This window comes from Streptomyces sp. CA-278952, from assembly GCF_028747205.1.
Lineage (GTDB): Bacteria > Actinomycetota > Actinomycetes > Streptomycetales > Streptomycetaceae > Streptomyces.
In genome coordinates this window covers 1,255,589-1,311,945 of sequence record NZ_CP112880.1, presented here as the reverse complement: position 1 = coordinate 1,311,945, position 56,357 = coordinate 1,255,589, and the positions used below count along the sequence as shown (strand labels likewise).

The 56,357-nt window shown below is 71.5% G+C and carries 53 protein-coding genes and 1 pseudogene (2 of these 54 running past the window's edge); 30 read left to right on the top strand and 24 right to left on the bottom strand.

The annotated features are described in order from the left end of the window. The 3 genes from N7925_RS05770 to N7925_RS05760 form a co-directional block, all read left to right on the top strand. Positions 1 to 417: the 3' portion of a S8 family serine peptidase gene (locus tag N7925_RS05770; RefSeq protein ID WP_274346400.1), read on the top strand. 3,243 nt of this gene lie to the left of the window's left edge; only the last 417 of its 3,660 coding nucleotides appear in the window; its start codon lies off the left edge, out of view; its stop codon occupies positions 415 to 417. A 171-nt stretch (positions 418 to 588) separates the two neighbouring features. Beyond that, positions 589 to 1,287, top strand: coding sequence for a DUF1326 domain-containing protein (locus N7925_RS05765; RefSeq protein WP_274343242.1), 699 nt, complete (start codon positions 589 to 591; stop codon positions 1,285 to 1,287). Between the two features lie 85 nt (positions 1,288 to 1,372). Further along, complete coding sequence (locus N7925_RS05760) at positions 1,373 to 2,044, top strand: hypothetical protein (protein ID WP_265598420.1); 672 nt, start codon at positions 1,373 to 1,375, stop codon at positions 2,042 to 2,044. Between the two features lie 123 nt (positions 2,045 to 2,167). On the opposite strand, the gene N7925_RS05755 is transcribed toward N7925_RS05760, so the two are convergent. Together N7925_RS05755 and N7925_RS05750 are read right to left on the bottom strand one after the other, a co-directional pair. Next, positions 2,168 to 3,721 (bottom strand): peptidoglycan-binding protein, encoded by a 1,554-nt coding sequence (locus N7925_RS05755; protein WP_265598419.1) that lies wholly within the window; start codon positions 3,719 to 3,721, stop codon positions 2,168 to 2,170. A gap of 245 nt (positions 3,722 to 3,966) precedes the next feature. Next, the gene (locus tag N7925_RS05750; protein ID WP_265598418.1) at positions 3,967 to 4,698 is read right to left on the bottom strand and encodes a nitroreductase family protein; all 732 of its coding nucleotides are present in this window, start codon (positions 4,696 to 4,698) and stop codon (positions 3,967 to 3,969) included. A gap of 155 nt (positions 4,699 to 4,853) precedes the next feature. Between N7925_RS05750 and N7925_RS05745 the strand changes: the two genes are divergently transcribed. Both N7925_RS05745 and N7925_RS05740 read left to right on the top strand, forming a co-directional pair. Next, positions 4,854 to 5,456, top strand: coding sequence for a TetR/AcrR family transcriptional regulator (locus N7925_RS05745; protein ID WP_265598417.1), 603 nt, complete (start codon positions 4,854 to 4,856; stop codon positions 5,454 to 5,456). Beyond that, positions 5,453 to 6,001 (top strand): hypothetical protein, encoded by a 549-nt coding sequence (locus N7925_RS05740; protein WP_265598416.1) that lies wholly within the window; start codon positions 5,453 to 5,455, stop codon positions 5,999 to 6,001. The genes N7925_RS05745 and N7925_RS05740 overlap by 4 nt, the downstream gene beginning before the upstream one ends. Before the next feature lie 96 nt (positions 6,002 to 6,097). On the opposite strand, the gene N7925_RS05735 is transcribed toward N7925_RS05740, so the two are convergent. Further along, positions 6,098 to 6,544 carry a nitroreductase family deazaflavin-dependent oxidoreductase gene (locus tag N7925_RS05735; RefSeq protein WP_265598415.1) on the bottom strand — a complete coding sequence of 149 codons (447 nt, stop codon included), beginning with the start codon at positions 6,542 to 6,544 and terminating at the stop codon, positions 6,098 to 6,100. 242 nt (positions 6,545 to 6,786) lie between these two features. Between N7925_RS05735 and N7925_RS05730 the strand changes: the two genes are divergently transcribed. From N7925_RS05730 to N7925_RS05720, 3 genes are read left to right on the top strand one after another with little or no spacing between them, the layout of a single operon-like run. Continuing rightward, a complete protein-coding gene (locus tag N7925_RS05730; protein WP_265598414.1) occupies positions 6,787 to 7,020 on the top strand; it encodes an acyl carrier protein in 234 nt (77 codons plus the stop codon). Next, positions 7,017 to 8,282: a beta-ketoacyl-[acyl-carrier-protein] synthase family protein gene (locus N7925_RS05725; RefSeq protein WP_274343241.1), complete on the top strand. Its 1,266-nt coding sequence runs from the start codon at positions 7,017 to 7,019 to the stop codon at positions 8,280 to 8,282. Before N7925_RS05730 ends, N7925_RS05725 begins: the two co-directional genes overlap by 4 nt. A gap of 22 nt (positions 8,283 to 8,304) precedes the next feature. Continuing rightward, positions 8,305 to 9,213: an alpha/beta fold hydrolase gene (locus N7925_RS05720; RefSeq protein ID WP_274343240.1), complete on the top strand. Its 909-nt coding sequence runs from the start codon at positions 8,305 to 8,307 to the stop codon at positions 9,211 to 9,213. A gap of 85 nt (positions 9,214 to 9,298) precedes the next feature. On the opposite strand, the gene N7925_RS05715 is transcribed toward N7925_RS05720, so the two are convergent. The 3 genes from N7925_RS05715 to N7925_RS05705 all read right to left on the bottom strand — a co-directional run bounded on the left by N7925_RS05715 (position 9,299) and on the right by N7925_RS05705 (position 13,575). Next, positions 9,299 to 11,707, bottom strand: coding sequence for an endonuclease/exonuclease/phosphatase family protein (locus N7925_RS05715; protein WP_274343239.1), 2,409 nt, complete (start codon positions 11,705 to 11,707; stop codon positions 9,299 to 9,301). A gap of 190 nt (positions 11,708 to 11,897) precedes the next feature. Beyond that, positions 11,898 to 12,977 carry a glycoside hydrolase family 5 protein gene (locus tag N7925_RS05710; protein ID WP_265598411.1) on the bottom strand — a complete coding sequence of 360 codons (1,080 nt, stop codon included), beginning with the start codon at positions 12,975 to 12,977 and terminating at the stop codon, positions 11,898 to 11,900. 202 nt (positions 12,978 to 13,179) lie between these two features. Then, positions 13,180 to 13,575, bottom strand: coding sequence for a VOC family protein (locus N7925_RS05705; RefSeq protein ID WP_265598410.1), 396 nt, complete (start codon positions 13,573 to 13,575; stop codon positions 13,180 to 13,182). A gap of 128 nt (positions 13,576 to 13,703) precedes the next feature. On the opposite strand from N7925_RS05705, the gene N7925_RS05700 reads away from it, so the two are divergent. The 3 genes from N7925_RS05700 (at position 13,704) to N7925_RS05690 (ending at position 17,499) form a co-directional block, all read left to right on the top strand. Further along, entirely contained in the window at positions 13,704 to 15,203 is a 1,500-nt protein-coding gene (locus N7925_RS05700) for an MFS transporter (RefSeq protein ID WP_274343238.1), read from the top strand. Next, a complete protein-coding gene (locus N7925_RS05695; RefSeq protein WP_265598408.1) occupies positions 15,200 to 16,237 on the top strand; it encodes a glutathione S-transferase family protein in 1,038 nt (345 codons plus the stop codon). Before N7925_RS05700 ends, N7925_RS05695 begins: the two co-directional genes overlap by 4 nt. 125 nt (positions 16,238 to 16,362) lie before the next feature. Further along, entirely contained in the window at positions 16,363 to 17,499 is a 1,137-nt protein-coding gene (locus N7925_RS05690) for a winged helix DNA-binding domain-containing protein (RefSeq protein WP_265598407.1), read from the top strand. Positions 17,500 to 17,541: 42 nt separating this feature from the next. Here N7925_RS05690 and N7925_RS05685 read toward each other — a convergent pair whose 3' ends face one another. Next, the gene (locus N7925_RS05685) at positions 17,542 to 18,384 is read right to left on the bottom strand and encodes a response regulator transcription factor (RefSeq protein WP_274343237.1); all 843 of its coding nucleotides are present in this window, start codon (positions 18,382 to 18,384) and stop codon (positions 17,542 to 17,544) included. 132 nt (positions 18,385 to 18,516) lie between these two features. On the opposite strand from N7925_RS05685, the gene N7925_RS05680 reads away from it, so the two are divergent. Next, the gene (locus N7925_RS05680) at positions 18,517 to 20,193 is read left to right on the top strand and encodes an AMP-binding protein (RefSeq protein ID WP_265598405.1); all 1,677 of its coding nucleotides are present in this window, start codon (positions 18,517 to 18,519) and stop codon (positions 20,191 to 20,193) included. Then, positions 20,190 to 21,830, top strand: coding sequence for an AMP-binding protein (locus tag N7925_RS05675; RefSeq protein ID WP_274343236.1), 1,641 nt, complete (start codon positions 20,190 to 20,192; stop codon positions 21,828 to 21,830). Before N7925_RS05680 ends, N7925_RS05675 begins: the two co-directional genes overlap by 4 nt. On the opposite strand, the gene N7925_RS05670 is transcribed toward N7925_RS05675, so the two are convergent. The 4 genes from N7925_RS05670 to N7925_RS05655 form a co-directional block, all read right to left on the bottom strand. Further along, positions 21,825 to 23,630 (bottom strand): ATP-binding SpoIIE family protein phosphatase, encoded by a 1,806-nt coding sequence (locus N7925_RS05670; RefSeq protein WP_265598403.1) that lies wholly within the window; start codon positions 23,628 to 23,630, stop codon positions 21,825 to 21,827. The two genes, N7925_RS05675 and N7925_RS05670, sit on opposite strands and share 6 nt — an antisense overlap. Positions 23,631 to 23,979: 349 nt before the next feature. Further along, positions 23,980 to 24,177, bottom strand: a complete 198-nt coding sequence (locus tag N7925_RS05665) for a hypothetical protein (RefSeq protein WP_265598402.1) — start codon at positions 24,175 to 24,177, stop codon at positions 23,980 to 23,982. A 9-nt stretch (positions 24,178 to 24,186) separates the two neighbouring features. Then, entirely contained in the window at positions 24,187 to 24,816 is a 630-nt protein-coding gene (locus tag N7925_RS05660; protein WP_265598401.1) for a GNAT family N-acetyltransferase, read from the bottom strand. Positions 24,817 to 24,951: 135 nt separating this feature from the next. Then, positions 24,952 to 25,662: a hypothetical protein gene (locus N7925_RS05655; RefSeq protein ID WP_274343235.1), complete on the bottom strand. Its 711-nt coding sequence runs from the start codon at positions 25,660 to 25,662 to the stop codon at positions 24,952 to 24,954. 261 nt (positions 25,663 to 25,923) lie between these two features. Here N7925_RS05655 and gcl point away from each other — a divergent pair, with 261 nt between their 5' ends. Further along, complete coding sequence (gene gcl, locus N7925_RS05650; RefSeq protein ID WP_274343234.1) at positions 25,924 to 27,708, top strand: glyoxylate carboligase; 1,785 nt, start codon at positions 25,924 to 25,926, stop codon at positions 27,706 to 27,708. A 556-nt stretch (positions 27,709 to 28,264) separates the two neighbouring features. Next, on the top strand, positions 28,265 to 29,122 hold the full coding sequence (locus N7925_RS05645) for a lamin tail domain-containing protein (protein WP_265598398.1): 858 nt from the start codon (positions 28,265 to 28,267) through the stop codon (positions 29,120 to 29,122). Positions 29,123 to 29,401: 279 nt separating this feature from the next. Here N7925_RS05645 and N7925_RS05640 read toward each other — a convergent pair whose 3' ends face one another. The 7 genes from N7925_RS05640 to N7925_RS05610 form a co-directional block, all read right to left on the bottom strand. Continuing rightward, positions 29,402 to 30,859 carry a catalase gene (locus N7925_RS05640; protein ID WP_274343233.1) on the bottom strand — a complete coding sequence of 486 codons (1,458 nt, stop codon included), beginning with the start codon at positions 30,857 to 30,859 and terminating at the stop codon, positions 29,402 to 29,404. 227 nt (positions 30,860 to 31,086) lie between these two features. Next, entirely contained in the window at positions 31,087 to 31,980 is an 894-nt protein-coding gene (locus tag N7925_RS05635) for a 2-hydroxy-3-oxopropionate reductase (RefSeq protein ID WP_274343232.1), read from the bottom strand. Between the two features lie 79 nt (positions 31,981 to 32,059). Then, complete coding sequence (locus N7925_RS05630; RefSeq protein WP_274343231.1) at positions 32,060 to 32,899, bottom strand: TIM barrel protein; 840 nt, start codon at positions 32,897 to 32,899, stop codon at positions 32,060 to 32,062. A gap of 215 nt (positions 32,900 to 33,114) precedes the next feature. After that, positions 33,115 to 34,563: a cellulose binding domain-containing protein gene (locus N7925_RS05625; protein WP_274346399.1), complete on the bottom strand. Its 1,449-nt coding sequence runs from the start codon at positions 34,561 to 34,563 to the stop codon at positions 33,115 to 33,117. A gap of 57 nt (positions 34,564 to 34,620) precedes the next feature. Further along, positions 34,621 to 36,249, bottom strand: coding sequence for a beta-N-acetylhexosaminidase (locus N7925_RS05620; protein ID WP_274343230.1), 1,629 nt, complete (start codon positions 36,247 to 36,249; stop codon positions 34,621 to 34,623). An 84-nt stretch (positions 36,250 to 36,333) separates the two neighbouring features. Further along, positions 36,334 to 37,179, bottom strand: a complete 846-nt coding sequence (locus N7925_RS05615; protein WP_274343229.1) for a carbohydrate ABC transporter permease — start codon at positions 37,177 to 37,179, stop codon at positions 36,334 to 36,336. Next, positions 37,176 to 38,159 (bottom strand): carbohydrate ABC transporter permease, encoded by a 984-nt coding sequence (locus N7925_RS05610; RefSeq protein ID WP_274343228.1) that lies wholly within the window; start codon positions 38,157 to 38,159, stop codon positions 37,176 to 37,178. Before N7925_RS05610 ends, N7925_RS05615 begins: the two co-directional genes overlap by 4 nt. A 15-nt stretch (positions 38,160 to 38,174) precedes the next feature. Here N7925_RS05610 and N7925_RS05605 point away from each other — a divergent pair, with 15 nt between their 5' ends. Beyond that, on the top strand, positions 38,175 to 38,300 hold the full coding sequence (locus tag N7925_RS05605; RefSeq protein ID WP_265598391.1) for a hypothetical protein: 126 nt from the start codon (positions 38,175 to 38,177) through the stop codon (positions 38,298 to 38,300). On the opposite strand, the gene N7925_RS05600 is transcribed toward N7925_RS05605, so the two are convergent. Then, positions 38,272 to 39,540, bottom strand: coding sequence for an extracellular solute-binding protein (locus tag N7925_RS05600; protein WP_274343227.1), 1,269 nt, complete (start codon positions 39,538 to 39,540; stop codon positions 38,272 to 38,274). The two genes, N7925_RS05605 and N7925_RS05600, sit on opposite strands and share 29 nt — an antisense overlap. A gap of 305 nt (positions 39,541 to 39,845) precedes the next feature. On the opposite strand from N7925_RS05600, the gene N7925_RS05595 reads away from it, so the two are divergent. From N7925_RS05595 to N7925_RS05550, 10 genes are all read left to right on the top strand, one after another. After that, a complete protein-coding gene (locus N7925_RS05595) occupies positions 39,846 to 40,685 on the top strand; it encodes a GntR family transcriptional regulator (RefSeq protein WP_274343226.1) in 840 nt (279 codons plus the stop codon). Positions 40,686 to 40,919: 234 nt separating this feature from the next. After that, positions 40,920 to 41,171: a hypothetical protein gene (locus N7925_RS05590; RefSeq protein ID WP_265598389.1), complete on the top strand. Its 252-nt coding sequence runs from the start codon at positions 40,920 to 40,922 to the stop codon at positions 41,169 to 41,171. Further along, a complete protein-coding gene (locus tag N7925_RS05585) occupies positions 41,168 to 41,605 on the top strand; it encodes a helix-turn-helix domain-containing protein (protein WP_416222872.1) in 438 nt (145 codons plus the stop codon). The genes N7925_RS05590 and N7925_RS05585 overlap by 4 nt, the downstream gene beginning before the upstream one ends. Before the next feature lie 165 nt (positions 41,606 to 41,770). Further along, on the top strand, positions 41,771 to 42,307 hold the full coding sequence (gene uraD / locus N7925_RS05580; protein ID WP_265598388.1) for a 2-oxo-4-hydroxy-4-carboxy-5-ureidoimidazoline decarboxylase: 537 nt from the start codon (positions 41,771 to 41,773) through the stop codon (positions 42,305 to 42,307). Between the two features lie 20 nt (positions 42,308 to 42,327). Beyond that, a complete protein-coding gene (gene uraH / locus N7925_RS05575; RefSeq protein WP_257138021.1) occupies positions 42,328 to 42,717 on the top strand; it encodes a hydroxyisourate hydrolase in 390 nt (129 codons plus the stop codon). Between the two features lie 7 nt (positions 42,718 to 42,724). Beyond that, positions 42,725 to 43,648 carry a factor-independent urate hydroxylase gene (pucL, locus tag N7925_RS05570; RefSeq protein ID WP_265598387.1) on the top strand — a complete coding sequence of 308 codons (924 nt, stop codon included), beginning with the start codon at positions 42,725 to 42,727 and terminating at the stop codon, positions 43,646 to 43,648. A gap of 68 nt (positions 43,649 to 43,716) precedes the next feature. Beyond that, a complete protein-coding gene (locus N7925_RS05565) occupies positions 43,717 to 45,120 on the top strand; it encodes a nucleobase:cation symporter-2 family protein (RefSeq protein ID WP_274343225.1) in 1,404 nt (467 codons plus the stop codon). Between the two features lie 45 nt (positions 45,121 to 45,165). Continuing rightward, positions 45,166 to 46,554: an 8-oxoguanine deaminase gene (locus N7925_RS05560; protein WP_274343224.1), complete on the top strand. Its 1,389-nt coding sequence runs from the start codon at positions 45,166 to 45,168 to the stop codon at positions 46,552 to 46,554. Between the two features lie 338 nt (positions 46,555 to 46,892). After that, positions 46,893 to 48,350, top strand: coding sequence for a nucleobase:cation symporter-2 family protein (locus N7925_RS05555; RefSeq protein ID WP_265598384.1), 1,458 nt, complete (start codon positions 46,893 to 46,895; stop codon positions 48,348 to 48,350). A 92-nt stretch (positions 48,351 to 48,442) separates the two neighbouring features. Continuing rightward, on the top strand, positions 48,443 to 49,126 hold the full coding sequence (locus tag N7925_RS05550) for an alpha/beta fold hydrolase (protein WP_274343223.1): 684 nt from the start codon (positions 48,443 to 48,445) through the stop codon (positions 49,124 to 49,126). 101 nt (positions 49,127 to 49,227) lie between these two features. Here the strand turns inward: N7925_RS05550 and N7925_RS05545 are convergent. Then, a pseudogene (locus N7925_RS05545) lies at positions 49,228 to 49,320 on the bottom strand (TIGR03086 family metal-binding protein); the annotation flags it as partial. 131 nt (positions 49,321 to 49,451) lie between these two features. Between N7925_RS05545 and N7925_RS05540 the strand changes: the two are divergent. The 3 genes from N7925_RS05540 to N7925_RS05530 all read left to right on the top strand — a co-directional run bounded on the left by N7925_RS05540 (position 49,452) and on the right by N7925_RS05530 (position 52,286). After that, entirely contained in the window at positions 49,452 to 50,444 is a 993-nt protein-coding gene (locus tag N7925_RS05540) for a fibronectin type III domain-containing protein (RefSeq protein WP_274343222.1), read from the top strand. Positions 50,445 to 50,541: 97 nt separating this feature from the next. Further along, the gene (locus N7925_RS05535; RefSeq protein WP_331615848.1) at positions 50,542 to 50,757 is read left to right on the top strand and encodes a hypothetical protein; all 216 of its coding nucleotides are present in this window, start codon (positions 50,542 to 50,544) and stop codon (positions 50,755 to 50,757) included. Then, complete coding sequence (locus tag N7925_RS05530) at positions 50,754 to 52,286, top strand: YfcC family protein (RefSeq protein WP_265598381.1); 1,533 nt, start codon at positions 50,754 to 50,756, stop codon at positions 52,284 to 52,286. Before N7925_RS05535 ends, N7925_RS05530 begins: the two co-directional genes overlap by 4 nt. A 103-nt stretch (positions 52,287 to 52,389) precedes the next feature. On the opposite strand, the gene aceB is transcribed toward N7925_RS05530, so the two are convergent. Both aceB and N7925_RS05520 read right to left on the bottom strand, forming a co-directional pair. Beyond that, positions 52,390 to 54,009 (bottom strand): malate synthase A, encoded by a 1,620-nt coding sequence (aceB, locus tag N7925_RS05525; RefSeq protein WP_265598380.1) that lies wholly within the window; start codon positions 54,007 to 54,009, stop codon positions 52,390 to 52,392. Positions 54,010 to 54,270: 261 nt separating this feature from the next. Then, positions 54,271 to 54,876, bottom strand: a complete 606-nt coding sequence (locus N7925_RS05520; protein ID WP_265598379.1) for a nucleotidyltransferase family protein — start codon at positions 54,874 to 54,876, stop codon at positions 54,271 to 54,273. Positions 54,877 to 55,125: 249 nt separating this feature from the next. On the opposite strand from N7925_RS05520, the gene N7925_RS05515 reads away from it, so the two are divergent. Beyond that, positions 55,126 to 55,428 carry a DUF5955 family protein gene (locus N7925_RS05515; RefSeq protein WP_265598378.1) on the top strand — a complete coding sequence of 101 codons (303 nt, stop codon included), beginning with the start codon at positions 55,126 to 55,128 and terminating at the stop codon, positions 55,426 to 55,428. Positions 55,429 to 55,480: 52 nt separating this feature from the next. On the opposite strand, the gene N7925_RS05510 is transcribed toward N7925_RS05515, so the two are convergent. Together N7925_RS05510 and N7925_RS05505 are read right to left on the bottom strand one after the other, a co-directional pair. Further along, complete coding sequence (locus tag N7925_RS05510; RefSeq protein ID WP_265598377.1) at positions 55,481 to 56,125, bottom strand: response regulator; 645 nt, start codon at positions 56,123 to 56,125, stop codon at positions 55,481 to 55,483. Then, positions 56,122 to 56,357, bottom strand: partial view of a sensor histidine kinase gene (locus N7925_RS05505; protein ID WP_274343221.1) — the end only. Its footprint extends 964 nt past the window's final position; 236 of the gene's 1,200 nt are visible here — the last part of the coding sequence; its start codon lies off the right edge, out of view; it ends in the stop codon at positions 56,122 to 56,124. The genes N7925_RS05510 and N7925_RS05505 overlap by 4 nt, the downstream gene beginning before the upstream one ends.

Genomic DNA, 56,357 nt, shown 5'->3' with positions numbered 1-56,357 from the left:
GAGACCTGGAAGACGTCGACCCGCACCCGCTCCGAGTGGGGCTTCGTCTCCGGCGCGCTGGACGAGGGCGGCCCGTCCCAGGCCGACATCCCGATGCTCCAGCTGGACTACGCCGTCGACACCGACCTGGCGGGCGACGTCCGGGCCGGCCGTACCACGGAGGTCGGCCTCTCCTCCACCACCCAGGAGTGGCTGCCGGGCGCGGTGAAGGCGGACAAGGCGTCGCTGTCGGTCAGTTACGACGACGGAAAGCACTGGTCGAAGGTGGACCTCCGCAAGAAGAAGACCGGCGAGTGGGCCGCCACGTTCCGCACCCCGTCGAAGGGCGCGACGTCGGTCTCGCTCAAGGCGCACGCGGAGGGCCCCGGCGGGCTCGTCGTCGACCAGGAGATCATCCGGGCCTTCGGCCTGAAGTGACCTGACGCAGTGGTCCCGCACTCCCACGGGGGGTGCGGGACCCTGTGCGTCGGGAGTCGATCCGTATACCCCCTAGGGGTAGTTGACCGGGAGGCGGGCCGGGCCCTAGTCTCTTCCTTGTCGGGCAAATACCCCCCTGGGGTATACGTGATCTGAATCTGGAGGTCCCCCATGTGCACCACTTCCGCCGCATCGCAGAGCGCCCCCGCCGTCGTCCGGGCGGGCACGAACGACGGCACGCTGCCCGACTGGCACCTGCGGGGTGAGTGGTTCGACGTGTGCAGCTGCGCGCTGCCCTGCCCCTGCACGTTCGCCCAGACGCCGACCCATGGGGACTGCCTCTTCACGCTCGTCTGGCAGGTCCACGAGGGGCACTTCGGGGACGTCTCCCTGGACGGCCTGGGCGTGGTGGCGCTGGGCGAGTTCGCCGGGAACATGTGGGTGGGCGACCCGGAGGCCACGATGAAGGTGATGCTCTACATCGACGCCAAGGGCGACCAGGCCCAGCGTGGAGCGCTGGAGCAGATCTTCGCCGGTCATGTCGGCGGCTGGCCGGGCCGGTTCGGTTCGCTCATCAGCGAACTGCGCGAGGTGCGGCACGCGCCGGTCCACTTCGACGCCGCCGAGGATCTCTCGTACTGGCGGGCCCGGGTCGGCGACCAGGTCTCCGTCGGCGCGACCGCCCTCACCGGGCCCACGGCCGACCCCTCCCGTCGCGTTCAGCTGGTCAATGCTCCGGGCTCCGAGGTCGGCCCCGGACAGATCGCCACGTGGGGCGTCGTCGAGAGCGATCGCGCGGAAGGGTTCGACTTCTCGCACGAGTACCGCGGTGGATCCAGCAAGCACTTCCCCTTCGACTGGCGCCCCTGACCGCGGGGCGGGGCACCGTCCGCCCGGCGGGTGTTCGGGGGAGCGCGCGAACAGCCCCGCCGGGCCGGTGGGGTTGGATATGACCATGAGCGTTCACGACGTGGCCCGCAGGCTGCCGGGCATATCCGCCCTCACCGATCTCTGCCGTTCCCTGGCGATGCTCGACGCGATCCTGTGTGCCGAGTGGGACCACCGCTGGCACAGCTTCGACGCGCAGTGGTCGCCGACGGAGGCGATGGCCTCGATGCGGGACGGATCGGGCGGGGAGTACTCCGTGGTCTTCTCCGCCGACGGGGCGTACGCGCGCGGCTTCGACCACGAGTCGCCGATGAGCCCGTACGTGGACGACGGCCCCTGGCCCGGGGTGCTCGACGAGGTGCCCGCCGTGTTCCGCCGTTACGTCGACGAGCCCCTGTTCACCGACGAGTCCGGCATGCCCGTCGTCACCGCCTGCCTCTGGCGCGCGAGCGACGACGACCGCTGGCGGGCGGGCGCCGTCGAGTTCCCGGAGGACGGTGAGGACTCCGACGGGGCCGACTGGCTCTTCCAGCTCCTCGTCACGGGCACCCCCGAGTCCTACCAGGAGTGGGCCGAGGACCATTTCGAGGTCTCCGTCGACCTCGAAGCCGTACGCCACGTCTACGCGCTGCGACCGCTGACCGACGAGGTGATCGCCGCCCTCGCCCCCGAGCGGATCCCCGCCGAACTGGCCGAGGACGTCAAGGAGATCGGGTACCCCGTCGGCACGGGGGCGTAGGCCGCGCCCCGGACGCCGTGCGCCCCGTGCCCGCCGCGGTCGCTCCGCCTCCGGGGTCGCCGGGTCGCGGCGGGCCGGCGCCTCGGCCACGGGCAGGCCGGGAGGGCCCGCCCGGGCCGCGGCTCACCTCCCGCTCTGCAACGCCTCCCACGTGGCCGGGCCCACCTTGCCGTCGACCGAGAGCTTCCGGCTGGTCTGGTAGCCGCGTACCGCCGTCTCCGTGGCGGGGCCGAAACTGCCGTCCACGCCGACGGTGGTCCCGAGCGCCGCCGTCAGGGACCGCTGGAGCCGCTTCACCGCGTCGCCCGAACCGCCCCGTGACAGCGCCGGGGTCGTGCCGGCCGACAGCAGGGCCGTCCAGCTCTTCGGGCCGACCACCCCGTCGGCCTCCAGTGTGCGGGCCCGCTGGAACGCCTGCACGGCGCTCCTGGTGGTGGGCCCGAAGCTGCCGTCCGCCGCGCCCGCCTCGTAACCCTGGGCGTTGAGCAGCGTCTGCACGGCCTTGACCTGCGGGCCGGTGGAGCCGGACTGCTGGGTCGTGTACGTGGGGAAGGTCAGGCCGTCGCCGCCGCTGCCCGGGTCGCCGTCGATCAGTTCCATGTAGTGGTTCCAGTCCCAGTTGGGGCCGGGGTCCGTGTGGTCGGCGCCGGGCGCCTCGCTGTGGCCGATGATGTGCGACCGGTTCTTCGGGATGCCGTACCGCGCCGCGAGGTGCTTGGTCAGGGCGGCGGAGGACCGGTACATCGCCTCCGTGTACCAGGCCGGGTTGTCGACATAGCCCTCGTGCTCGATCCCGACGGACGAGGAGTTGGTGCCGCCGGCGTGCCAGGCGGTGTCCTTCTCCAGCACCGACTGGGTGACCTCACCGTCCGAGGAGCGGATCGTGTAGTGCGCGCTGACCTCCGAGGCCGGGTTCTGGTACCAGCTGATGGAACCGGCGTACGACCCCTGGGTGGTGTGGATGACCACCTTGTCGATGGCGGCCCTGCGGCCGACGACGAAGTTCCCGGAGTACGCGGGCACCCAGCGCGCCGAGGGATAGTCCGGGCTCGCGGCGTAGACGTCGGACGCCGACAGCGCGGCCCTGTCCGGAGCGACCGGCCGGGAGGGCACGAGGACCTCCTCGCCGCCGGGCGCCGTGGCGGACACGCCCTCGGCGAGGGACGTGAAGACCGCGTCCGCGTAGAGCACGGCGGCCGGACCCTCGGCGGCGCTGTAGCGGGCCACCGCCGGATACCAGGAGTTCACGTCCCGGCGCTCGGCGGCGTCCAGGCCCAGCGCGTCGGCGTGGTCGCGCAGGACGGCCGCCCCGCCGAGGATGTTGGCCGTCGTGTCCCTGCGCAGCCGGGCCGCGCTCTCGCCGGTCAGCTCGGAGGCCTTCTCCAGGGAGCGGTTGGCCGGGTTGCTCGCCAGATGCATCACGCCGTAGCCGTTCGCCTGACTCGGCGCGCCCGCGTGGCCGTCGAGACGGCTCTCGCCGTAGCCGACGGCGGCCAGCAGATCGCGCGGTACGCCGTACGCGTCCGCCGCTTCGGCGAACGCGCGGTTCATGGGGTCGGGCGTGTCCGCTCGCGGGGCGGCGGTCGCCGGGTGCCCGGTCGCGAGGAGGGCCGCGGCCGTGAGGGCCGCCACGGCACAGGCACGGGCCCGGGTTCGGGCGGCGGTGCGGAGGGGCATGAGGGCTCCTGCTCTGTGGGGTGGGCGTGGGGGGAAGAGAGAAACCCTCGGACCCGGGGTGGGTCAGAGGGATGCCGAGCACGGCCAGGCTAGCGAGATGGGGTGGGCATGACAAAGAGTAGAAGAGGTGATTCTGTTGGCAACATCCTGCAAAAGCACGGGAGTTGACGCTGCGCTACCCCTGTCGGGTGACGTCGAGCGTCACCCGACAGGAGTGCCGGCGAGGGTTGACGCGGGGCCGGACGCTACCAGCGGTCGCGGTGGATGACGTCGGCCACCGGCCGTCGCCGGACCGGCCCGAAGTTGCCCGCGGGCCACCCCACGGGCACGGCGGCGAACGTCGCCATGTCCTCCGGGATGCCCAGCTCCCGCTTCCACTCCTGCTCCAGCATCAGGTGCCAGATGGTGATGTTCGCCGCGAGCCCCAGCCCCCGGGCCGCGAGCAGCAGGTTCTGTACTCCCGGATAGACGCAGGAACCCTCGGCCAGCGCCTGGAAACGCGTCTGCGTGTTCATCATGTGCTCCGTGCCCGCCGGGCCGAGCGCCCGCGCCGACGCGGCCAGGCCCTCCTTGTCCAGGCGCGGCTCCGGGAACCGGTAGCACGGCACGATCAGCACCGGGGTGTCGGCGAAATGGTCGCGCTGATGCTCGATCGCCGCGACCATCCGGCCGTACGCCGCCTCGTCCATGCCCGCGGGGGCGTACTTCCCGGTCGTCGCCAGATACGCGTCGACGCACCGCTTCCACAGCGGGGCGAGCCGCGCCATCACCTGGCGGTCGGTCACCACCACGTACTCGTAACACTGCATGTTGCCGCCGCTGGGACCCCAGACGGCGGCCTGTACCAGCTGCTCGACCGTCTCGTCCGGTACGGCGTCCGGCTTGAGGCGACGCATGGCGCGCATGGTGGACATGGTGGCGAAGAGAGCGGGGCCGCCGAGGGCGGACGGGTCGGCCTGAACCGTTTCCATGGTCATGATCGCGGAGTTTAGGCAGCTCCCTCCGCCGGTGTCTCCCCACCCCGCGTGCGAAGGTGCGGCCCGCCCCGATTTCCGCCACTGTGGCGGCAGTTGGCGTCGGGCGGTGCCCTACAATGACTGACCAGTCAGTCATTCGACGGGGGGTCCATGACATGGCCAGAAGAGTTGACCCGGCGGCGCGCCGGGATCTGATCCTGAAGGCCGCGGTGCGGGTGTTCGCCCGGCAGGGGTTCGCCGCGACCCGGGTGGACGACGTCGCCGCAGAAGCGGGCGTCGCCAAGGGCAGCGTCTATCTCCACTTCGACAGCCGGGACGCCTTGCTCACGGCCGCCTTCGAGGAGTACAGAGCCCACGCGCGGGCGGTGACCCGGCAGGCCCGCACCGGCCCGGGAGACGGCCTGGAGCGGCTCTCCCGGCTGGTGCGGTCGGTGCTGGACATGGTCGTGGCCGAGCCCGAACTCGCCCGGATCCTCGTCGACCTGTGGGCCGCCGGACGGCAGGGAGGCCCCTTGGGCTTGGACATCTCGGCCGTGTACCGGGAGTACCGCGCGGTGATCGCCGAGCTGCTCGCCGAGGCCGAGGCCGAGGGGGCCTGCCGCGCCGGGGTGGGCGCGGGGCACGCGGTGGTCGTCGTCGGGGCGATCGAGGGCTGTCTGGTGCAGTGGATCGTCGACCCCACGCTGCCGGTCGCGGAGCTGACGGCGCCTCTCCTCGACGTGTGCGTCGAAGGGCTGCGGCGCGGGGGAGCGGAGTGAGGGCCGCGGGGGTCGCGGCGGCCCGCCGCCTCGACGCGCTGCTGGTGGCCCCGGACGCCGAGCGGGGCGAGCGGATCGTCTGTTACGCGGGGGCGCTCGCCGGCACCGTGTTCGCGACAGCCCTCGCCCTGCGCGCCCCGTACGCGTGGCCGGCGCTGACCGTGATCGCCGTGGTGGCCTTCGACCTGTTCGGCGGCACGGTCGTCAACGCCACCCGGTCCGCCAAGCGCCGGTTCCACCGGCCGGGGCGCTCCCGGCTCCACCACTTCGCGTTCGTGGCCGCCCATGTCCAGCCGTTCGCCCTGGCCCTGCTCGTCCCCGGGTTCGGCTGGATCTCCGCCGGCGCCCTCTACGCCCTCACGCTCACCGGGGCGGCATGCGTCCTGGTCGCCCCCGCGGATCTCCGGCAACCGGTCGCCTTCGCCGTCTCCGCCCTGGCGATCACCGTCGCGACGACCTCGGTGGCCGTCCCCGGCGAGCTGGCCTGGTTCGCCCCCGTCCTGGTGATCAAGCTGCTGCTGGCCCACCTGCTCCCGGAGCGGTGAACCCGGCGCTCGGCCCGGACCGGCGCCGAGTCGGCCGCGGACTCGGCGCCGCGTCAGCCGGAGGACCGGTCAGCGCCGCGTCAGCCGGACGACCGGTCAGCGCCGCGTCAGCCGGACGACCGGGATGTCCCGCTCGGTGCCCGCCTGGTACTCCCCGTAGCGCGGGAACAGCTCCACCAGCCCCGGCCAGACCCGCGCCTTCTCCTCGGCGGGGAGCGTCGTCGCGACGGCCCCGAACCGCTCGGTGTTCACGCGGAGTTCGACCTCCGGGGTGGACTGGAGGTTCAGGTACCACAGCGGCGGGCGGTCCGAGCCGCCGTTGGACGCCACGATCAGATAGTCCTCGCCGTCCCGCCCGTACATCAGCACCGTGCGCCGCACCGTGCCGCTGCGCCGGCCGACGTAGTCCATGAGCAGGCAGGGCACACCCAACTGAGTGGTGCCCTCCGTACCGCCGGAGGACTCGTACAGCTCGGCCTGCCGGGCGACCCAGTCGGCGGGGCTCAGCGCGACCTCCGCGTTGGCTTCCTGCTCGGCCGTCATGGTTTCTCCTTCTCTCGTGCCGTCCCGTACGGGCTGCGCCCCCATCCTGGCATCCACCCGAACCGCACCGCGGATTCGTACACCTGGACAGCCCTCCCACCGCACGGGGGAACGCGGACCGGGAACCCGCCCGGGAAGGCGTATAAAGGGTCCTTCCGGAGCAGCCGGCGTCCCCCGATGGCCCCTCCCCTCACCTCCCTCACGCGGCCGGCGTCACCGCGTCACCGATCCCAGGAGCGCCAATGAGCACTTCGGAAGAGATCAGCGCCCTGCTGGTAGCGAAGTTCGGAACCGACCCCGGGGCCATCCGCCCCGATGTTCCGCTGCACCGGCTGCGGCTGGACTCCCTCGCGCTGGAGGAGCTGCGGCTGCACATCGAGGACCGGCTCGACGTGGACCTGGAGGACGTCACGCTCACCTCGCGCGACACCTTCGACCGCCTCGTCGAGGCCGTGGACGGGAAGGTCTCCGCATGAGCGCGGACACCGGCCGGCCCTACCGCCGGGCGCCGCTCGCCCCGTTCGCCGCCGCCGTCACCGGCGTCGGCCTGGTCACCGCCGCCGGTACGGGAGCGGACGCCGCCTGGCACGGCGTCACCGAGGGACTCGCGCCCTCCGTCGGCCCGCGGCCCGAACTGGACGGGCTGCCCTGCGACTTCTTCTACTCCGTCACCGACTGCGACCCGGGAGCCGTCCTCGGGGTGGCCGCCCAGCGGCTGATGGACCGTTTCGCCCAGCTCGCCGTCATCGCCGCCCGAGAGGCCGTCGCCGACGCCGGACTCGACCCGTCCATCTGGGACAGCGGCCGCGTCGGCGTCGTCATCGGATCCGCCCACGGCGGGCTGCCCTTCTACGACGAGCAGCACGCCGCGCTCGCCGGGCGCGGACCACGCCGGGTCTCCCCGAAGCTCGCCCCACTCAGCGTCGTCAACGGCGCGGCCAGCAGCGTCAGCCTGGACCTCGGCGTCCACGGGCCCAGCCAGGCCGTCTCCACCGCCTGCTCCTCCGGCACCGTCGCCATCGGCACCGCCCACCAGATGCTCCGCTCCGGGGCCTGCGACATCGTCATCGCGGGGGGCGCGGAATCCACCTGCACCCGCCTGCTGATCGCCAGCGCGTGCAGCCTCAAGGCCGCCTCCACCCGCCGCGAGGACCCCACGGCCGCCTGCCGCCCTTTCGACATCCACCGCGACGGCTTCGTCGTCGGCGAGGGTGCCGGGCTGATCGTCATGGAGCACCCGGACCACGCCCGCGCCCGGGGCGCCGAGGTCCGCGCCCACGTGAGCGGATACGGGGCGTCCAGCGACGCCCACTCCCCGGTCGCCCCCGACCCCGAGGGCCTCGGCATCGAACGCGCCCTGCGCACCGCGCTCGCCGACGCGGGCCTCTCCCCGGCCGACGTCGGGCACGTCAACGCCCACGGCACCTCGACGCTCTCCAACGACCTGATCGAGGCGACGATGCTCCGCCGGGTCCTCGGCGAGAGCCCCCTGGTGACCTCCACCAAGGCGATGACCGGCCACACCCTCGGCGCGGCGGGCGGCATCGAGACCGCGCTCACCGTGCTCGCCCTCCAGCACCAACTGGTGCCGCCCACCGTCAATCTGGACGCACCCGACCCGAGCATCCCGATCGACGTGGTGGCCAAGGAAGCCCGCGGCGCCTCCTTCGACTGCGCCGTCAAGACCTCGCTCGGCTTCGGCGGCCACAACGCGGCACTCGTCCTGACCAGGACCTGAACGGAAGGGAACGCAGGAGCACATGCCCGAGGAGATCATCCGGACCCTGGCGGTCGACGGAGTGCGCTACAGCTACCGCGTCCTGCCGCGCGCCCACCCCGGCGAGCCCCCGGCCACCGAACCGACGCTCATTCTCGGCGGCGCGCTCCAGGGCATGTACGGCTGGCCCCAGATGGACGACCACCTGGGCCCGGCGACCGACGTGGTCACCGCCGACCTGCCCGGCATGGGCAGCGCCGACCCGCTCCCGCCCGGCCCCAGCGCCGACCTGCTGCGCCGGGCCGTGCTCGGCATCGCCGACGACATCGGCGCCCCCCGGCTCAACATCTTCGGCTTCTCCTACGGCACCGCCATCGCCTTCGGCTTCGCCCGCCGCCATCGGGAGCGGGTGGCACGCCTCGCCCTCGGCGGCGTCCCGGTCCACATCGACGCGGTCCAGGTCGCCGGCTGGGAGCGCGCCAGGCAGCTGCTGGCCTCAGGGGACCGCGAGGGGTTTGCCGCGACGGCTGCCGACGCCCTGATGTGCCTGGACCCGGAACGCGCCGTACACCGCCGGGAGCTGGCCCGCCGCTATGTGCGGCGCTCCTTCCTGCACGTGGCCACCCACTCGCCGCACGTGACGGACTCGCTGTACCGGGCGCTGGCCGACCGGCCCGATTTCTCCGGCGGCCTCACCGGCGTACCGGCGCTGGTCTTCGCGGGCGAGCACGACACGGTGACGCCGCCCGCGCGGCAGCGGGAGTTCGCCGCGACGATCGAGGGCAGCCGGTTCCTGACGGTCGGGGAGTCCGACCACTGGGTGATCCTGGAGCGGGCCGACGAAGTAGCCGCACTGGTCTCCCGGTTCTTCACCGGGCGGGAGCCGGTGGCCGACGAGACCGCGGCCGTCACCCTGCCACGCCAGGCGGGCGCCCCGGCCGGGCGGACCTGAGCGGGGCCGGGGCGGACCGGAGCGGACCCCGGCGGGGCGGACCGGAGACGCCCGGTCCGCCCCGCCGGTTCAGTGCCTCGGCACCTCAGTGCCAGAAGCCGCCGACCTTGATCCGCACCACCTGCGGGTCGTGGTCGCTCGCCTGGTCGGCGAACTCGGCGTTGATGTGCACCACGTCGTAGTCGGGGTTCCGGATGCCGGGGCTCGTCAGGATGTGGTCCAGTGTCTGCGAGTTGCCGTCGAAGACATAGCTGTACCGATCCGACGAGGGGAGCGTCGTGATCAACGGCTTGAGCGCCCCGTTCCTGGTCAGCGTCTTCATCGTCGGGGAGAACTCGAAGTCGTTGATGTCCCCGAGCGTGATGACCCGCGCGGACCTGTCCGCCTTCAGCAGGGAGGCGACGAAGGTGTTGACCTCGGCGGCCTGCTGGATCCGCTGGGCCTCCGAGGAACGCGTCGGCTCCTGGTGGCGGCCGTGCAGCGGCTGGTCGCCGCCCTTCGACGCGAAGTGGTTGCCGATGACGAAGACCGGCCTGCCCCGGAAGGTGAACTCGCCCACCAGCGGCTTGCGGCTGTTGTCCCACGCCGGGCTCGCCGGATTGATCCGGCCCGGGGAGGCGGAGAGCTGGACGCCCTTCCAGGTGTCGACGGCGCGCACCGGCGTGGTGGCGTCGCCGCCCGCTCGGCCGGTGAAGGACACCCGGTCGGGGTTGTAGAGGAAGACGTTGCGGATGTTGCCGCCGGGCTGGCCGCCGTCCTTGTTGTTCTCGGGGGCGATGTAGCGCCAGACGTAGCGCGGCCCGCCCTTCGCGACGATCGCGTCGGCGAACCGCTCCAGCGTCGCCTCGGAACCCACCGTGCCGTCGTTCACCGCCCCGTTGTCGTCCTGGATCTCCTCCAGCGAGATGATGTCGGGGGAGGCCAGGTTCACCGCGACGCCCTCGGCCAGGGTGTCGAACTTCGCCTGGTCGTCGCGCGCGTCGAGGTTCTCCACGTTGTACGTGGCGACCGCCAGCTCGTTCTTCTTCTGCTTGCGGGTCACCTCGCGCCGCAGCTTCTTGTCGACGACCGTGCCCAGTTCGGTGGCCTGCACGTTGTAGCCGCCGTAGCTCGCGTAGTCCAGCACACCGGTGGTGCGGCCCTTCAGCACGTCCCCGACGTTCGCCGTAGGCACCGGCCGCGCCGGGTCCAGCGACATCACCTTGAGACGGCCCGTGTTCTGGTCCTCGTACGAGGCGTAGAGCGTGCCGCCGCGCCGGGTCGGGTTCTCCCGCGGCTTCACGGTCACCCAGATCTCGTCGTACGCGGTCGTCGCCCCGGTCACCCGGGTGTCGGCGAACTCCACCCGGGAGCCCTCCAGCGCCTCGTACAGGTCCAGGGCGTACCGGGACGGGTCCAGAGGCAGCGCGTCGATCGCCCCGCCGCCCGCCGAGGGCACGTAACGGCCGGGCACCGAACGGGCGTCGAGGACGGCCGGGGCGGGCAGCGCGTTGCCGGAGGACAGGACGGTGGTGCGGGGCGCGGTGATCTGGGTGAGGGACTGGGTGCCGGTGCCCGGGTAGTACTCGGCCACCTCTCCGCTGACCAGGACCGCGTCGCCGGCCTTCACGGCCGGCGCGGTGGAGCCGGTGTAGACGAACAGGCCCTCGCCGGTGCGCGGGTCGCCGTCGGGGGCGGTGTCCTGGATCCAGAAGCCCCGCGAGCCACTGGCCCGCACTCCGGTGACGACACCCGGGACGCCGGTCACCGCCTGGCCGTCGAGCGGGGAGACCCGGGTGGTGCCCTGGATGTCGTGGATCCGTACGTCGCCGGGCTCGGTGGGGCCGGGCTCCTCCGGCTCCTGCCCGCCGCCGGACGTCTCGCCCTTGGCGTTGACCGGCGTCGGGGCGCCGGCGGAGAGGTCGGCGGCGTTGTCGTCCGTGTCGGCGAGCGAGGCGGCCCGCGCGACGGACGCGGTGGCCGACGCGCCGGGGACCGGGCCGCCGCCCTCCCGGACGACCGCGGAACCGTAACCGACCAGGTCGACGATCCGGGTGTCCGCCGCACAGTCCGCCGCCGACTTGCAGGTGAGCGGGGCCGTCCCGGAGACCAGGGCGACGGTGCCGCTCCCCGCCGCCATGGCGATCGTGCCGGTGGCGTCGGCGGTGGGCAGCGCGACGGTTCCGCCGGTGCCCGCGGCCTGGGCGACCAGGTAGCGGCCGCGGGGCGCGATCGACCCGGACAGCTCGGAGACCTGCCACCGCGAACCGGCCGACGGGCTGCCCGGCAGGTACTGGACGCTGAGGCCGCCGACCTCGAAGGGCGCGGAGCCGGCGTTGGCCAGCTCGACGAAGTCCCGGGTCAGCGTCGCGCCGGAGTTGCCCCCGCCGCCGTACACCTCGGAGATGACGGCGGTGGCCGACGGGACCGCCTGGGCGGCGGGCAGGGCGGTCACCGCGAGAGCGGCGGCGACGGCGCCGGTCAGCAGAACGGAACCGGATCTGTGTATCTGCACGGGAGGTGCCCCCAACTGAACTGAGTAGGAGGGGCAAAAGCTATGCGCGTAGAACAGGCATGACAAGGCGTTGGAGGTTAATTCCGGGCGTATCCCGGGTGAGCACCACGGACAGGCGCCCGGTGCGGTCCGGGGGGAGGACCGCACCGGGCGGGTCATGCGGGTGTGCGTCCCGTCCGGACGGCCGGGGTCACTGGCGGATGCGGTCGCGGATCCAGACCCCGGCCTCCTTCAGGACCCCTGTTCCCGTCCAGTTGGTCCCGTCGCAGGTGCCGGTCTTGAAGACGGCCCCGGAACGGTGGTCGTCGGAGTAGTTCCAGTTGGTCCACGAGATCTTCTTGCGCTTCATCAGGTCGAGGTAGCGCTGCGACATGGTGAAGTCGTTGGCGCCCTCGCCCGCGTAGTTCTGCGTGCCGAACTCGGTGACGAACACGGGCAGTTTGTCCGAGGCCCGGTCGAGCGCGCTCAGATACTCCTCGCGGTGCGAGGCCGCGTAGAAGTGGAAGGTGTACATGATGTTCGAGGCGCGGACGGGGTTGTTCACGACCTCCGACTCGCTGGAGCCCTCGGAAACGCCGAAGGACGACCAGGCGCGCGTTCCGACCAGGACCACCGCGTCGGGGTCCTGGGCCCGGATCACCGGAATGATCTGCTCCGCGTACGACTTGATGCGCGACCAGCTCACGCCCGAGGGCTCGTTGGCGATCTCGTAGAGCACACCCGGGTGGTTCTTGTACTTCTTCGCCATCGCCGTGAAGAAGGTCTTCGCCCGCGCCAGGTTGGCGTTCGGGTCGCCCGGGGAGAGCATGTGCCAGTCGATGACCGCGTACATGCCGCGGGCGTGCGCCGCGTCGACGAACTTCTGCGCCCGGGCGGTGAATCCGGCCGGGTCGGTCTCGTACCCGCCCTCCTGCACGTAGGTGGAGACGCGCAGCACGTCGGCGCGCCAGTCCTGGGCCAGGGCGTTGAGCGATCCGTCCGTGACGCACTGGGCGTACCACTGGGTGCCGTGCGTGCTCATCCCGTTGAGCGCGACCGCCTGGCCGGAGTCGTTGCAGAGCTGACGGCCGCAGACGGAGAGCTGTCCGTTGGCGGCGAGCGGGGTGGCGGCGGCGGGGGAGGCGGGGGCCGGGGCGGCTCCCGCCCGGACGGGGGCCATCAGTGCGGTGACGACACCGAGCGCGGACGCGGCGAGCAGGGCCTTGCGGGCCATTGTGCGGCGAGGGGTCGTGACGGCGGTGCCGGTGGGGGGAGTGGTGCGCTGGTGCATGGTGGTGCTCCCTTCGGAGGGGGTGGGAGGCGCCATGTCGGCAGGACTGAAAGTAAAGCTTCCTTTCAATTGCCGTCAACCGTGTTGGGAAACTTTCCTGTCTATTAACGCGCTGGGCGGCAGGGCCTGTTGGGGCCCTGCCGCCCAGCGCCCGTCCTTGTGCGCCGGTGTGCCGGTCTCCCGCCCGGCCCTCCCTGGTCGCTCAGCCCTGGGGCAGCGGGTAGACCGCCAACGAGAACGAGTGGCCCGCCGGGTCCCCGTACACCCTCACGTCCCGGGGGCCGCTGTTGCTGTCGCCGGTGTCGACGGGCCGGGCCCCCAGCCCGATCGCCTCCCGCTCGGCCTCGTCGATGTTCTCTGCGCCGACCAGGATCCGCAGGTGCGCCTGCTGCGAGTCCTCCGGGCGCGGCCAGCTCGGCGGGGCGTAGCCGTGGTCGCGGCGGATCGCCAGCCGGACGCCGTCGTTGCCGACGATCTCGACGAAGTCGGGGTCGGAGCCGATCCGTATCTCCGCGTCGAGCAGAGCCGCGTAGAACTCGGCCAGTTCGACGGGTTCGGCGCAGTCAAGGACGAGGACGCTCGTTTTCTCCACAGTCATGCGGGAACCAGTACCCCCACCGGGCGCTGCCACGCCGCCACGGGCCCGTCCGGAAATCCGGAATCCGGGCCACCGGCGCGGACGCGTCCTGGGTGAGGAAACACTCCACGCGACCTAAGGTGCGAACCATGGCACGGAGCGCGGCGCATCCCGGGCCGGCCGGGGACGAGACCGCCCCGGACGGACCCGACCCCCGGCGTTGGCGGGCCCTGGCCGTCTGCCTGGTGGCGGGCTTCATGACCCTGCTGGACGTCTCCATCGTCAACGTGGCCCTCCCCTCGATCCGCGAGGGCCTGAACACCCCCGAGTCCGACCTCCAATGGGTGCTCTCCGGCTACGCACTCGCCTTTGGGCTCTTCCTCATCCCCGCCGGACGCCTGGGCGACGCGCGGGGCCGCCGGGCGGTCTTCATGGCGGGGCTCGCCCTCTTCACCCTGGCCTCCGCAGCCTGCGGGGCCGCCCAGTCCAGCCTGTGGCTGGTCGTCGCCCGCCTGGTGCAGGGCATCGCGGGCGGGCTGATCTCCCCGCAGATCTCCGCCCTGATCCAGCAGATGTTCTCCGGGCGCGAGCGCGGCCGGGCCTTCGGCATGTTCGGCACCGTCGTCGGCATCTCCACGGCCGTGGGTCCGCTGCTCGGCGGCCTGCTCATCCAGGCCGCCGGACCGGACCACGGCTGGCGCTGGGTCTTCTACGTCAACCTCCCGCTCGGCGCCGTCTGCCTGCTGCTCGCCCACCGGCTGCTCCCGGACACCCCCTCGGCCGGCCGGGTGAGGCCGCGCGACCTGGACCCGGTGGGCGTCGCCCTGCTCGGGGCCGGGGTGCTGGCGCTGCTGCTGCCGTTCGTCCAGGCCCACCAGTGGCCCGGAAACGGAAAGTGGCTGCTCCTCGTCCTGGCCGGGGCCCTGCTCGCCGCGTTCGTGGCCTGGGAGTCGCGATGCGCGGGCGGACCCACCCACCCGGTCCTGGACCTGTCGTTGTTCCGGCTGCGCTCGTTCTGGCTGGGCTGCCTGCTGATCCTGCTCTACTTCGCCGGGTTCACCTCGATCTTCTTCGTCACGACGCTCTATCTCCAGTCCGGTCTGGGCTACTCCGCCCTCCTGGCCGGGCTCGCCATCACCCCCTTCGCCCTCGGCTCCGGCGTCGCCGCGTCCATCGGAGGCCGGCTCGTCGGGCGCTTCGGCCGCCCCCTCGTGGTGGCGGGCCTGGCCATGGTCGCCGTGGGCCTCGCCGGCACCGCCCTCGCCGTCCACCTGGTCCCCGGCACCGGCGCGGGCTGGGCGATGGCCGCCCCGTTGCTCCTCGCCGGTCTCGGCAGCGGCCTGGTCATCGCCCCGAACCAGACGCTGACCCTCGCGGAGGTGCCGGTGAACCGGGCCGGCAGCGCCGGGGGGACCCTGCAGACCGGCCAGCGGGTCGGCTCCGCGATCGGGATCGCCGCCGTCGGCGCGGTGTTCTTCGCCCAGGTCGGCCCGGACGGCTGGGCCGACGCCTACGACCACGGGCTCGTCGTCTCCGTCGCCTTCGTCCTGGCCGCCCTGATCGTGGCGCTGGCGGAGGTCGGAGCCGACCGACGGGGCAGACGACGCACAGCACACGAACCGAACGAAGCATCGAGGAGCGCGGCATGAGCGACACGACAGCGGACAGCGCCGGGAGCGACGGCAACACCTCCTACGGCCACAAGCCGTTCAAGCGGTCCCGGAGCCACTTCGCCGACCGCATCACCGCCGACGGGCGCGACGGATGGCCCGTGGAGCCGGGCCGCTACCGGCTCGTCGTCAGCCGTGCCTGCCCCTGGGCGAGCCGCGCCCTGGTCTCCCGGCGCCTCCTCGGCCTGGAGGACGCCCTCCCCCTCGCCGTCGCCGACCCGATCCAGGACGACCGCAGCTGGCGCTTCACCCTCGACCCGGGCGGCACGGACCCGGTCCTCGGCATCCGCCACCTGAGCGAGGCCTACGACGCCCGGGAGCGCGGCTATCCCGGCGGTGTCAGCGTGCCCGCGATCGTGGACGTACCGAGCGGGAAACTGGTCACCAACGACTACCAGCGGATCACCCTCGACCTCGCCACCGAATGGACCGCGCTGCACCGGCCCGGCGCCCCCGACCTCTACCCGGAACCGTTGCGCGACGAGATCGACGAGGTCATGGAGGGCATCTACCGGGACGTCAACAACGGCGTGTACCGCGCGGGGTTCGCCAGCTCCCAGGAGGAGTACGAGGAGGCGTACGCCGCCCTGTTCCGCCGCCTCGACCTGGTCTCCGCCCGCCTCGCGGACCGCCGCTACCTGGTCGGCGACACCATCACCGAGGCCGACATCCGGCTCTTCACCACCCTGGTCCGCTTCGACGCCGTCTACCACGGCCACTTCAAGTGCAACCGGAACAAGCTGACCGAGGACCCCGTCCTGTGGGGCTACGTCCGCGACCTCTACCAGACGCCCGGATTCGGCGACACGGTCGACTTCGACCACATCAAGCGGCACTACTACCAGGTGCACACCGGCATCAACCCCACCGGCATCGTCCCCGCCGGCCCCGACCTCTCCGGCTGGACCGCTCCGCACCACCGCGACCAGCTCGGCGGTCGCCCGTTCGGCGACGGCACACCCCCGGGCCCGGTGCCCCCGGGCGAGCGGGTCACCCCGGCGACCGCCGCCTGACCGGGGCGCCCGGGGCACGGGCCCGGCGGACGTGACGCGCGCCCGCCACCCCGGGCGTGTCCGGCGGATCAGGACCGCGTCCTAGCGGACCGCAGCTGTCCGCAAGCCCCCGTACCGTGCGGACCATGGCAGCGAAGACGCACCGCACCGCCGCACAGCCCACCGTCCTCTGCGCGCGGGCGCTCAACCGGGCGACCCTGGAGCGACAGCTCCTGCTGCGCCGGTCGGCGATGTCCGCGAAGGACGCGGTCGCGCACCTCCTCGGGCTCCAGGCCCAGAACACCAAGCCCCCCTACTTCCAGCTGTACGCCCGCCTCGCGGACTTCGACCCCGAAGAGCTGTCCGCCCTGATGGAGTCCCGCGAGGTGGTCCGGATCGTCACCCTCCGCTCCACCCTCCACACCCATACGGCGGACGACGCGCTCACCCTGCGCCCCCTGGTGCAGGCGGCGCGCGAGCGAGAGCTGAAGACCTTCCGGCACGGGCTGGAAGGAGTGGACCTGGACCGGCTCGCCGCGGTGGCCGAGGAGCTGGTCGTGGAGCGCCCGCGTCCGGTGAAGGAGCTGCGGGAGGAGCTCCTCGCCCGCTGGCCGGACGCCGACCCCCTCGCGCTCACCGTCGCCGCCCGCTGTCTGCTGCCCCTGGTCCAGGTCACCCCGCGCGGACTGTGGGGACGCGGTGGACAGGTCGCCCTGACCACCGCGGAGCACTGGCTGGGCCGGCCCGCCGAACCGGTGGCCGCGCCCGACGCCACCGTGCTGCGCTACCTGGGCGCGTTCGGCCCCGCCTCGGTGATGGACTTCCAGGCATGGGCGGGACTCACCCGCACGAAGGAGGTCTTCGAACGGCTCAGGCCCCGGCTGCTCACCTTCCGGGACGAGAGGGGCGTCGAGCTCTTCGACCTCCCGGACGCCCCGCGCCCCGACCCGGGCACCCCGGCCCCGCCGCGCTTCCTGCCCGAGTTCGACAACCTCCTCCTCGGCCACGCCGACCGCACCCGTGTGATCGCCCCGGTGAACAAGGGGCGCAACGGGGTGGGCAACCAGGCGTACGGGTCCGTGCTGATCGACGGGTTCTTCGACGCGGTCTGGCGCGTCGAACGCGAGGGCGGCACCGCGATCCTGACCGTCCAGCCGCTGCGGAGCCTGGTCCGCGCCGAGCGCGCGGAGATCACCGAGGAGGCGGCGCGAATGCTGACCGTGATGACGGACGCGACGGACCACGACGTCCGGTTCGGCACGTTCCTGGACTACGGCGACTGAGACCCTCTGCGGCCCCGCGGCCCGCAGATCAGGGGTGGGGGGTCAGGGCAGCAGCCCCGCCCGGCGGGCCGCCACCACGGCCTCCAGCCGCGTGTGCGCCCCCAACTTCCGCATCGCGGACCGCAGATACCCCTTCACCGTCTCCGGCCGCAACCCCAGCCGCTCGGCGGCCGCCGCGTTCGTCGCGCCCGCCGCCACACACGCCACCACGTCCACCTCGCGCGGCGCGAGGCGGACCTCCCGGGCCGCGGGCACCCTGGCCCCCGCCGCCGAGGCCAGCCGCCCGCAGACGTCCAGCAACTCGTCGCGCAGGGCCGGGTCCAGAACCCTCGGGACCAGGGCGCGCAGTTCGCGGTGGGCCTCGCGCACGTCCTCCCAGGCGCCGGGCACCGTGTCCGGATCGGTCACCTGCTCCCGGCCCGCCGCCAGCAACCGCCGCACCTCGTCCCGCACCGCGAGCGACTGCTCCACGTCACGGGCCGCCGCCACCATCGCGTCGAACGTCCGGTCGCCCAGCGTGACCGGCGTACGCAGCGCCCCGTACAGCACGCCCCGCACCGCACGCCGTACGACGACCGGGACCACGACGACCGAGCGCAGCCCCTCCGCCGCCACCGCCGCGTCGTACTCGTGGCTGATGTGGCGCGACGAGGCGTAGTCCGTCACCGCACAGGGCCGGGACAGCGCGATGGCCTTGCCGCCCAGGCCGCTCCCGGCGGAGATGACCAGCCCCCGCAGCGCACTGGTCTGCGCTCCGTTCAGCTCGGCGATCCGCGCATGGCGCGCGTCGGACAGCAGGCCGCCGAAGACCACCGGGAGCCCGCTCGTGCGGCGCAGCCTCAACAGCGCGGCCTGCATCTCGACCGTGTCGACCGGTTCCGGCACTCCGACGTCCTCCCGCCCGGCCCCTGCCGCTCTCCCCCGCACGGGGGAGCGGACCACCCCCGTCCGGGGGTGGTGAGACCTGGGTCACTGTTTACATGATGTTAGGCGACCGGTCCGTAATGAGGAGGGCACATGTCGGCAACCAGCGCTACCGAGACGTTCCGGGCCGCCCGGGACTTCCTGCTGGAGCACCGCGAGGACTACGAGCGGGCCTACGCGGGCTTCCGCTGGCCCCGGGCGGACCACTTCAACTGGGCCCTGGACTGGTTCGACGTCATCGCCGAGAACAACGACCGCACCGCCCTGCACATCGTGGAGGAGGACGGCCGGCGCACCGAGGTGTCCTTCGCCGCGATGTCGGAGCGCTCCGACCGGGCCGCCAACTGGCTGAAGGGACAGGGCGTACGGGCGGGCGACCGCGTCCTCGTGATGCTCGGCAACCAGGTCGAGCTGTGGGAGACCGCCCTCGCCGCGATGAAGCTGCGCGCCGTCGTCATCCCCGCCACCCCGCTCCTCGGCCCCGCCGACCTGCGCGACCGGGTGGAGCGCGGCCGGGTGCGCCATGTGCTCGTGCGGGACGCGGACACCGCGAAGTTCGACGAGGTTCCCGGGGACTACACCCGCATCGCGGTGGGCGAGGAGGTGGCGGGCTGGCTCCCGTACGCGGGAGCGGCCGAGGCGTCCGCCGCGTTCACCCCGGGCCGGGAGACGGACGCGGACGAGCCGCTGATGCTCTACTTCACCTCCGGCACCACCGCCAGCCCCAAGCTGGTCGAGCACACCCATGTGTCCTACCCCGTGGGCCACCTGTCGACGATGTACTGGATCGGGCTCAGGCCGGGCGACGTCCATCTGAACATCTCCTCGCCCGGCTGGGCCAAGCACGCCTGGTCCAACCTCTTCGCCCCGTGGACCGCCGAGGCCACCGTCTTCATCTTCAACTACACCCGCTTCGACCCGGGCCGCCTGATGGCCGAGATGGACCGCTCGCGCATCACGAGCTTCTGCGCCCCGCCGACCGTCTGGCGCATGCTCATCCAGGCCGACCTCAGCCAGTTGAAGGTCCCGCCGCGCGAGGTCGTCGCGGCCGGTGAGCCGCTGAACCCGGAGGTCATCGAGACGGTCCGGCGGGAGTGGGGCGTCACCATCCGCGACGGGTTCGGCCAGACGGAGACCGCCGTCCAGGTCGCCAACACCCCCGGCCAGCTCCTCAAGACCGGCTCCATGGGCCGGCCGAGCCCCGGCTTCACCGTCGAACTGCTCGACCCGGTCACCGGCCGGCCCGGGGCGGCCGAGGGCGAGATCTCCCTCGACCTGGCCGACCACCCCGTCGGCCTCATGACCGGCTACCACGGCGACCCGGACCGCACCGCCGAGGCCATGGCGGGCGGCTACTACCGCACCGGGGACATCGGCGCACGGGACGAGGACGGCTACATCACCTATGTGGGCCGCGCCGACGACGTGTTCAAGGCCTCCGACTACAAGATCTCGCCGTTCGAGCTGGAGAGCGCCCTGCTGGAGCACGAGGCGGTCGCCGAGGCCGCCGTCGTGCCCGCCCCCGACCCGCTCCGCCTCGCCGTCCCGAAGGCGTACGTGGTGCTCGCGGAGGGCTGGGAGCCGGGACCGGACACCGCGAAGGTCCTCTTCGAGCACTCCCGCGCGGTCCTCGCCCCGTACAAACGCATCCGCAGGCTGGAGTTCGCGGAGCTGCCCAAGACCGTGTCCGGCAAGATCCGCCGCATCGAACTGCGTGAACGCACCGCCTTGGGCTCCGGCGCCGAGTTCGACGAGGGGGACCTCACGTGAACACCCGGTCCTACGCGCACGGCATCGGCTCCACCCCGCTGCTCGGCGACACCATCGGCCGCAACCTCGACCGGACCGCCGCGGCACACGGCGACCGCGAGGCGCTGGTCGACATGGCCTCGGGCCGGCGCTGGACGTACACCGCATTCGTCGCGGACGTCGACGCGTTGGCCCGCGCCCTGATGGCGTCGGGGGTGGCGAGGGGCGACCGGGTCGGCATCTGGGCGGTCAACTGCCCGGAGTGGGTGCTCGTCCAGTACGCCACGGCCCGGATCGGGGCCGTCATGGTCACGATCAACCCCGCCTACCGCGCGCACGAGGTGGGGTTCGTCCTCCAACAGGCCGGCGTCTCCCTGCTGGTCGCCTCCCTCTCCCACCGCACCAGCGACTACCGGGCCCTCGTCGAACAGGTCCGCTCCGCCTGCCCCGACCTGCGCGCCGTCCACTACATCGGCGACCCGTCCTGGGACGAGCTGACCGCGGCCGCGCCCGCCGTCACAGGGAAGCAACTGGCCGCCCGCGAGGCGGAGCTGTCCTGCGACGACCCGATCAACATCCAGTACACCTCGGGCACCACGGGGTTCCCCAAGGGGGCGACGCTCTCCCACCACAACATCCTCAACAACGGGTATTTCGTCGGGGAGACGATCGCGTACACGGAGGCCGACCGGGTCTGCCTCCCGGTCCCCTTCTACCACTGCTTCGGCATGGTGATGGGCAACCTCGCCAGCACCTCGCACGGCGCCTGCATCGTGATCCCGGGTCCGTCCTTCGAGCCGGCAGCCGTGCTGACCGCCGTCCAGGAGGAGCGCTGCACCTCGCTGTACGGCGTGCCCACCATGTTCATCGCCGAGCTGAACCTGCCGGACTTCGCCGGGTACGACCTCTCCTCGCTGCGCACCGGCATCATGGCCGGTTCGCCCTGCCCGGCCGAGGTGATGAAGCGGGTCGTCGCCGAGATGCACATGGCCGAGGTGTCCATCTGCTACGGGATGACGGAGACGTCTCCGGTCTCCACCCAGACCCGCCGCGACGACGACCTGGACCGCCGCACCGGCACGGTGGGCCGCGCGCTGCCGCACATCGAGGTCAAGGTCGTGGACCCCGTCACCGGCGTCACGCTGCCGCGCGGCACCGCCGGCGAGCTGCGGACCCGCGGCTACAGCGTGATGCTCGGCTACTGGGACCAGCCCGACCGTACCGCCGAGGTCGTCGACGCCGGTCGGTGGATGCACACGGGGGACCTGGCGGTGATGCGCGAGGACGGATACGTCCAGGTCGTCGGCCGGATCAAGGACATGATCATCCGGGGCGGCGAGAACGTGTACCCACGGGAGATCGAGGAGTTCCTGTACGGCCACCCGAAGGTCGCCGACGTCCAGGTGGTCGGGGTGCCGGACGAGCGCTACGGCGAGGAGATCCTGGCCTGCGTCATCCCCCGGGACCCCGCCGACCCGCCCACCCTGGAGGAGATCTCCGCCTACTGCCGGGAGCGGCTCGCGCACTACAAGATCCCGCGCAGGCTGCGGATCCTGGAGACCTTCCCGATGACGGTGAGCGGGAAGGTCCGCAAGATCGAACTGCGCGCGGCGTACGCGGACGGAAAACCCGGCGCGAGACCAGGCCCACCGCTATGAGCTGCGGTCCGAGACCGAGGACGGCATGTTCTGTTCCGCCCAGACCACCTTGCCGGTGACCGTGCGGGACGAACCCCAGCGGCGGCACAGCATGTTGATGAGCTGAAGGCCCCGTCCGCCCTCGTCGCTGAGGCCCGCGTGCTGGATCTGGGGCAGGTCGGGGCCGGTGTCCGACACCTCCACGACGAAGCGTTCCCCGCGCAGCAGCCGCAGCTCGCCGGGGCCGTTCCCGTAGCGCAGTGCGTTGCCGACCAGTTCGGAGACGACGAGCTCGGAGACGTCGGCGAGTTCGTCGAGCCCCCAGGCGGCGAGCTGGCCCGTGACGAGACCACGGGCGACCGAGGCGGCCCGGCCGTCCTGCGGCAGCTCCCACACCCGCAGGTCCCCAGCCGGGAGTGCGGCGCTCGTGGTGACGAGGAGCACCGCCTCGTCGAACCGGGCGGCGGCGGCCGGGGCGCGCTCCACTAGACCGCCCTTCTCCAGCGTCCCGGGCGGCAGGCTCAGCGCCGCCGCACGCAGCCGGTCCAACTGGGCGTCCACGTCCTCGTCACGGGACTTGATCAGGCCGTCCGTGTACATGACCAGGTGGGCGCCGTCCGGGACGCGCAGCCGCAAGGGGTCGTACGGGATCACGCCCGCCCCCAGCGGCGCGCCGGTCGGCACCGGGACGAGGTCGGCGGCGCCCTGCCCGTCGAGGAGCAGCGGCGGCAGGTGCCCGGCGCTCGCCAGCGTGTAGGAGGAGTCGGCGGGGTCGTAGACCGCGCACAGGCAGGTGGAGACCTGCTCGTCCTCCAGGTCGCGGGTGGCCAGGTCGAGCCGCGCGAGGATCCGCTCGGGGGCCATGTCCAGGGTCATCAGCGTGCGGGCCACCGTCCGCAGGCGCCCCATGGTGGCGGCGGCGGGCAGCCCGTGCCCCATCACGTCGCCCACCATCAGGGCCGTCCGTCCGCCGGGCAGGGCCATCACGTCGTACCAGTCCCCGCCCACGCCGTGATGCGCCGCCGCGGGCGCGTACTCGGAGTGCACCCGTAGGCCCGGCGTCGCCGGGGTGACGCGCGGCAGCAGGGAGCGCTGCAACGAGATGACGTGCTCGCGCTCCCGCCCGTACAGACGTGCGTTGTCGATGAAGATCGCCGCCTTGGAGGCGAGCTGCTCCGCCAGCGCCAGGTCGGTGGTGGAGAACGGCGGGGTTCCGCGGCCGCGGACGAAGTCGGCGCTGCCGAGCAGCAGCCCACGGGCGATCAGGGGCACGGCCAGGTAGCTGTGCACGCCGGCGGCGCGCAACTGTGCGGCGGCGCTCGCGGTGGGTGCGACGTGGAGGAAGTCGTCGTCGCGTATTTTGCTCAGCAGCACCGGCTTGCCCTGCCGGAGGACGTACCGGTGGAGCAGCGTCTCGTGCGGCTCCTTGGCGTGCACGAAGATCTCGCCCACCGGGGTCGGCTCCAGGTTGGAGAGCTCCTCGATGGCGCACAGCGCCGTGGCCCGCATCTGCGGGATTCCGCGTTCGGTCCTCCGGGAGCCCTCGTCGCCCCGCAGGACGCTCTCGAGGATGTCCACGGCCGCCCCGTCGGCGAAACGGGGCACGGTGAACTCGGCGAGTTCCTGTGCGGTGCGTTCCAGGTCCAGGGTCGTGCCGATGCGGGAGCTGGCGGAATTCAGCCAGGCGAGACGGCTGCGCGTGGTGAGCCAGTCCGGCGGCAGGACGCCTCTGCTCCGGCGGAACCGCACGTTCGCGCCGGCCGAGCGTTGCCCGGCGGAGCCCCGGCCGGGCAGGCGCCGTCTACCACTGCCGGCGTTCACCCTTCCGCCTCCCAACAGGACTCGACGCCTCTTGGTGCCCAGTGTGCACCGGAAACCGCCGCGGCACCTCCGGATACCCCTGATGGGGATCGCCTGTTCAGGAACTGTGCCCCGGCGTCCGTTCCGCGCCCTGCTGTACGGCTCCCCGGCTCGACTTCCACGACGGGGTGATGAGCGTTGGCGACCGACCGCAACGGTCACGACCTGTACAACGGCACATCAGGGGCGGCCTCGCAGCTGGACCGTGCCGTGGAGGACTTGCCCCTCCTCCGCCCTGCGGAGGCCGGGGCGGTCGACGACCTCCCGGGTCAGGCACGCGTAGAGGTCTGCGGAGCGGGGCGGGGGCGGGTCAGGCGGCTTCGATGATGTCGGGGCCGCCCCGGGTCGCCGCCGCCCACTCGATGAGCAGCACTTCGTATGTCGCCGCCTCCACCTCGGACCAGCCCTCTCCGGAGGCGTCGACGAGGGCGCGGATGGCCTCGTTGGCGTGCTCGGCGGCGGGCGCGGGGCGGTTGGCGGGGAGGGAGCTGTCCGGGAGTAAAGCCATGCGCACAGCTTACGTGCCGCCACTGACAGCCACGGCTTCCGAAGTGTCCGGGGCCCCCGGGGCGTTCGGCACACGCGGGATCCTCGTGCTCTCCGCGGCACCCGACGGCCGGGCAGCAAAGGTCAGTTCGCGCCGCATGCAGACCCGGGGCCAGCGGTCCAGGCCGTGCTGGGCCTCCTCGGCGCGGATCGTGCGCAGTCCGTCGGTGAGTTCGCGTTCGGCCAGCACGCGGAAGCCGATACGGGCGTAGTACGGCGCGTTCCACGGCACATCGGTGAAGGTGGTCAGGGTGAGGGCCGCCATGCCCCGGGCCGCGGCCAGGGCGGCGAGGTGGGCGATCAGCTCCCGGCCGATGCCCCGGCGGGCGGCGACGGGGTCGACCGAGACCTGCTCGATGTGCAGGGCGTCGTCGACAGGGTCGGCGAGTACATAGCCGAGCGGCCGGTCGCCGGTGGCGGAGAGGGGGTCGGAGGCCACCCAGCAGCGGCCTGCCAGCCGGTAGCTCTCCAGCAGTTCGAGCGGGGGCGGATCGTCGTCGGCCACGAAGGCCATACCCAGGTCCCGGAACGGTTCCCCTGCGGCGCGCTCGATGTCCTGGAGCAGCGGGAGATCCGAGCGTCTGGCGGAGCGGATACGCATGTACTCAGTGTGCCGCGCCGGACGGCGGACCGGTACGCGGTGGCCGGATATGGATGTCCGGCCGACAGCATCCGGGCACGAGCGTGCTCCCGGAGTCCCTGGAGTCGCACCCCGGGCCCTCGCGTTCGGCACCGCTCAGGCGCCCGTGCTCACCAGTTCGTCCGCGGGGCTGTTCACCGGCTGCGGGGTGCCGGTGAGGTCTATGACGAAGAGCGCGAGGCCGATGCCGTCCGCGCGGGCCCGGGCGTCGGCCGCGTATCCCGCGAGGGAGAAGAACACGCCGGTCACCGACGCGCCCAGCGCGTTGAGCCAGAGGGTCTCGACCGCGCGCAGCGTCGTCGCCCGGGTGCTGGAGTCGACCCGCGCGATCAGCCCGTCGGCCCGCAGGTCGATGCCGGAGGCGGGGCCCGCCCCGGGCCGGCCGACATCGCGGTAGCCCAGCCAGGCCAGATAGAGACCGGCCGTGCTCACCGCGTCGTGGCCCGTGCGGATCGTTACCGGCCGGAAGGCCGGGCGCGGGTGCGCGGCGGTGCGCGGGAGGGGGATGTGGGCGGGGGAGACCGGCGGGGCCGGGGCCGGCGCGGCGGCCACCGGGCGCACCGGAATCCGCAGGACGGTCCCGCACGGACAGCACAGCTCGGGCTGGGGCCACTGGTTCTCCCGGGCGCAGGACGCACAACGGACGGTGACCCACGCGTCGTTCCAGCTGCGGTGGGTGACCAGGACCGCCGGGGCGTCCCGCAGCAGCGGCGGTGCGGTGGGCGTCCCGCACGGGCAGGGGTAGGCCGGTGTTCTGTAGGCGTGGTCCCGACTGCAGACAGGGCACCGTACCGGCACGGACTCCACGATCGTCTCCCTCCGGCACGGACGGCGCGGCCGACTGCGCTCCGTGCCTCCCTCGTCACGCCATCGTCCACCAGGAGCGAGGCTCTGGGGAGGGGATTGGCGGACTTCGTGGGGGCGGTCGGCCGCCCGCGCCCTTGACGAGGGTCGCCCCACGTTTTAGATTGCTTCCGTATAGCAGAACTGAATTTCCGTAATGCGGAATTGGTGCTCTCAGGTGGCGCGACAGAGCCCGACTCCACCAATCCCGAGCAGGAGCACTCAATGCCTCGTATGACCGCTGCCCGAGCGGCAGTTGAGATCCTCAAGCGCGAAGGCGTCAGCAACGCGTTCGGTGTGCCGGGTGCGGCGATCAACCCCTTCTACGCGGCCCTCAAGGCCTCCGGCGGGGTGCAGCACACACTGGCCCGGCACGTCGAGGGCGCCTCCCACATGGCCGAGGGCTACACGCGGGCCAAGGCCGGCAACATCGGCGTCTGCATCGGCACGTCGGGCCCGGCGGGCACCGACATGATCACCGGTCTGTACTCCGCCATCGCCGACTCCATCCCGATCCTGTGCATCACCGGCCAGGCCCCGACCGCCGTGCTGCACAAGGAGGACTTCCAGGCCGTCGACATCGCGTCGATCGCCAAGCCGGTCACCAAGGCGGCGACGACCGTCCTGGAGGCCGCGCAGGTCCCCGGCGTCTTCCAGCAGGCCTTCCACCTGATGCGCACCGGTCGGCCCGGTCCGGTCCTCATCGACCTGCCGATCGACGTCCAGCTCACCGAGATCGAGTTCGACCCCGAGCTGTACGAACCCCTCCCGGTGCACAAGCCCGCGGCCTCCCGCAAGCAGATCGAGCGGGCGATCCAGATGCTGAACGCCTCGGAGCGCCCGGTGCTCGTCGCGGGCGGCGGCATCATCAACGCCGACGCCTGCGAACTCCTGGTGGAGTTCGCCGAGCTGACCGGCGTCCCGGTCGTCCCGACCCTGATGGGCTGGGGCATCCTCCCCGACGACCACGAGCTGAACGCCGGCATGGTGGGCCTCCAGACCTCGCACCGCTACGGCAACGCGAACTTCCTGGAGTCCGACTTCGTCCTCGGCATCGGCAACCGCTGGGCCAACCGCCACACCGGCAAGCTGGACGTCTACACCCAGGGCCGCACCTTCGTCCACGTCGACATCGAGCCCACCCAGCTCGGCAAGATCTTCGCCCCGGACCTCGGCATCGCCTCCGACGCCAAGGCCGCGCTGACGCTCTTCGTCGAGGTGGCGCGCGAGCTGAAGGCCGCGGGCGAGCTGAAGGACCGCTCGGCGTGGGCCGCGTCCACACAGGAGCGCAAGGCGACCCTCCAGCGCCGGACCCACTTCGACAACGTGCCGCTCAAGCCGCAGCGCGTGTACGAGGAGATGAACCGGGCGTTCGGCCCCGAGACCCGTTACGTCACCACGATCGGGCTCTCCCAGATCGCCGGCGCGCAGATGCTGCACGTCTACAAGCCGCGCCACTGGATCAACTGCGGCCAGGCGGGCCCCCTCGGCTGGACGATCCCGGCCGCTCTGGGTGTGGCCACCGCGGACCCGGAGGGCACGGTCGTCGCGCTCTCCGGCGACTACGACTTCCAGTTCATGCTGGAGGAGCTGGCCGTCGGCGCGCAGCACCGCATCCCGTACGTCCACGTCCTGGTGAACAACTCCTACCTGGGGCTCATCCGCCAGGCGCAGCGCAACTTCGACATCGACTTCCAGGTCAACCTGGAGTTCGAGAACATCAACTCCCCGGAGCTGGGCGTCTACGGCGTGGACCACGTCAAGGTCGTCGAGGGACTCGGCTGCAAGGCGATCCGGGTCACCGAGCCGGACCAGCTGCTGCCGGCCTTCGAGGAGGCGAAGAAGCTCGCCGCGGAGTTCCGGGTGCCGGTGGTCGTGGAGGCGATCCTGGAGCGGGTCACGAACATCGCGATGAGCGGCAGTGACATCGCGTCGGTCAACGAGTTCGAGGACATCGCGACGGACGCGTCCCACGCGCCCACCGCGATCCGCCCCCTGACGGCGTCCTGACCGCGTCCTGACGGGCCCGTCCCCCCGACGAAGGGCCCCTGCCCCGGAGCGAACCTCCGGGGCAGGGGCCCTCGCCGTGCCCGGGCCTTCCGACGGCCCACCCGGCGGCATGAGCAGGGCCAGGACTCCCGCCCTGCTCATCCCTCCCTCCGTCGCAGAGCGCCCTATCACTCGAACGAGGGACGCAACATCGGGCCATGCTCGCGCGGTATGAGAGGTGGCCTACGAGCCACCCTCCGTGCAGGCACTCCGCGGCTCCGGACCAACGGCATCGGTCACCTGCCGGGGGGATCCGCCGGCGCCGGGCCGAGGACCGCGCGATTCAGGCCTGCTGAGGCGTCCTCGCACGTGACCGGATTACGGCGCCCGTGCGGCGGGACGGGGTGTGCTGCTCAAGAACGCGGATTCTCCGCGGGAACCGCTGGGGAGGGTGTCGGACGCGGTCGGGCAGACGCAGCTCCCGCAGTCGGCCCGACGCCACCCGTCGACCCCCGACGAGTCCCAGGCGCCTGTCCGACGGGCGGCGACGCACAACCGAAGAAGGAGATGTCCAAGCATGTCCACAGTCACGACGTCCGGAATCTGGACCGCTGTCAGCCCTGCCCCGCCCAACCTCTCGGGTCTCAGCAGCGACCATGTCCAGTGGGGTGTTCCTGTCGGCGGGGGCAAGAGCGGTTACGTGTTCGCCGGCGGGACGATCGAGGTGAAGGCCGACGGCTCCGAGTTCACGCTGGGTACCTTCACCCACCAGAACTTCCCCATCCAGGGCGGGGCGAACAACCAGTTCGACGTCGATCTCGCGGTGCGCGTCCGGTTCGAGGAGGACGACACCGACCGCGACTTCAGCTTCCGTTTCCACCACTTCGAGACGCCCAACGACGGCCCCACCCCCGACGACGAGGTCGACCTGCCCACCAGGGTCTCCCCGGAGAGCGTGACCATCGACGGCGAGGAGTACGCCGTCGTGATCACGGGCTTCAAGCAGAACGGCCAGATCGTCAACAAGTTCATCAGCCCGGAGAACGGCGCCAACAGCGCCCACATCGTCGCCGCGCTCTCCCGGGTCGGTGCCCCGGACGTCGTCATCGCCGACATCCACTACAAGGGTGCGGTCAAGCGCACGCAGGCCGACGAGTACGTCGAGATCGTCAACCGGGGCACGGCCCCCGCGGACATCTCCGGCTGGACCCTCTTCGCCGATGACCCCGGCCAGAACTTCGCCTTCCCGCCGAACACCGTGCTCCAGCCCGGCCAGCGGATCCGTATCTACACCAACGAAGTCCACCCGGAGTGGGGCGGTTACGTCTACGGCAGCGGACGCCCCCTCTGGAACGACAAGGGCGACACCGCCCGCCTCCGCGACACCGACGACACAGTCGTCTCCGACTACAGCTACGGCGCCGGGGCCCCCTGACCCCAGGCCCGTGCACGCGCAAGGGCGCGGAGTACGGGACCGTATCCGTACTCCGCGCCCTCGTTCGGGGAGCGACAGAGGTGTCGCCGGGTGACAGGGACCGCGGCGGCGGCGATCGGCCCGGGGGAGGGCGTCTCCTTCAGGTCAGGAGACGGTCCCCGGGTCCTTCACCACCGCACTGGCATCGCTCGACCGCCGCGGCCTCGTCGTCCTGCCCGTGCCGCGCGGCACCCCTCATCCGGGTGCGCGGTACGGGCAGGGGCCTGGAGAAGGGGAAGCTCAGTCCTCGCGCAGCGCGCGGACGGCCTCCTCGACACGCTTGCCGTAGTCGGCGTCGGCGGCGTGGAAGTGGGCGAGGTTCTTCTCGATCACGTCGTCACGGGTGACCTGCGAGAGGCCCCCGGCGATGTTCGCGACCAGGCGGCCCTTCTCGTCCTCCGACATGAGCCGGAAGAGTTCGCCCGCCTGGAAGAAGTCGTCGTCCTTGGCGTGCGCGGGCGCCTCGTGCGTGCCCGTCCAGCCGTGGACCGCCAGCGGGGCGGCGAGCGCCGCGTCGGTCTGCGCCGGACCGGCGTACGAGTTGGGCTCGTAGTTCTTGTCGTGGCGTGAACCGTTGCGGGTCGCGTGGACGCCGTCACGGCCGTAGTTGTCGACGACGGCGGTGCGCGGCGCGTTCACCGGCAGGTGGGTGTGGTTGACGCCCAGGCGGTAGCGGTGCGCGTCCGCGTAGGCGAACAGCCGGCCCTGGAGCATCTTGTCCGGGGACGGGCCGATGCCGGGCACGAAGTTGTTCGGGGAGAACGCGGCCTGCTCGACCTCGGCGAAGACGTTGTCCGGGTTGCGGTCCAGGACCAGGCGGCCGACCCGCTGGAGCGGGTAGTCGCTGTGCGGCCACACCTTGGTGAGGTCGAACGGGTTGAACCGGTAGTCGGCGGCGTCGGCGGCCGGCATCACCTGGACGTGCAGCGTCCAGGAGGGGTTGACGCCGCGCTCGATGGCCTGGAGCAGGTCCGTCTGGTGCGAGTTGGCGTCCTTGCCGACGAGCTCGGCGGCCTGGTCGGCGGAGAGGGACCGCACGCCCTGGTTCGTCTTGAAGTGGTACTTGACGAAGAAGGCCTCGCCCGCGGCGTTCGTCCACTGGTAGGTGTGCGAGCCGAAGCCGTTCATGTGGCGGTAGGAGGCGGGGATGCCGCGGTCGCCCATCAGCCAGGTGATCTGGTGCGTGGCCTCGGGGGAGTTGCCCCAGAAGTCCCAGACGTTGTCCGGCTCCTGCTTGCCCGTGAACGGGTCGCGCTTCTGCGAGTGGATGAAGTCGGGGAACTTGATCGGGTCCTTGATGAAGAACACCGGGGTGTTGTTCCCGACCAGGTCGTAATTGCCCTCGTCCGTATAGAACTTGAGGGCGAAGCCACGCGGGTCGCGGACCGCGTCCGCGCCGCCGAGCGAGTCGGCGACGGTCGAGAAGCGGATGAACGTCTCGGTGCGCTTGCCCACCTCGGAGAGGAAGTCGGCGCGGGTGAAGCCCGTGACGTCGTCGGTGACCTCGAAGTAGCCGTACGCGCCGGAACCGCGGGCGTGCACCACGCGCTCCGGGATGCGCTCACGGTTGAAGCGGGCGAGCTTCTCCAGGAGGTGCTGGTCCTGGAGGAGGATCGGTCCACCGACACCGGCGGTGGCGGAGTTCTGGTTGTCGGCGACCGGGGCGCCTGACTCGGTCGTGAGCACACGCTTAGCCATGTGGCGGGATGACCTTTCGTACGAGCTGCTGACGGCTTGAGGAGCGTAGATTCGCCGCGGAGCAACGTCAACAGTTTGTTGAAAACGAAGTGTGTGGTTCCGGGCCGCGGCAGCGCCTGGGCGCGACAGGACAGGTGTCAGCGCCACCGCGGCCCGGAGATCAGGGGGCCCGTTGTGCGGGCCGTGGCCCCGTACGAGGCCAGGGGCTCCTTGCGGAGCCGGAGGGGTCAGACCTGGGAGCCGGACAGCCGCTCGACCGAGCGCAGCAGCGCCGAGTGGTCCAGGCCGCCGTCGCCCTGGGCGCGCAGCGAGGCGACCAGCTGGGCGACCACGCCGCCGACGGGCAGGGCCGCGCCGACGTTGCGGGCGGCGTCCGTGACGATGCCCATGTCCTTGTGGTGCAGGTCGATCCGGAAGCCCGGGGCGAAGTCCCGCTTGAGGAAGTTGTCCTTCTTGCGGGTCAGCACGGTCGAGCCGGCCAGACCGCCGTTGAGGACGTCCAGCGCGGCGGCGAGGTCGACGCCGGACTTCTCCAGGAAGACCACGGCCTCGGCGCAGGCCTGGATGTTGACCGCGACGATCAGCTGGTTGGCCGCCTTCACCGTCTGGCCGGAGCCGTGCGGGCCACAGAGCACGATGGTCTTGCCGAGCGTCTCCAACAGCGGCTTCGCGGCGTCGAAGTCCGCCTGCTCGCCGCCGACCATGATGGAGAGAACCGCCTCGATGGCACCGGCCTCGCCGCCGGAGACCGGCGCGTCCAGGACCCGGATGCCCTTCTCGGCCGCGTTCTTGGCGAGGTCCACGGAGGTCTGCGGGGTGATGGAGGACATGTCCACCAGCAGGGCGCCGCGCTGGGCGTTCTCCAGGATGCCGTCGGGGCCGTAGGCGATGGCCTCGACCTGCGGGGAGGCGGGCACCATCGTGATGACGACATCCGCGTCCCTGACCGCGTCCGCGATCGAGGAGGCGCCGGTGCCGCCGGCCGCGACCAGGCGGTCGACCTTGTCCTGCTCCAGGGTGTATCCCGTGACGTCGTAACCGGCCTTGACCAGGTTCTCGGACATGGGGGAGCCCATGATGCCGAGGCCGATCCACGCAACCTTGGGGAGGTTGTTGCTCATGAGGGTGCCTTCCTGAAAAACGTGTGTACGTAGGGGGGTTGGGCTCGACCGGAGGTCGGCCCGGCCCGCCCGCGGCCGGTCAGCGGGCCGCTCGGGCCGACGCCGGGAGCCAGTCGAAGGACTCCGCGCTCGGCCGGTCGCCCGGCTTGTACTCCAGACCGACCCAGCCCGCGTAGCCGGCGTCCTTCAGCTCGTCGAGGAGCTGCTCCAGCGGGAGCGAGCCGGTGCCCGGCGCGCCGCGCCCGGGGTTGTCGGCGATCTGGACGTGGCCGGTCTTCGCGGCGTACGCCTTGATGACCTGGCTCAGCTCCTCGCCGTTCATCGAGAGGTGGTAGAGGTCCAGCAGGAACTTGGCGTTCCCGAGGCCCGTCGCCGCGTTCACCTTGTCGACGACCTCGATCGCGGCCGGTGCGCCGACCAGCGGATAGAGCGGTGACTCCGGCTTGTTGAGGGTCTCGACGAGGAGGATCGCCCCGATCCGGTCCGCCGCGCGGGCGGCCAGCACCAGGTTCTCCAGGGCGAGCGCGTCCTGCACCACCGGGTCCGCGCCCTCGACGCGGTTGCCGTACAGCGCGTTGAGCGCCGTGCAGCCGACCGAGGCGGCGAAGTCGGCCGCCACCTCGATGTTGGCCCGGAAGCGGTCCGACTCCGCACCGGGCACGGAGAGCGCGCCGCGGTCGGGGCCGGGCAGCTGTCCGGCGTAGAAGTTCAGCCCCACCAACTGGGTGCCGGCGTCGTCGAGCGCCTTCTTGAGGGCGTCGAGCTCCGCCTGCGGAGGGGTGGGGGTCTCGATCCAGGGCCACCACAGCTCGACCGCCGTGAAGCCCGCCGCGGCGGCTGCCGCGGGACGCTCCAGGAGCGGGAGTTCCGTGAAGAGGATCGAAAGGTTCACATCGAAGCGCTGGTCCGGGTATCCCATGAGGATGTCGGCGCTCCTTCCGTATTGCGGAAGTTAGTTTCTGCTTAACGGAAGATTGCCCGGAGGGTGGCGGGGCTGTCAAGGGGTGCCGGAAAATTCACCCCGGCCGGCGGTGTACGGAATCGGTGGCGCGAGTGCCTCCTGGCATACGAAAGCGGGGCGGGGGCCGCCCTCGACCCCCGCCCCGCCCGGCTCTCACGCCGTACGGACCCCCGCTATCCGGCCGGAACCGTGTCCTCGAAGCTCGTCCCCGCCCCGCGGTACGTCCCGACCATCGCGTTGACCTGTGCCGGGGTCAGCACCTGGTCCTTCACGTGCAGGACGTAGTCCACCTGCTGGTCGTAGGCGCGGGGCGTGGTGCTCGGCTGCCCCTGGAGGTCGATCAGCCACTGGTTGAAGTTGATCGACATAGGCCGCTCGGGCAGATAGGCCGCCCCGTGCGTCCCGAAGTGCTGGCCGTCGACGTAGTACGTGATCTGGTCGTCGTCGATGGTCACCACCAGGTCGTGCCAGCCCGCGTACGACTGCCGGACCTCGCTGTGCGCGTTGACCGCCTCCCACGGGTCGGGCCGGTAGGTCTCCCACGACGTGGTGTAGAGGATGTTCGCGGGCTCGCCCCAGCCGCCGTTGGGCAGATACTCGAAGTCGTACTCCGCGTAGTCGTCCGCCATCGGTGCCTTCAGGTCGTTGATCGTGAAGAACGTCTGCACGATCCGGTCGCCGTCCGGGCCCGAGCGCGGCGCGTCGCTGAACTTCACCCGGGACGCGTACGTCCCGTTCTTGAACTTCATCGACTTGGTCAGGATCTCGGTGTGCTTCGTCGACGCCCCCGTGCCGGCCGTCGAGGTCTCCAGGTTCATCACCGAGTTGCCGCTCTGCTCGGCGAAGGTGACGTTCTCAGGTGCCCACGTCGCGCCCGGCACGCCGGGACCGCCGGAGTTGGACCGTACGCTCCAGCCGTTCGCGTTGATCTTCGGGTCGGTGTGCGAGCTGTAGTCGAAGTCGTCGAACAGCGTCGGCGCGTCCCCCGGCGGGTCGGTGGGCGGGTCCGTGGGGTCCGGCGGGTCGGTCGGGCCGTTGCCCCCGGGCGCCTCGCCCCACACGGTCGCCCCGGAGACGTGGGCGGTCACCCTGGACCAGTCGCCGTACGCCGTCCTGTCCGCGCCGAAGGAGTAGTCGTCGGACTGGACGAGCGGGGCCCAGGAGCTCTGGTGGAAGCGCAGCTGCATGTCCCCGGTGTCCGCCCCCGGCGCCAGCGAACCGGCCCCGGCCGTGAAGCCGATCTCCAGATAGCGGTCCGCCGTGGCGGTCGGATGGGCGGGCGTCCCGAACGTACCGGTGATGTTCGCGCACCCCTTCACCGCCCAGGAGCAGGCGAACCGGTAGGCGGCGGACGCCGAGTCGGCCTTGAAGTAGTAGCGCACCTTGACGCTGCTCAGCGGTACGGAGGTGGAGCCGGCGTTACGCACCTTCAGCCACGGCTCGCTCTGGTCGGCGCTCGCGCCGGACGCGCTCGTACGGTACTGGACGACGATCCCGTCCGCCGCGGCGTTGGCCGAGGACGGCAGCGCGGCCAGACCGGTGGCGGCCAGGGCCACGGCGGCGGCCGAGGCGGCGGCGGTGCGCAGCCTGGACCCGCGCGGATTCCTGCGTGCTGTGGTCACTTTCCTGCGTGATGGGTTCACGGTGTGTTCCTCTCCGGAACGGTGGTGGGGGAGTGGCTACGAGTGGGGTCGCGCTGTTCCTGAGGACGGGGACGGGGACGGGGACGCGGACGTGTACGGGGCTGTCGCGAGCGACCGCGCGTCCAGCGGGCGGTAGGGGACGCCCAGGGCGTCCAGCCGGGCGGTGTGGTGACGCAGCCGCTCGACGAACCCCGGCCAGTCGCCGCGCCCGCCGGACCAGGACCGGTCGGCCAGCGCGCAGAGCCGGGGGTAGCTGAGGTACTCGATCTCCTCGGGGGTGCGGGCGTACTCGGTCCACAACTGCGCCTGCGTCCCGAGCACCCGCGTCCGGTCCGCCTTCGGCCAGTCCAGCGGCGCCGGTTCGTAACCGTGGACCGTGTGCAACGGGACCGGCGCCCCGGGCTGGGCGACCGGCTCGGACGGGTCGCCGGACTGGGCGTAGTCGAGGTAGGTCGCCCGGTGGTGCGCGGCGATCACCTGGTGGCCCCGGTGTGCGGCGGCCCGCGCGTGCGAGGAGTCGCGCCAGGTCATCACCGTGAATTCCGGGGGGAGTTCGGTGCCGTTCTCGACCCAGCCGAGCGGAATGCGGCCGCGCTCCACGAGGAACGCCCCGACCCGGCCCATGAACCAGCCGTGCAACGCCGCCGGGTCCGCGAGCCCCAGGGCCGCCGCGCGTTCCCGGGCGGCCGGGCTCTCCTCCCACTCGGTGGTGGGGCACTCCTCGCCCCCGATGTGGAGGTACGGAGACGGGAAGACGTCCATCACCTCCTCCAGCACGGCCCGGCAGAAGTCGAAGACCTCCTCGTGCACGCCGAGGATCGTGTCGCACACCCCCCAGCGGGTCCACACGTCCAGCTCACGCCCGGGGTGGTTGCCCAGCTCCGGGTAGGCGGCGAGCGCCGCCCGCGCATGGCCGGGCATCTCGATCTCCGGTACGACGGTGACCCCGCGCTCCGCCGCGTACCGCACCAGGCCTCGCAACTCCGCCTTGGTGTACGCCCCTTCGTGCGGCACCGCGTCGAAGTGCGCCCCGTCCGGACCGGTCGGGCCCTTCTGCGACCGGGCCCGCCGGGAGCCGACCGAGATCAGCCGGGGGTAGGCGTCGACCGGCATCCGCCAGCCCTGGTCGTCGGTGAGGTGGAGGTGCAGGACGTTCAGCTTGTGCAGCGCCAGCAGGTCCACGTACCGGCGCAGATAGCCGACCGGCTGGAAGCGCCGCGCCACGTCCAGCATCGCCCCGCGCCACGGCCGGTCGGGCACGTCGGTGATCTCGACGCACGGCAGCTCCCAGGACCCGGCCCCCGGCGCCCCGCCCGACAGGGCCTCGGCGGGCAGAAGCTGGCGGATGGTCTGGACGCCCCGGAGCAGCCCGGTGAGATGGGCGGCGCGCAGCTGGAGGGCCTGCCGGCCGACCGTCAGCCCGTACCCCTCCTCGCCGAGGCCGCCGAGCCGGTCGTCCAGGGCGAGGACGACCCGGCCGTCCGACGCCGGGGCCAGGGGGAGCCCGGCCGCGCGGCCGACCAGGGAGCGCAGCAGGTCCGCCGCCGGTTCCGCGCCCGGCAGCGCCCGGACGGTGGTGTCCCGGTCGAGGGTGAGCCGGCCGCCGAGCGAGGAGACCTTGGTGGGCCGGGGAAGGAGGGCGAGGTCGGGGCGCGATGCGGGCACGGCGGTCTCCGGATTCGGTTCGCGGGCGGGCGGGTGGAGGGCGGACGGGAGGACGAACGGGCACGGGCGGGCGTCTTCCGCTGCTCAGCCCTTGACGGCGCCGGCGGCGAATCCGGACGTGACATGGCGCTGGAGCAGCAGGAAGATCACCAGGGCGGGCAGCGCGAAGAGGGTGGAGGCGGCCATCGTGGCGCCCCAGTCGGTACCGAAGGTGTTCTGGAAGGACGACAGCCACACCGGCAGCGTCCGGTTGTCCTGCTGCTTGATGATCAGGAAGTTGGCGTAGGCGAACTCGTTCCAGGCGGTGATGAAGCCGAACAGCGAGGTCGCCATGAGCCCCGGCGTCAGCAGCGGCATCGCCACCCGCCAGAACGCCCCGGTCCGCGTACACCCGTCGACCCGCGCGGCCTCCTCCAGCTCCGGGGGGATCGTCCCGATGAAGCCGCGCAGCACCACGACGGTGAACGGCAGCGTGATCATGAAGTAGATCAACGTCAGGGTCGGCAGCCGGTCGAGCATGTCGGTGTCCCGGGAGATGATGTAGACCGGGATGATCAGCGACTCCCAGGGCGCCATCTGCGCGATGAAGATCATCAGCATGAACTGCCGTCGGCCCTTCCACCGCATCCGCGCGACGGCGTACGCCGCGCCCAGCGCCACCAGCAGCGCCAGCAGCACCGCCCCCAGCGTGACCAGGATGCTGTTGCGCCAGAACAGGGCGAAGCCGTCGGCCTCCACCGCCCGTCGGAAGTGGTCGAGCGTCCAGGTGTGCGGGAAGAGCTGCGGGTCGGCGGACTGGATGTCCTTGGACGGCTTGAAGGCCGTGGAGACCATCCAGTAGACGGGGAAGAGGCAGACGACGACGGTCACGGCGGCGGCGACGTTCAGCGGAAGGCGCCGGAGCCGAGGGCGTACGACAGGTGAGTTCATCGGGTCTCGTCCTCCTGGCGGAGCATCTGGCGGAAGTACAGGACGAGCACCCCGGACATCAGGACCACGGTGACCATCGAGGCCGCGGAGCCCAGGTCGTACCGCTGACTGGAGAGCGCCGTCTGGACCGCGTAGACGGGCAGGATCGTCGTGGCGTCACCCGGGCCGCCCCGCGTCATCACCCAGATCTGGACGAACGCCTTGAAGGTCCAGATCACCTCCAGCGAGACGACCAGCAGGAAGATCGGCCGCAGCATCGGGAAGGTGACCGAACGGAAGATCCGCGCCGCGCCCGCCCCGTCCAGCCGCGCCGACTCGTACAGCTCCAGGGGCACGGTGGTCAGCGCCGAGTACAGGGTGACCGCGGCGAACGGCACCGACTGCCAGACGATGAGCGTCACCAGGATCGCGAAGGCGGCTGTGCCGTTCGCGAACCACGGATAGCGGTCGAAGGACTCGAAGCCGAGCGAGGTCAGCGACTGGTTGACGATGCCGAACTCCGAGTGGAACAGCCACTGGAAGACCGTGGTCGCCGCCACCACCGGCATCGCCCAGGCCAGCACCAGCGAACACAGCACCACCGTCCGCCCGATCCGGCCCAGCCGCTCCACCATCAGGGCGACCAGGGTGGCGATCACCATGATCAGGACGACGTTGACCGCCATGAAGAGGAAGGTACGGCGCACCACCTCCCAGAACCGGGGGTCCGCCAACAGCGTCCGGTAGTTCCGCAACCCGACGAACTCCGCGTCGCCGGTGATCAGTTGGCGGAGCCGGAAGTCCTGGAACGAGATCAGGACGGCCCGCACCAGCGGGTAGACCAGCAGATACAGCATGCCGCCGACGGCGGGGGCGATCAGGGCGTACGGCCAGCGGCTCTGCGCCCTGGCCCGCGGGGGCGGGTTCTTGCGCCCGGCGAGGAGCGGGACGGGACGCCGCCGGGGTGTGCGGGGTGCGGTCCGTTGGTCGACGACCGGCACGGTACGCCTCCTTCCGTGCTGCTGTGGTGGCTCGTGCTGCTGGAGTGGCTCGTGCTGCCGTGGTGGCTCGTACTGCTCTGGTGGCTCGTGCTGCCGTGGTGGCGGATCGAGGTCAGGAGCCGGCGTTCATGGCCCGGGTGATGTCCGCCGAGGCCTTCGCCGCCTCCTTCGCCGGATCGCCCCCGGTGAGCACGGCCGTCATGTAGTCCTTGATCGGGTTCTCGGCCTCGACCGCGGCCCAGCCCGGGGTGTTCGGCGTCGCGTGCCCGTTGGCCGCGCCGACCGCCATCGCGGCGGCACCCGGGTCGTCGGCCACGGCGGAGGCCAGGGTGGTCCGGTTCGGCACGTAGCTCATGGCGACGGCGAGCTTCTTCTGCCAGGTGTCCCCGGTCAGCTCCTTGATGAAGGCGACCGCCTCGTCGGGGTGGGCCGCCGCGGCCGGCACGACCAGGTCGGAGCCGCCGGTGAAGACCGCGCCCGGGGCGTCCGCCGTCTTGCCCGGGATCGGGAAGAAGGCGAGCTTGCCCGCCAGTGCGGGGTTCTGCTCCGCGATGACCTTGGCCCCGCCGGGGGTCTGGATGACCTGCGCCACCTGCCCCTGGGCCATCACCTCGGCCTGCGGCGGGTCGTCCTCGTCGGAGTCCTTGGGGCCCTTGCCGAGCGCCTGGAGCTCCTTGTAGAAGGCCATGCCGCGCAGCGCCTCGGGGGTGTCCAGCGCGCCGGACCACTTCCCGTCGGACTCCGCGGCGAGGTCGCCGCCCTCGTCCCAGATGAACCCCGCCAGCGCGTACCACAGCTGTCCGGGCAGGTAGATGCCCTGCGTGCCGCCCTTGTTGAGCTTGGTGGTGGCGTCGATCCACTGCTCACGGGTCTTGATCGCCGTCGCGTCGACGCCCGCCTTCTCGAAGAGGTCGGTGCGGTAGACGACCACCCGGTTGGCCGCGTAGTACGGGATGCCGTACTGCTTGCCCTCGTAGGATCCCGGCTCGGCCAGGCCGCTCAGCCAGTCCCCGCCGTTCAGCTCCTCGGTGCGGTCGCTGAGGTCGAGCAGTCCGCCGCTCTCCGCGAACTGCGCCACCTGGGTGTTGCCCGCCTCGATGACGTCCGGAGCGTCGTTGCTGGCCAGGGCGGCGGTGATCTTCTCGCCGATCCCGTCCCACTCCTGGATCTGGATCTTCACGTCGATCGTGGGGTGGCGCTTCTCGAAGTCCGCGGCGAACTCCTTCTGGAACCCGTCCGAGACGCTGTCGCGCATCAGCCAGACGTCCACCGCCGTCCGGCCGCCCCCGTTGCCGGAGTCCGTTCCGGACGACGAACTACAGGCACTGAGCGCGGCGGTCAGGACGAGCACGGACCCACCGGCGAGCAAGCGGTACTTCATGGTTCACCTCGGAAGCAGAACGATGCGACTGACCTGACCTGACCTGAACTTCACCTGATCTGAAATCCACCTGACCACCTGACCAGTTGGGTTCACTGGACAGCTCACCTCTCGATGGGGGTTGAAGGTGGCATGGACCAATGGGGCCGTCAACCCCTCGCGTAGAGAGGGGATTTGATGGTCTGCGTGTAGCCATGCCGCTGATGACGCTTGCGGATGGCGTTACACTTCGCCTGACCAGCAAGCCAGTTACGCCGCACTGGTCGACAACTGGTAAGAGGTTCGACCCGTCGGGAGGGGAACACGTGGACGCGGATGTGCCGGGGACGGTGCTCAAGCGGGAGCGGACCCGCGATGCCGTGCTGGAGCTGATCGAGTCGCGCAGCCCCGGTGACGCCATCCCCTCGGAGCGCGCCCTGTGCGCCCTGCTCGGCGTATCGCGGCCCACCGTGCGCGCGGCGGCCGACGAGCTGGTCGCCGCCGGGCTTCTGGTGCGCGAGCATGGCCGGGGCATGTTCGTCGCCCCCGCCAAGATCACCCAGGAACTGGTCGCCGGGGACCGGGCGCTGGGCGTGCCGCAGGCGGCGGGCGCCTGGTCGAGCCGGCTGCTGGAGTTCACCACCCTCCAGGCGGGGGCCCGCGTCGGCCGCAAGCTGCGGATGTCGCCCGCCGCCGAGATCGTGTACGTGGCGCGGCTGCGGCTGGTCGACGGTGTGCCGATGGCCATCGAGCACCTGCACATCCGGGCCGAGCTGGTGCCGGGCCTCAGCGCGCGGGAGCTGGAGAGCGGCGACCTGTACGAGCATCTGCGCTCCACGCACGGGGTGCACGTCCACGAGGCGGTCCAGGCCATCGAGCCCACCGTCGTCACCCGCGCCGAGGCCGGGCTCCTCGACGTGCCGGAGCTGTCGCCGGCGCTGCTCTTCGAGCGGCTGACCTCCGACACGGCGGGCCGCCCCGTGGAGTACGTCCACTCGCTCTACCGGGGCGACCGCTACCGGATCGTCTCCCGGCTCGCGCTCGGCCCGGCGGCCGAGGTCGCCCCCGACCGGGAGGGGCACCATCCGGGCATCCCGCCCGGCGACTTCGCCCACGGCGACGCCATCGCCTCCTCGACCAGGGGGGACATTCAGACGGGCGGCTGACCGCCCCCGTCCGAGCTCCCGCCCCGACCGCCCCGGCCACGGTGGCCGTTCCTCCCCCGCGCCCGCCTCGCCAGCCGCCGCGGTCTTCCGGCTCCGGTCGCGGTCTGCGTCCTGCCGCTTCCGTAACCGCCGCGTTCGGGCCCCGCGCGCACCGGAGCGGGCCCCGTCCAGCGGTTACAGTCGTGGCCGAGCCGCGGGAGCCCGCACCCGGGGCGAGGACATCATGGAGGCACAGTGCGCTTGAGGGTGGAATTCACCACCGAGCCGTTCGATCTCGACGAGGCGCCCGCCCACGCGGTGGTCGCCCGTGAGGTGATCCAGGGCGCCGGGCTCGACGCCGTGGACGTCGGCCCCTTCGGCAACACCGCGGAAGGGGGCGCGGACGAGGTGCTCACCGCCGTGGACTCCCTGCTGCGGCGGGCCCTGGCCTCGGGCGCCACCCGGGTCTCGCTCCAGGTGAACGTGATCGAGGGGGACGCGGCGTGACCGAATCCGTCGATCACCCCCCGGCCGCCGCCGACACCTCCGCCGCGTCCGATAACCCTTCGGCAACGCTCGACCATCCGCTGGTCTCCGCGGTCAAGCCGCTCGTCGACGCGATGGGCGCGGAGCTGCTGGGTCCGGATCAGGCCCAACCGGACGACGTCGTGCTCGCCTGGGAGGGCCAGGACGTCATAGCCGTACGCCTTCCTCAGCTCTCCGACTCGCTCGACCACATCCTCGCCGCGATGGAACGACGGCACGGGATGCCGCTCGCCGACCTGGACCGCAAGGCCAAGCAGAGCGTCGTCCGGGCGCTGGAGGCACGCGGTGCCTTCTCCGTGCGGCACGGGGTGGAGACGGTGGCCGGCGCCCTGGGCGTCTCCAGGTTCACCGTTTACAACTACCTGAACCGGGAACATGCGGCCAAGGGTGAGTAGTTGGCCGAACACACCGAAGACGCAGAAAAAGCCGCCGTCCGTATGCCGGGACGGCGGCTTTCTTCGTTCGCGAGATTTCAACAAAGTGTTGACGTCGTGTTGTGGAGGGCGTTAGCTATCCGCAGCCCGAACAACGCACAGCGAAAAACAGCCACGGAGGCTCCCGTGACTTCGAGCTCCACACCGGGCCTCACCCGGTTCAACACCCTGGCGGACGGCGAGGCCACTCCCGCACTGCACGAGGTGTGTGCCAGTGCGACCTGGGGAAACACCATCCTCGCCGGGCGCCCGTACGCCACCGAAGAAGCCCTGCTCTCCGCGAGCGACGCCGCCATGGCGAAGCTCACCGCGGAGGACCTGGCCGAAGCGATGGCGGGCCACCCGCCGATCGGCCGCCCGAAGCCCGGCGACCCGACCTCCTCCCGTGAGCAGCGGGGGATGGCCGGCGCCTCCGAGGAGCTCAAGACCGAGATGCTCGAACTGAACCTGGCCTACCAGGAGCGGTTCGGACATGTCTTCCTGATCTGCGCCACCGGCGCCACCGGTGAGCAGATGCGCGACGCGGTGAAGTCCCGGATCGGAAACTCGCCCGAGCAGGAGCAGGAGATCGTGCGCACCGAACTGGGCAAGATCAACCGCATCCGGCTGACCCGTCTCGTGACGGAGACCCTCGCAGAGGGCACTTCCGCACAGGACTCTTGAGATCTAGGAGAGTGACGGTCTTGAGTACCGACACGACCGCATCGGTGTCCACCCACATCCTGGACACCAGTATCGGCCGCCCCGCCGCGTCCGTCGCCGTCTCGCTCGCCGCCCGCAGCGGAAGCGACGCGCCGTACGTGACGCTCGGAGCGTCCGCGACCGATGCGGACGGGCGTTGCAAGGACCTCCCGGCACTGCCGGAGGGAACAAGCCATGTGCGTCTCGCATTCGACACCGAGGCGTATTTTTCCAAGAAGCAAGCCGAGGCGCAGCAGGACGCCCCCCGCGTAAGGGACAGCGGCGCGTTCTTCCCGGAGGTGACCATCGCGTTCGCGGTCGCCCCGGGCGAGCACTATCACGTACCGCTGCTGCTCAACCCGTTCGGCTACTCCGTTTACCGAGGGAGCTAGCACCGACATGCCCACGATTCTCGGCCAGAACCAGTACGGCAAAGCAGAGAACCGCGTCGTCAAGATCGTGCGGGACGGCGACACCCACCACATCAAGGACCTGAACGTCTCGGTCGCCCTCTCGGGCGACATGGACGACGTCCACTACTCCGGCTCCAACGCCAACGTCCTGCCGACCGACACCACCAAGAACACGGTGTTCGCGTTCGCCAAGGAGCACGGGATCGAGTCCGCCGAGCAGTTCGGCATCCACCTCGCCCGGCACTTCGTCTCCTCCCAGGAGCCGATCCACCGCGCCCGGATCCGGATCGAGGAGTACAGCTGGGAGCGCATCGCGACCTCCGACGGCAACTCCCGCTTCATCGGCGCCGACGAGGTCAGGCACTCCTTCGTCCGCAAGGGCCAGGAGACCCGCGTCTCCCAGATCACCTACGACGGCGACAACTGGGAGGTCATCTCGGGCCTCAAGGACCTGACCGTGATGAACTCGACCAACTCCGAGTTCTGGGGCTACGTCAAGGACCGGTACACGACGCTGAAGGAGGCGTACGACCGCATCCTCGCGACGGACGTCTCCGCCCGCTGGCGCTACAACTGGACCAGCGACGAGCAGCGGATGCCGAACTGGGAGAAGTCCTACGAGCAGGCGCGCAAGCACATGCTCCACGCCTTCGCCGAGACGTACTCCCTCTCGCTCCAGCAGACCCTGTACCAGATGGGTTCGCGCATCATCAACAGCCGCAGCGAGATCGACGAGATCCGGTTCTCGCTGCCGAACAACCACCACTTCCTGGTGGACCTCGAACCGTTCGGCCTCAAGAACGACAATGAGGTCTACTTCGCGGCGGACCGTCCCTACGGTCTGATCGAGGCCACCGTGCTCCGGGACGGCGTCGAGCCGAAGATCCCGGTCGACATGACCAACCTCTGACGCGGCACTGAACCCGCCTCCGCCCGCGCAACGACGGGCGGAGGCCGGTCATCCCGGAGGGAACCCCCATGGCACAGCCTGCAACGAGGCCGGCAGAAGGCCCAGGCACAACCTCACCGACCACCGCTGTCGACAAGGCAGTTCACCCGGTCGACGAGAAGCTTCCTCCCGCGCGGCTCGTCCCCGCCGCGCTCCAGCACATCGCCGCCATGTACGCGGGCGTCGTCACCCCTCCGCTGATCATCGGCCAGGCCGTCGGCCTCGACACCGCCGGGATGACCCGGCTCATCGCGGCGAGCCTCCTGATCGCCGGGCTCGCCACCATCCTGCAGACCGTCGGTCTCGGCCGTTTCGCCGGCAACCGGCTGCCCTTCGTCAACGCCGCCTCCTCCGCCGGGATCGCGCCGATGCTCGCCATCGCCGAGACCAGCGCACCCGGTCACCAACTCCCCTCGATCTACGGGGCGGTGCTCGTCGCGGGAGTCTTCTGCCTGGCCGTCGGCCCCTTCTTCGGCAGACTGCTGCGCTTCTTCCCGCCGCTCGTCACCGGCGTGGTCATCACCCTCATCGGCGTCACCCTGATGCCGGTCCCGGTCGCCTGGGCGCAGGGCGGAGACGCCACCGCCGCCGACTTCGGCGCCATGAAGTACCTGGCGCTGGCCGCCTTCACGCTCGTCGTCATCCTGCTCATCCAGCGCTTCGGCCGCGGCTTCCTCAAGCAAGTGGCCCTGCTGATGGGCATGTTCGTCGGCACGCTGGCCGCTATCCCGTTCGGACTCGCCGACTTCTCCGCGCTGAAGTCCGCACCACTAGCCGCCCTGCCGACCCCCTTCGCCTTCGGCGCGCCGGAGTTCCAGCCCGCCGCGATCCTGTCGCTCTGCATCGTCATGCTCGTCCTGATGACGGAGTCCTCCGCCGGGATGCTCGCCCTCGGCGAGATCTGCGACCGCCGCACCGACGGCCGCACGATCACCCGGGGCCTGCGTACGGACGGCATCGCCACCCTCCTCGGCCCGGTCTTCGGCGGATTTCCCACCAGCGCCTTCGCCCAGAACGTCGGCGTCGTCTCCCTGACCCGCGTACGCAGCCGGTACGTCGTCGCGGCCGCCGGCGGAGCGCTCCTGGTCCTCGGCGCCTTCCCGGTCCTCGGCGCGGTCGTCTCGCTCGTCCCGATGCCCGTCCTCGGCGGCGCCGGCATCGTCCTCTTCGGCTCCATCGCGGTCAGCGGCATCCGTACGCTCTCCGAGGCGGGCCTGGACGACAGCTCCAACATCATCCTGGTCGCCGTCGCGCTCGGCGCGGGCATCATCCCGCTCGCCGCGCCGACCTTCTACGCCGGATTCCCGGCCTGGGCGCAGACCGTCCTCGGCTCCGGGATCAGCGCGGGAGCACTGGTCGCGGTCGTGCTCAATCTGTTCTTCCACCATCTCGGCACCCACAGCCGCACCGCTGTGGCACTCAAATCCTCCTAGGGTCCTGCCGTGCCCACATCGCCACAGAGAGAAGAAGGAAGCGCCATGGCAGCTTCGGCAGACCCTCAGCGCATCGTCATCGAGAACTGTTCGATCGCCACCGTCGACGCCCACGACACGGAGTACGCGTCCGGGTACATCGTCGTGGCGGGCAACCGCATCGAGTCCATCGGCGCCGGCAAGGCTCCGGAGGGCCTCGCCGGAGTCGTCCGGCGGATCGACGGCACCGGACACCTCGCGACCCCCGGCCTGGTCAACACGCACCACCACTTCTACCAGTGGATCACCCGGGGCCTGGCCACCGACCACAACCTCTTCAACTGGCTGGTCGCCCTCTACCCGACCTGGGCGCGCATCGACGAGCCGATGGCCCGCGCCGCCGCGCAGGGCTCGCTCGCCATGATGGCCCGCGGCGGCGTCACCACCGCCATGGACCACCACTACGTCTTCCCGAAGGGCTCCGGCGACCTCTCCGGCGCGATCATCGGCGCCGCCCGCGAGATGGGCGTGCGGTTCACCCTCGCCCGGGGCTCCATGGACCGCAGCGAGAAGGACGGCGGCCTGCCCCCGGACTTCGCCGTCGAGACCTTGGAAGGCGCCCTCGCCGCCACCGAGGCGACGGTCGACGCCCACCACGACGCCTCCTTCGACGCCATGACCCAGGTCGCCGTCGCGCCCTGCTCGCCGTTCTCCGTCTCCACCGAACTGATGCGTCAGGGTGCCGAGTTGGCCCGCCGCAAGGGCGTACGGCTGCACACCCACGGTTCGGAGACCGTCGAGGAGGAGCAGTTCTGCAAGGAGCTGTTCGGGATGGGCCCGACCGAGTACTTCGAGTCGACCGGCTGGCTCGGCGAGGACGTGTGGATGGCCCACTGCGTCCACATGAACGACTCGGACATCGCCGCCTTCGCCCGTACGGGAACCGGCGTCGCCCACTGCCCGTCCTCCAACGCGCGCCTCGCCGCGGGCATCGCCCGGGTCCCCGACATGCTCGCCGCCGGCGTCCCCGTCGGCCTCGGCGTGGACGGCACCGCCTCCAACGAGTCCGGCGAACTCCACACCGAGCTGCGCAACGCGCTCCTCATCAACCGCCTCGGCGCCCACCGCGAAACCGCCCTGAACGCCCGTCAGGCCCTGCGCCTCGGGACCTTCGGCGGGGCCCGAGTACTGGGCCGCGCCGACCAGATCGGCTCCCTGGAGGCCGGCAAGCTCGCCGACCTCGTCCTGTGGAAGCTGGACACCCTGGCCCACTCCTCGATCGCCGACCCGGTGACCGCGCTCATCTTCGGCGCGGCCGCCCCGGTGACCCTGTCCCTCGTCGACGGCAAGCCGGTCGTCGAGGGCAACCACCTCACCACGGTGGACGAGGACGCCATCGCCCGCGTCACCCGCGACGAGGCACGCCGCCTCGCGCAGATCGCCGCCGGAGCCTGATTCCGAGCGGTACCCGCCGGAGTCCGACTCCGTGCGGCATCCCCGCGGAGCCCGGCTCCGCGCGGTATCCCCGACCGGCCGGTCGAGGGGGACGGCCCGAGACCGGCCGCCGTGGACCCGAGCGGGGTCCACGGCAGCCGGTCCGGCGGGCGCGCGCATGGTGCGCGCCCGCCGGACCGGTGATGAACGCTGCCCGCACACCCCCCCCGTGCGCGCCCATCCGCACCCCCCTCTGCACGACCTGCACCACCTGAGAGAGCCGCACAGCCGCACCACTTACGCACCACCTCCCTGAATCCCACGTCGCCGACGACGTGTAACCGACCGGAGGAACCGCCGTGGCCGCCAAGCCCAGGTTTCGCAAAGACGCAGATGCAGCCGCCCCCGACACGACGGCCGACAACGCCGCGGAAGCGGGGGGCGACCGGAAACACCCGGTCGACGAGACCCTCCCCCCTCTGAAGATGTTCACCAGCGGCCTCCAGCACGTGGCCGCCATGTACGCGGGCGTGGTGGCCCCGCCGCTCATCGTGGGGCCCGCCGTCGGCCTCACCGCCAAGGAGACCGCCTTCCTGATGGGGGCGAGCCTCTTCACCGCGGGGATCGCCACCCTGCTCCAGACCATCGGCTTCTGGAAGGTCGGCGCCCGGCTGCCCTTCGTCAACGGCGTCTCGTTCGCCGGGGTCGCCCCGATGATCGCGATAGGCAAGGACCGGGGACACGACGGGATAGCCGTCATCTTCGGCGCGATCATCGTCGCGAGTCTTCTCGGGTTCGTCCTCGCCCCGTACTTCTGCAAACTGGTGCGCTTCTTCCCACCCGTCGTCACCGGCACCGTGATCACCCTGATCGGCGTCTCGCTCCTCCCGGTCGCCTTCAACTGGTCGCAGGGCGGCAACGCCACGGCCGACGACTACGGTTCGATGACCAACATCACCATGGCCGCCGTGACCCTGGTCGTCGTGCTGGCCCTGCGCAAGCTCCTGCGCGGCTTCCTCCAGCAGATCGCGATCCTGCTCGGTCTCGTCATCGGCACCCTGATCGCCATCCCGGCCGGCATCACCGACTTCGGCGCCATCAAGGAAGCCGACGTGGTCGGCTTCCCGACGCCGTTCGCCTTCGGCGCACCGCAGTTCGAGATCGCCGCCATCATCTCCATGTGCATCGTGATGCTGGTCTGCATGACCGAGTCCACCGCGGACATGCTGGCCCTCGGCAAGATCGTCGGCCGCCCGGCCGACGAGAAGATCATCGAGGGCGGTCTGCGCGCCGACACCCTCGGCAGCGCCATCAGCCCGCTCTTCAACGGGTTCATGTGCAGCGCCTTCGCCCAGAACGTCGGCCTCGTCGCCATGACGAAGATCCGCAGTCGCTTCGTCGTCGCCGCGGGGGGCGGCATCCTCATCGTGCTCGGCCTGGTTCCCATCGCGGCCTCCGTCATCGCCCTCGTACCGCTGCCGGTGCTCGGCGGCGCGGGCATCGTCCTCTTCGGCACGGTCGCGGCCAGCGGCATCCAGACCCTGGCCACCGCGGCCATGGAGAAGGGCGAGAACGCGCTGATCGTGGCGGCGGCCCTCGGCATCGGGCTGATCCCGATTGCGGCGCCGCAGTTCTACCACGCCTTCCCGGAGAGTCTGCTGGTCGTCCTCGACTCGGGCATCTCCACCGGCTGTGTGGTGGCGATCGTGCTGAACCTCGCCTTCAACCACCTGGGCCGCAAGGCCGACACGGCGGACGAGGAGCAGGCACCGGGCGAGCACGTGGTGCCGGCCGCGGCCGGGGTCGGCGTCCACTGACCCCTGCGGATCGTGACCGGAGCATCCGGGGGCCCCGTGCGACGCGGGGCCCCGTCGGCCGTCCGGCGTCCGTCGGCTGTAGCGTCAGGGGCATGGAAGATCAGTCTGTTGTGGATGTCGGCGATGTGCGCCTCGCGTACCGGACCTGGGGCGACGCGTTCGGCTCGCCCGTCGTGCTGCTGCACGGCCTCGGCGGTTCGGCCGCGAACTGGGAGGCGGCCGGCCCCCTGCTGGGCCAGGAGTGGCGGGTCTTCGCCCTGGACCTGCGCGGCCACGGCGAGAGCGACTGGCCCGACGACTACGCCCTGGAGCTGATGGCCGAGGACGTCGTGGGCTTCCTCGACGAGCTGGAACTGCACCGCGTCGGACTCGTCGGCCACGGCATGGGCGGGGTCGTCGCCCGGCTGGTGGCGCAGGAGCACTCCGACCGCGTGGAGCGGCTGGTGCTGGTGGAGACCCCGGCCCCGTTCCCCGGCGACCCGGGCCCGGCGGGCCGGGGCGAGGGCCCGGTGGACTACGACGAGAACGCGGTGCCCGCCGTACGCGACCAGCTCGCCGACCCCGGCCCGGACGCCGACGAGGCCCTCGGCGACATCGTCTCCCCGACGCTGATCATCACCGGCGGCCCGGAGAGCAGGATGGAACAGCACCGCCAGGCCGACGTGGCCTCCCTGATCCCGGACTGCCGGCTGATCACGGTCCCGGGCGGACACCGCATGCACGAGACCCGGGCGGACCAGGTGGCCGGGCACATCACGGAGTTCTTCACCAGCTGACCGGGCTGCCTGCCGTCACGGGGTTCTCACCGTTGGGGGAACCGCCCCGCCGGCCAGCCGGCCCCGGGAGCGGTGAGGCGGTCTGTCCCTTCTCGGCCGTCCGGCCGCCAGTCCGGACGGCGGCCACTGAGAGCGATCACCCGGTCCAGCAGCGGGGCGTCGTCCGGCACCCGAACCGGCACACCGAAGAGGCTGACAGCTGTTCCAGGCCCTGCCCGGACCCCGGTCGGGCGGCGCACACCGTCACATAGCGGAAGGTTCCTCGCCGTCCTCTTGTCGGCGACCCCCGCGCCATGGCATACAGGTCTGGACCATTGCTGTCCGGATGGAAGGCACCACTGTGCAACGCCCCCACATATCTGCCGCGTTGACCTGTTCCGCCCTGCTTCTCACCCCCCTCCTCTCCGCCTGCGGTGGCACCGCCGAAGCCGACACGCAGCCTCCCGGCACCCCCAAGGGCGTGACCGCACAGGCCAGCAGCTCCACCTCGGTGCACGTCATGTGGGAAGGCGCCTCCGACAACGAGAAGGTCGCCGGATACGAGATCTACCGTGGAAAGGCCAAGGTCAAGAGCGTCCCGGCGACCAAGACCATGATCGACGTCAACGGGCTGACGGCCTCGACGGACTACACCTTCAGCGTCCGGACCAAGGACACGGCGGGCAATCTCTCCGCGCCCAGCAAGGGCGTCCCCGTCACCACCCAGGCCACCCCGCCCAAGGACGACACGCCCCCCACCGTCCCGGCGAAGCTGACGGGCGGCGCCGACGGGAAACGTGCCGCCACCCTCACCTGGGGCGCGTCCAAGGACGACGTCGGCGTCACCTCGTACGACATCTACCAGGAGGACTCCCGGATCCACAGCGTCCCGGCCTCCGAGACCACGGCGAAGCTCACGGGTCTGCGCCCGGGGACCGTCTACACCTTCACCGTCCGGGCCCGGGACGCCTCCGACAAGTCCTCGGCCGACAGCAACACGCTCGACCTCACCACCGAGTCCGCCCCCGGCGCCCCCGCGAGCACCGCCCCCACCGGCCTGAGCGCCGAGATCGGCAAGGAGGGCGCCGCCTCCACCCTCGACCTGTCCTGGGACCAGCCCGAGACGGGCGGAGTCATCCCCGCCTACGAGCTCCATCTGAACGGCAAGCTGACCACCACCATCGTCTGGGGCGGCACGCCCCCCAAGGGGCGCGCCACCTACCGTCTGGACCTCTCCGACCCGGTGGGCACCCGCTATTCGGTCAAGCTCAGGGCCAAGCTTCCGGACGGCAAGTGGGGTGACTTCTCGGCCCAGCGGACGGTGGTCCTGACGGACTGAGGCCCGACCGAGCGCCGTTTCCCAGGCGTGCGGCGCGCCGCCCCCCATGGTCCATTGGTCCTGAAGGCCAAGGCCAGTGGACCGAAGGGGCTGAACCATGGATCCGGGAGACGACCTGAACACCCGGGTCGACGCGCTGATGGACGGTCTCGTCGCCGACCTGGAACGGCTGAAGGCCATCCCGTCCATCGCGTTCCCCGGCCTCCCGCCCGACCCCGTGCGCGAGGCCCACGACCTCCTCGTCACCCATCCGGAGTCCTCGCGTCCGTTCGGTATCCCGCTGGGGACCGCGACGGGCCGGAGCACGGCATGAGCAGCGCGGCCGGCACGAAGCCGGCCCCGGAGGAAGAGCCCCCGGCCAAGAAGAGGTTCACCTTCCCCAGCGCCCTCACGATCCTCGCGGTCGTCACGCTGGCCGTCTGGGGACTGGCCTTCCTGATCCCGCCCGGGGCCTACGACCGCGACGGGGAAGGGGCCCCGGTCCAGGGGACGTACCACCGGGTCGACTCCGACCAGAGCTTCGTGGACCGCCTGAACGACCTCTTCCTCTCCCCGGTCAACGGCCTCTACGGCGTCCAGGACGCGGAGACGGGCGAGGTCGGACCGGACCTGGCCGGCGAACTGTACGGCAGCGCCGGCGTGTTCCTCTTCGTGCTCGCCATCGGCGCGTTCATCACCGTGGTGTTCGCCACCGGCGCCCTGGACCGGGGCATCGGCCGCCTCGCGCACCGGCTGCGCGACCGGGGAGCGCTGCTCATCGCCGGAGTGATGCTGGTCTTCTCCCTCCTCGGCACCGTCGAGGGGTTCGCGGAGGAGACGCTCGGCTTCTACGGCCTGGTCATCCCGCTGATGCTGGCCCTCGGCTACGACCGCATGGTGGCCACCGGCACGATCATCCTCGGCGCGGGCATCGGCGTGCTCTGCTCCACCGTGAACCCCTTCGCCACCGGAGTCGCGTCCTCCGCCGCCGACATCTCGCTCGGCGACGGCATCGTGCTGCGCGCGGTCATGTGGGTGGTCCTGACGGCCGTGACGATCGGCTACGTCATCCGGTACGCGGGACGCGTCCGCAAGGACCCCGACCGCTCGCTCTCCGGCTTCCTGCCCGGCGACCGCGAGCACAACGCGGCGGACGCGGGGGAACCCCCGGAGCTGACCGGCCTCCACCGGACCGTCCTCGTCCTGGTCGCCCTGGTCTTCAGCTTCATGATCTTCTCGGTCGTCCCGTGGTCCAGCGCCCTCACGGGCGACGCCGACGCCACCCCGTACGGCTTCGAACTCGGCTGGTCCTTCCCCCATCTCGCCGCCCTGTTCCTGGTCGCGGCGGTCCTGGTGGGCGTCGTCGCGCGGTTCGGCGAGCAGAAGCTGAGCGCGACGATCGTCCAGGGTGCGGCGGACTTCATCTCCCCGGCCCTGGTCATCGTCCTCGCGCGCGGCGTCACGGTCATCATGAACAACGCGCAGATCACCGACACCGTGCTCCACTCCATCGAGGGCGTGGTCTCGGGCACCTCGTCGGCGCTGTTCGCGGTCTTCGTCTTCATCGTCAACCTGCCGCTCGCCTTCCTCATCCCCTCCACCTCCGGCCACGCCACGCTGGCGATGCCGATCCTGGCCCCGCTCGCCGACTTCGCGGGCGTCTCCCGCGCCGTGGTCGTCACGGCGTGGCAGGCGGCGAGCGGCTGGATGAACCTCTGGGTTCCGACGACGGCGGTCACCATCGGCGGGGTGGCCCTGGCGAAGGTCGGCTACGACAAGTACCTGCGGTTCGTCTGGCCGCTGCTGGCGATCCTGTTCGCCCTCGTCTGCGGGTTCGTGGCGCTGGGAGCGGTGTGGACGTGAGGGGCTGAGGGCCGCGCAGGCTCAGCCACACACCACCGCCCCCGGCGCTGTGCGGTGCCGGGGGCGGGAGTGTCGGTGCTGGTGCGGTGCTCGTACGGCGAGGTCAGCGCAGCTGCTCGTACGCCGGCAGCGTCAGGAAGTCCGCGTAGTCCTGGTCCAGGGAGACCTGGAGCAGGAGGTCGTGGGCCTGCTGCCACTTGCCGGCGGTGAAGGTCTCCTCGCCGATCTCCTCGCGGATCGCGGCCAGTTCCTCGGCGGCGACCTTGCGGGCCAGCTCCGCCGTGGCGTGTTCGCCGTTCTCGAAGACCACGTCCGCGTTGATCCACTGCCAGATCTGCGAGCGGGAGATCTCCGCGGTGGCGGCGTCCTCCATCAGGTTGAAGATGGCGACCGCGCCCAGGCCGCGCAGCCAGGCCTCGATGTAGCGGATGCCGACCGCCACGGCGTTGCGCAGGCCGTCGTAGGTCGGGCTGGCATCCAGAGTGTCGATGGCGATCAGGTCGCCCGGGGCCACCGAGACGTCCTCGCGGAGGCGGTCCTTCTGGTGGGGCTTCTCGCCGAGGACCGCGTCGAAGGAGGCCAGGGCGATCGGGACCAGGTCGGGGTGGGCGACCCAGGAGCCGTCGAAGCCGTCGTGCGCCTCGCGGTCCTTGTCCGCCTTGACCTTCTCGAAGGCCACCTTGTTGACCTCGGCGTCGCGGCGCGAGGGGATGAAGGCCGCCATGCCGCCGATCGCGTGCGCGCCGCGCTTGTGGCAGGTGCGGACCAGGAGTTCGGTGTACGCCCGCATGAAGGGGGCGGTCATCGTCACCGCGTTGCGGTCCGGGAGGACGAACTTGGACCCGCCGTCACGGAAGTTCTTGACGATGGAGAAGAGGTAGTCCCAGCGGCCGGCGTTGAGACCGGAGGCATGGTCGCGCAGCTCGTAGAGGATCTCCTCCATCTCGTACGCGGCGGTGATCGTCTCGATCAGCACCGTCGCGCGGACCGTGCCCTGCGGGATGCCGACGTAATCCTGGGCGAAGACGAAGACGTCGTTCCAGAGGCGGGCCTCCAGGTGCGACTCCGTCTTCGGGAGGTAGAAGTACGGGCCCTTGCCGAGGTCGATCAGGCGCTGGGCGTTGTGGAAGAAGTAGAGGCCGAAGTCGACCAGGGCGCCGGGCACGGAGACGCCGTCCAGCTGGATGTGGCGCTCGTCCAGGTGCCAGCCGCGGGGGCGGGTGACGACGGTGGCGAGCTCGTCGGCGGGCTTCAGTGCGTACGACTTGCCCGACCTCGGGTCGGTGAAGTCGATGCGGCGCTCGTAGGCGTCGGTCAGGTTGAGCTGGCCGAGGATCACGTTCTCCCAGGTGGGAGCGGACGCGTCCTCGAAGTCGGCGAGCCAGACCTTCGCGCCCGAGTTCAGGGCGTTGATGGTCATCTTGCGATCGGTCGGACCGGTGATCTCCACCCGGCGGTCGTTCAGAGCGGCCGGAGCCGGTGCGACCTTCCAGGAGTCGTCCGCGCGGACCGCCGCCGTCTCGGGCAGGAAGTCCAGCGTGGAGGTGCGGGCGATCTCGGCGCGGCGCTCACCGCGCCGGGCGAGCAGCTCATTGCGGCGCGGGGTGAACTGCCGGTGCAGTTCGGCCACGAACGCGAGGGCCGCGTCGGTCAGGACCTCTTCCTGCCGGGGCAGGGGCTCGGCATCGACGATGGCCAGCGTGGACGGCGCTGGTGCGGACATGAGCTGTCACTCCTTCAGCGGGCGGCGGCGTCTCATGGCCGCCGGGTCGCCTGAGACGGCACGGCGTGCCATGGCTCCGAGATACGGCCGTGGGTGCCGTCTGAGGTTCAGAGGGCTTCTGACCAGTGGATAGTAGTTTCCTCATGGTGGAAGTTCAATGGTTTGTTGATGTCGAGATTCTCCGGGTCGACAGAAACGGACCGGTCGAGGCGCAGCGTGCCAGCGCGACCACGGACGGTGGACGGCGAGCGGGTCGCACGGTCACTCCAGGTGCTTCAGGTCCTGCGAGGTGTCGATGTCGTACGCCTCGGCCACATCCGAACACTCCACGAGCGTGATCGCATCGCGGTGCTCCCGCAGATAGGCCCGCGCGCCCCGGTCGCCCACCGCCCCCGCCGCGATGTCCGCCCACCGGTCCGCCCCGAACAGCACCGGATGGCCCCGCTCCCCGCCGTACGAGGCGGCCGCCAGACTCGCCCGCGAGCGGTACGCGAGACGCACCCGCGCCACCGCCTCCACCCCGATCCCGGGCTGATCGACCAGAAGGACGAGCGCCGCGTCCGCGTCCGCCGCGCCCAGGGCGGCCAGGCCCAGCCGGAGCGAGGAGCCCATGCCCTCCTCCCAGCCCGGGTTCACCGTCACCGCGCAACCCGAGAGGTCCGCGCGGGCCCGCACCTCGTCCGCCGCCGCGCCCAGCACCACGTGCAGCGGGCCGCAGCCGCCGTCGCGCAGGGAGCGCACCGCGTGTTCGATCAGCGGGCGGCCCCGGTGCTCCAGCAGCGCCTTCGGCCGGCCGCCGAGCCGACGGCCCCCTCCGGCGGCCAGCAGTACCCCCGCGACCTCGGGGTTCCTCGCGGCGGAAGTCATCTCCGCGGTCCTCTCCGTAGCCGTGCCTGTCGTCGTGTCCGTGACCATGGGGCCTGGATACCACTGGGCGCTTCGCACACGCGACACGCATGTCACCCTCAGGGGTCACCCCGATTTCTTTCCGTGGGCTGGCGCGCACTGCCTGTCATGGCGTTAACTTGCGCACACGTCCGGGGACTTGGCCACAGCCCGGGTTCGGGGGTCACACCGGCACAAGGACGTGCGAGGGGGAGTGCTGTGTTGCGAAGCGTGGGGCAGAAGCAGCTGACCGGCAGCGACGAGGACCCGAGGGTGGCCGAGCTGCGGACGGCCGTCTCCCGGCTCCGCCGCGAACTGGCCGGGCTCCGGAGCGAATTCCCCGACCGGCCGATCGCCGAGGACGAGCTGGCGGCCCTGGACGCGATGGCCGTCAGCGGCGTGCCGGAGATCCCCCGCATGCGCCGCTCCCTGCTGCTGATCGCGGGGGCCATCGGCTCGGTGAGCGCGGTGGCCGCGGCCCTGCGCGAGGTGCGCAACGCGGTCGACCTCTTCGGGGAGCCCCCGCGCGGGTGAAGCACGGCCCGGAGCCCCCCGCACGGCTGACCCACGATGTGCGGGCCCGGCTTCAGCGGCGGATGAGCCTGCGGGCCGTGGCCGCCGCGACCGCCGACGTACGGGAGTCGACACCCAGCTTGGCGTAGATGTGCACCAGGTGGGACTTCACCGTCGCCTGGCTCAGGAAGAGCCGCTTGCTGATCTGGAGGTTCGACAGGCCCTCGCCGACCAGCTGGAGCACCTCCAGCTCCCGCCGGGTCAGTGCCTCGGCCGGGGTCCGCATCCGGTCCATCAACCGGTGCGCCACGGACGGCGCGAGCGCGGAGCGGCCCGCCGCCGCCGTGCGCACCGCCGCCGCCAGCTCCTGCGGCGGCGCGTCCTTGAGCAGATAGCCGCTCGCCCCCGCCTCGACCGCCGCCAGGATGTCCGCGTCGGAGTCGTAGGTCGTCAGGATCAGGACCCGGGGGCCCTCCGGCGCGGCGGTGATCGTCGCCGTGGCCTCCGAGCCGTGCAGGCCCGTACCGAACTGGAGGTCCATCAGGACCACGTCGAAGCCGCCCGCCGCCGCCAGGGCGACGGCCTCCTCGGCGGTCGCGGCCTCACCGGCGACCCGGAAGTCCGGCTCGGTGTCCAGGACCGCGCGCAGCCCCGCCCGGACGACCGGATGGTCGTCCGCCAGCAGCAGCCGGATGACGTCCTCCCCGCTCCCGCTCATGCCGCACGCTCCGCTTCCGCGACCGGCAGCGGCAGAGTGAGGGCCACCGCCGTGCCCTGTCCGGGCGCCGACTCCACGCTCAGCGCACCGCCGAGCGACCCCGCGCGCGTCCGCATCGCCGGCAGCCCGAAGCCGCCGTCGCCGCGCTCCTGGACCGGCACCCCCGACGGGTCAAAGCCCTGCCCGTCGTCCACGACGTCCAGCGCCACCGAGGTGTCCATGAAGCTCAGGG

Excerpts from the sequence above, each read along its gene's own strand:
- N7925_RS05765 (WP_274343242.1), top strand. The coding sequence starts at position 589 with ATGTGCACCACTTCCGCCGCATCGCAGAGCGCCCCCGCCGTCGTCCGG.
- N7925_RS05760 (WP_265598420.1), top strand. The coding sequence starts at position 1,373 with ATGAGCGTTCACGACGTGGCCCGCAGGCTGCCGGGCATATCCGCCCTC.
- N7925_RS05755 (WP_265598419.1), bottom strand. The coding sequence starts at position 3,721 with ATGCCCCTCCGCACCGCCGCCCGAACCCGGGCCCGTGCCTGTGCCGTG.
- N7925_RS05750 (WP_265598418.1), bottom strand. The coding sequence starts at position 4,698 with ATGACCATGGAAACGGTTCAGGCCGACCCGTCCGCCCTCGGCGGCCCC.
- N7925_RS05745 (WP_265598417.1), top strand. The coding sequence starts at position 4,854 with ATGGCCAGAAGAGTTGACCCGGCGGCGCGCCGGGATCTGATCCTGAAG.
- N7925_RS05735 (WP_265598415.1), bottom strand. The coding sequence starts at position 6,544 with ATGACGGCCGAGCAGGAAGCCAACGCGGAGGTCGCGCTGAGCCCCGCC.
- N7925_RS05730 (WP_265598414.1), top strand. The coding sequence starts at position 6,787 with ATGAGCACTTCGGAAGAGATCAGCGCCCTGCTGGTAGCGAAGTTCGGA.
- N7925_RS05725 (WP_274343241.1), top strand. The coding sequence starts at position 7,017 with ATGAGCGCGGACACCGGCCGGCCCTACCGCCGGGCGCCGCTCGCCCCG.
- N7925_RS05720 (WP_274343240.1), top strand. The coding sequence starts at position 8,305 with ATGCCCGAGGAGATCATCCGGACCCTGGCGGTCGACGGAGTGCGCTAC.
- N7925_RS05710 (WP_265598411.1), bottom strand. The coding sequence starts at position 12,977 with ATGCACCAGCGCACCACTCCCCCCACCGGCACCGCCGTCACGACCCCT.
- N7925_RS05705 (WP_265598410.1), bottom strand. The coding sequence starts at position 13,575 with ATGACTGTGGAGAAAACGAGCGTCCTCGTCCTTGACTGCGCCGAACCC.
- N7925_RS05700 (WP_274343238.1), top strand. The coding sequence starts at position 13,704 with ATGGCACGGAGCGCGGCGCATCCCGGGCCGGCCGGGGACGAGACCGCC.
- N7925_RS05695 (WP_265598408.1), top strand. The coding sequence starts at position 15,200 with ATGAGCGACACGACAGCGGACAGCGCCGGGAGCGACGGCAACACCTCC.
- N7925_RS05690 (WP_265598407.1), top strand. The coding sequence starts at position 16,363 with ATGGCAGCGAAGACGCACCGCACCGCCGCACAGCCCACCGTCCTCTGC.
- N7925_RS05680 (WP_265598405.1), top strand. The coding sequence starts at position 18,517 with ATGTCGGCAACCAGCGCTACCGAGACGTTCCGGGCCGCCCGGGACTTC.
- N7925_RS05665 (WP_265598402.1), bottom strand. The coding sequence starts at position 24,177 with ATGGCTTTACTCCCGGACAGCTCCCTCCCCGCCAACCGCCCCGCGCCC.
- N7925_RS05660 (WP_265598401.1), bottom strand. The coding sequence starts at position 24,816 with ATGCGTATCCGCTCCGCCAGACGCTCGGATCTCCCGCTGCTCCAGGAC.
- gcl (WP_274343234.1), top strand. The coding sequence starts at position 25,924 with ATGCCTCGTATGACCGCTGCCCGAGCGGCAGTTGAGATCCTCAAGCGC.
- N7925_RS05645 (WP_265598398.1), top strand. The coding sequence starts at position 28,265 with ATGTCCACAGTCACGACGTCCGGAATCTGGACCGCTGTCAGCCCTGCC.
- N7925_RS05640 (WP_274343233.1), bottom strand. The coding sequence starts at position 30,859 with ATGGCTAAGCGTGTGCTCACGACCGAGTCAGGCGCCCCGGTCGCCGAC.
- N7925_RS05635 (WP_274343232.1), bottom strand. The coding sequence starts at position 31,980 with ATGAGCAACAACCTCCCCAAGGTTGCGTGGATCGGCCTCGGCATCATG.
- N7925_RS05630 (WP_274343231.1), bottom strand. The coding sequence starts at position 32,899 with ATGGGATACCCGGACCAGCGCTTCGATGTGAACCTTTCGATCCTCTTC.
- N7925_RS05615 (WP_274343229.1), bottom strand. The coding sequence starts at position 37,179 with ATGAACTCACCTGTCGTACGCCCTCGGCTCCGGCGCCTTCCGCTGAAC.
- N7925_RS05600 (WP_274343227.1), bottom strand. The coding sequence starts at position 39,540 with ATGAAGTACCGCTTGCTCGCCGGTGGGTCCGTGCTCGTCCTGACCGCC.
- pucL (WP_265598387.1), top strand. The coding sequence starts at position 42,725 with ATGCCCACGATTCTCGGCCAGAACCAGTACGGCAAAGCAGAGAACCGC.
- N7925_RS05565 (WP_274343225.1), top strand. The coding sequence starts at position 43,717 with ATGGCACAGCCTGCAACGAGGCCGGCAGAAGGCCCAGGCACAACCTCA.
- N7925_RS05560 (WP_274343224.1), top strand. The coding sequence starts at position 45,166 with ATGGCAGCTTCGGCAGACCCTCAGCGCATCGTCATCGAGAACTGTTCG.
- N7925_RS05550 (WP_274343223.1), top strand. The coding sequence starts at position 48,443 with ATGGAAGATCAGTCTGTTGTGGATGTCGGCGATGTGCGCCTCGCGTAC.
- N7925_RS05540 (WP_274343222.1), top strand. The coding sequence starts at position 49,452 with ATGGAAGGCACCACTGTGCAACGCCCCCACATATCTGCCGCGTTGACC.
- N7925_RS05535 (WP_331615848.1), top strand. The coding sequence starts at position 50,542 with ATGGATCCGGGAGACGACCTGAACACCCGGGTCGACGCGCTGATGGAC.
- N7925_RS05530 (WP_265598381.1), top strand. The coding sequence starts at position 50,754 with ATGAGCAGCGCGGCCGGCACGAAGCCGGCCCCGGAGGAAGAGCCCCCG.
- aceB (WP_265598380.1), bottom strand. The coding sequence starts at position 54,009 with ATGTCCGCACCAGCGCCGTCCACGCTGGCCATCGTCGATGCCGAGCCC.
- N7925_RS05520 (WP_265598379.1), bottom strand. The coding sequence starts at position 54,876 with ATGACTTCCGCCGCGAGGAACCCCGAGGTCGCGGGGGTACTGCTGGCC.
- N7925_RS05510 (WP_265598377.1), bottom strand. The coding sequence starts at position 56,125 with ATGAGCGGGAGCGGGGAGGACGTCATCCGGCTGCTGCTGGCGGACGAC.